General features: G+C 74.9%; 57 protein-coding genes (1 of these 57 only partly in view). 21 read left to right on the top strand and 36 right to left on the bottom strand.

Annotated features, from left to right (window positions below; all coding sequences use genetic code 11):
• The 3 genes from CAE01nite_RS15415 to CAE01nite_RS15405 all read right to left on the bottom strand — a co-directional run.
• Window positions 1-628, bottom strand: partial view of an SPFH domain-containing protein gene (locus CAE01nite_RS15415; protein ID WP_146906362.1) — the 5' end (the start) only. The gene continues 701 nt to the left of window position 1, outside the view; the window shows 628 of its 1,329 coding nt (coding positions 1-628); it begins with the start codon at window positions 626-628; its stop codon lies beyond the left edge, outside the window.
• Window positions 625-1,149 carry an NfeD family protein gene (locus CAE01nite_RS15410; RefSeq protein WP_146906360.1) on the bottom strand — a complete coding sequence of 175 codons (525 nt, stop codon included), beginning with the start codon at window positions 1,147-1,149 and terminating at the stop codon, window positions 625-627. The genes CAE01nite_RS15415 and CAE01nite_RS15410 overlap by 4 nt, the downstream gene beginning before the upstream one ends.
• Window positions 1,150-1,354: 205 nt before the next feature.
• Window positions 1,355-2,140, bottom strand: coding sequence for an ABC transporter ATP-binding protein (locus tag CAE01nite_RS15405; protein ID WP_146906358.1), 786 nt, complete (start codon window positions 2,138-2,140; stop codon window positions 1,355-1,357).
• Window positions 2,141-2,211: 71 nt separating this feature from the next.
• On the opposite strand from CAE01nite_RS15405, the gene CAE01nite_RS15400 reads away from it, so the two are divergent.
• On the top strand, window positions 2,212-3,024 hold the full coding sequence (locus tag CAE01nite_RS15400; protein ID WP_246131258.1) for an Rv1486c family protein: 813 nt from the start codon (window positions 2,212-2,214) through the stop codon (window positions 3,022-3,024).
• Window positions 3,025-3,176: 152 nt separating this feature from the next.
• Window positions 3,177-4,382: a PQQ-dependent sugar dehydrogenase gene (locus tag CAE01nite_RS15395; protein WP_146906356.1), complete on the top strand. Its 1,206-nt coding sequence runs from the start codon at window positions 3,177-3,179 to the stop codon at window positions 4,380-4,382.
• Between the two features lie 72 nt (window positions 4,383-4,454).
• Here the strand turns inward: CAE01nite_RS15395 and glgA are convergent, their stop codons facing one another.
• Window positions 4,455-5,672 carry a glycogen synthase gene (gene glgA, locus CAE01nite_RS15390; RefSeq protein ID WP_146906354.1) on the bottom strand — a complete coding sequence of 406 codons (1,218 nt, stop codon included), beginning with the start codon at window positions 5,670-5,672 and terminating at the stop codon, window positions 4,455-4,457.
• Between the two features lie 82 nt (window positions 5,673-5,754).
• On the opposite strand from glgA, the gene CAE01nite_RS15385 reads away from it, so the two are divergent.
• Window positions 5,755-6,996, top strand: a complete 1,242-nt coding sequence (locus CAE01nite_RS15385; RefSeq protein ID WP_146906352.1) for a glucose-1-phosphate adenylyltransferase — start codon at window positions 5,755-5,757, stop codon at window positions 6,994-6,996.
• Between the two features lie 138 nt (window positions 6,997-7,134).
• Entirely contained in the window at window positions 7,135-8,613 is a 1,479-nt protein-coding gene (serB, locus tag CAE01nite_RS18870; RefSeq protein WP_146906345.1) for a phosphoserine phosphatase SerB, read from the top strand.
• Between the two features lie 44 nt (window positions 8,614-8,657).
• Here the strand turns inward: serB and CAE01nite_RS15375 are convergent, their stop codons facing one another.
• From CAE01nite_RS15375 to CAE01nite_RS15365, 3 genes are all read right to left on the bottom strand, one after another.
• The gene (locus CAE01nite_RS15375) at window positions 8,658-9,197 is read right to left on the bottom strand and encodes a SixA phosphatase family protein (protein WP_146906343.1); all 540 of its coding nucleotides are present in this window, start codon (window positions 9,195-9,197) and stop codon (window positions 8,658-8,660) included.
• Window positions 9,198-9,202: 5 nt separating this feature from the next.
• Window positions 9,203-9,970 carry an enoyl-ACP reductase FabI gene (gene fabI, locus CAE01nite_RS15370; RefSeq protein WP_146906342.1) on the bottom strand — a complete coding sequence of 256 codons (768 nt, stop codon included), beginning with the start codon at window positions 9,968-9,970 and terminating at the stop codon, window positions 9,203-9,205.
• A gap of 67 nt (window positions 9,971-10,037) precedes the next feature.
• Window positions 10,038-10,793 carry a beta-ketoacyl-ACP reductase gene (locus CAE01nite_RS15365; protein ID WP_146906340.1) on the bottom strand — a complete coding sequence of 252 codons (756 nt, stop codon included), beginning with the start codon at window positions 10,791-10,793 and terminating at the stop codon, window positions 10,038-10,040.
• Window positions 10,794-10,968: 175 nt separating this feature from the next.
• Between CAE01nite_RS15365 and CAE01nite_RS15360 the strand changes: the two genes are divergently transcribed.
• The 3 genes from CAE01nite_RS15360 to CAE01nite_RS15350 are packed head-to-tail and all read left to right on the top strand — an operon-like array spanning window position 10,969 to window position 12,726.
• Window positions 10,969-11,448, top strand: a complete 480-nt coding sequence (locus CAE01nite_RS15360) for a DUF3099 domain-containing protein (RefSeq protein ID WP_146906338.1) — start codon at window positions 10,969-10,971, stop codon at window positions 11,446-11,448.
• Window positions 11,441-11,704 (top strand): hypothetical protein, encoded by a 264-nt coding sequence (locus tag CAE01nite_RS15355; protein WP_146906336.1) that lies wholly within the window; start codon window positions 11,441-11,443, stop codon window positions 11,702-11,704. The genes CAE01nite_RS15360 and CAE01nite_RS15355 overlap by 8 nt, the downstream gene beginning before the upstream one ends.
• The gene (locus tag CAE01nite_RS15350; RefSeq protein ID WP_246131257.1) at window positions 11,701-12,726 is read left to right on the top strand and encodes an SURF1 family cytochrome oxidase biogenesis protein; all 1,026 of its coding nucleotides are present in this window, start codon (window positions 11,701-11,703) and stop codon (window positions 12,724-12,726) included. The genes CAE01nite_RS15355 and CAE01nite_RS15350 overlap by 4 nt, the downstream gene beginning before the upstream one ends.
• Here CAE01nite_RS15350 and abc-f read toward each other — a convergent pair.
• On the bottom strand, window positions 12,710-14,308 hold the full coding sequence (gene abc-f, locus CAE01nite_RS15345; RefSeq protein WP_146906334.1) for a ribosomal protection-like ABC-F family protein: 1,599 nt from the start codon (window positions 14,306-14,308) through the stop codon (window positions 12,710-12,712). The two genes, CAE01nite_RS15350 and abc-f, sit on opposite strands and share 17 nt — an antisense overlap.
• A gap of 168 nt (window positions 14,309-14,476) precedes the next feature.
• Between abc-f and CAE01nite_RS15340 the strand changes: the two genes are divergently transcribed.
• The 3 genes from CAE01nite_RS15340 to CAE01nite_RS15330 are packed head-to-tail and all read left to right on the top strand — an operon-like array spanning window position 14,477 to window position 16,454.
• Window positions 14,477-15,109 (top strand): biotin transporter BioY, encoded by a 633-nt coding sequence (locus tag CAE01nite_RS15340; protein ID WP_146906332.1) that lies wholly within the window; start codon window positions 14,477-14,479, stop codon window positions 15,107-15,109.
• A 53-nt stretch (window positions 15,110-15,162) separates the two neighbouring features.
• Entirely contained in the window at window positions 15,163-15,846 is a 684-nt protein-coding gene (locus CAE01nite_RS15335; protein ID WP_246131256.1) for an energy-coupling factor ABC transporter ATP-binding protein, read from the top strand.
• Window positions 15,843-16,454, top strand: coding sequence for an energy-coupling factor transporter transmembrane component T family protein (locus CAE01nite_RS15330; RefSeq protein WP_246131255.1), 612 nt, complete (start codon window positions 15,843-15,845; stop codon window positions 16,452-16,454). Before CAE01nite_RS15335 ends, CAE01nite_RS15330 begins: the two co-directional genes overlap by 4 nt.
• 2 nt (window positions 16,455-16,456) lie before the next feature.
• Here CAE01nite_RS15330 and CAE01nite_RS15325 read toward each other — a convergent pair whose 3' ends face one another.
• Window positions 16,457-17,128 carry a putative glycolipid-binding domain-containing protein gene (locus CAE01nite_RS15325; protein ID WP_146906330.1) on the bottom strand — a complete coding sequence of 224 codons (672 nt, stop codon included), beginning with the start codon at window positions 17,126-17,128 and terminating at the stop codon, window positions 16,457-16,459.
• Window positions 17,129-17,312: 184 nt separating this feature from the next.
• Between CAE01nite_RS15325 and ypfJ the strand changes: the two genes are divergently transcribed.
• A complete protein-coding gene (gene ypfJ, locus CAE01nite_RS15320) occupies window positions 17,313-18,212 on the top strand; it encodes a KPN_02809 family neutral zinc metallopeptidase (protein WP_146906328.1) in 900 nt (299 codons plus the stop codon).
• Between the two features lie 23 nt (window positions 18,213-18,235).
• Here the strand turns inward: ypfJ and CAE01nite_RS15315 are convergent, their stop codons facing one another.
• The 8 genes from CAE01nite_RS15315 to CAE01nite_RS15280 are packed head-to-tail and all read right to left on the bottom strand — an operon-like array spanning window position 18,236 to window position 25,102.
• Window positions 18,236-18,583, bottom strand: a complete 348-nt coding sequence (locus tag CAE01nite_RS15315) for a metal-sulfur cluster assembly factor (RefSeq protein WP_146906326.1) — start codon at window positions 18,581-18,583, stop codon at window positions 18,236-18,238.
• A complete protein-coding gene (gene sufU, locus CAE01nite_RS15310; RefSeq protein WP_146906324.1) occupies window positions 18,580-19,089 on the bottom strand; it encodes a Fe-S cluster assembly sulfur transfer protein SufU in 510 nt (169 codons plus the stop codon). The genes CAE01nite_RS15315 and sufU overlap by 4 nt, the downstream gene beginning before the upstream one ends.
• A gap of 8 nt (window positions 19,090-19,097) precedes the next feature.
• A complete protein-coding gene (locus tag CAE01nite_RS15305; protein ID WP_146906322.1) occupies window positions 19,098-20,414 on the bottom strand; it encodes a SufS family cysteine desulfurase in 1,317 nt (438 codons plus the stop codon).
• 38 nt (window positions 20,415-20,452) lie between these two features.
• Window positions 20,453-21,217 carry a Fe-S cluster assembly ATPase SufC gene (gene sufC / locus CAE01nite_RS15300; protein ID WP_146906320.1) on the bottom strand — a complete coding sequence of 255 codons (765 nt, stop codon included), beginning with the start codon at window positions 21,215-21,217 and terminating at the stop codon, window positions 20,453-20,455.
• Window positions 21,218-21,223: 6 nt separating this feature from the next.
• Window positions 21,224-21,571, bottom strand: a complete 348-nt coding sequence (locus CAE01nite_RS15295) for a non-heme iron oxygenase ferredoxin subunit (RefSeq protein WP_146906318.1) — start codon at window positions 21,569-21,571, stop codon at window positions 21,224-21,226.
• The gene (gene sufD, locus CAE01nite_RS15290; RefSeq protein ID WP_146906316.1) at window positions 21,568-22,824 is read right to left on the bottom strand and encodes a Fe-S cluster assembly protein SufD; all 1,257 of its coding nucleotides are present in this window, start codon (window positions 22,822-22,824) and stop codon (window positions 21,568-21,570) included. Before sufD ends, CAE01nite_RS15295 begins: the two co-directional genes overlap by 4 nt.
• Entirely contained in the window at window positions 22,824-24,230 is a 1,407-nt protein-coding gene (sufB, locus tag CAE01nite_RS15285) for a Fe-S cluster assembly protein SufB (RefSeq protein ID WP_371862910.1), read from the bottom strand. The genes sufD and sufB overlap by 1 nt, the downstream gene beginning before the upstream one ends.
• Before the next feature lie 47 nt (window positions 24,231-24,277).
• Window positions 24,278-25,102, bottom strand: a complete 825-nt coding sequence (locus tag CAE01nite_RS15280; protein ID WP_146906312.1) for a helix-turn-helix transcriptional regulator — start codon at window positions 25,100-25,102, stop codon at window positions 24,278-24,280.
• 165 nt (window positions 25,103-25,267) lie between these two features.
• Between CAE01nite_RS15280 and CAE01nite_RS15275 the strand changes: the two genes are divergently transcribed.
• The 4 genes from CAE01nite_RS15275 to CAE01nite_RS15260 all read left to right on the top strand — a co-directional run bounded on the left by CAE01nite_RS15275 (window position 25,268) and on the right by CAE01nite_RS15260 (window position 28,674).
• Window positions 25,268-26,239 (top strand): ABC transporter ATP-binding protein, encoded by a 972-nt coding sequence (locus CAE01nite_RS15275; RefSeq protein WP_146906310.1) that lies wholly within the window; start codon window positions 25,268-25,270, stop codon window positions 26,237-26,239.
• Window positions 26,236-27,003, top strand: coding sequence for an ABC transporter permease (locus tag CAE01nite_RS15270; protein WP_146906308.1), 768 nt, complete (start codon window positions 26,236-26,238; stop codon window positions 27,001-27,003). Before CAE01nite_RS15275 ends, CAE01nite_RS15270 begins: the two co-directional genes overlap by 4 nt.
• 64 nt (window positions 27,004-27,067) lie before the next feature.
• Window positions 27,068-28,054 (top strand): COX15/CtaA family protein, encoded by a 987-nt coding sequence (locus tag CAE01nite_RS15265; protein WP_307725006.1) that lies wholly within the window; start codon window positions 27,068-27,070, stop codon window positions 28,052-28,054.
• Window positions 28,051-28,674: a GNAT family N-acetyltransferase gene (locus tag CAE01nite_RS15260; RefSeq protein ID WP_246131254.1), complete on the top strand. Its 624-nt coding sequence runs from the start codon at window positions 28,051-28,053 to the stop codon at window positions 28,672-28,674. The genes CAE01nite_RS15265 and CAE01nite_RS15260 overlap by 4 nt, the downstream gene beginning before the upstream one ends.
• A gap of 9 nt (window positions 28,675-28,683) precedes the next feature.
• Here the strand turns inward: CAE01nite_RS15260 and CAE01nite_RS15255 are convergent, their stop codons facing one another.
• A complete protein-coding gene (locus tag CAE01nite_RS15255; protein WP_146906306.1) occupies window positions 28,684-29,106 on the bottom strand; it encodes a MarR family winged helix-turn-helix transcriptional regulator in 423 nt (140 codons plus the stop codon).
• A gap of 70 nt (window positions 29,107-29,176) precedes the next feature.
• Window positions 29,177-29,755: a dienelactone hydrolase family protein gene (locus CAE01nite_RS15250; RefSeq protein ID WP_146906304.1), complete on the bottom strand. Its 579-nt coding sequence runs from the start codon at window positions 29,753-29,755 to the stop codon at window positions 29,177-29,179.
• Window positions 29,756-29,900: 145 nt separating this feature from the next.
• On the opposite strand from CAE01nite_RS15250, the gene CAE01nite_RS15245 reads away from it, so the two are divergent.
• Window positions 29,901-32,222 (top strand): helix-turn-helix transcriptional regulator, encoded by a 2,322-nt coding sequence (locus CAE01nite_RS15245; RefSeq protein WP_146906302.1) that lies wholly within the window; start codon window positions 29,901-29,903, stop codon window positions 32,220-32,222.
• Between the two features lie 3 nt (window positions 32,223-32,225).
• Here the strand turns inward: CAE01nite_RS15245 and CAE01nite_RS15240 are convergent, their stop codons facing one another.
• Window positions 32,226-33,071: a CPBP family intramembrane glutamic endopeptidase gene (locus tag CAE01nite_RS15240; protein ID WP_186816618.1), complete on the bottom strand. Its 846-nt coding sequence runs from the start codon at window positions 33,069-33,071 to the stop codon at window positions 32,226-32,228.
• A 445-nt stretch (window positions 33,072-33,516) separates the two neighbouring features.
• Here CAE01nite_RS15240 and CAE01nite_RS15235 point away from each other — a divergent pair, with 445 nt between their 5' ends.
• Complete coding sequence (locus CAE01nite_RS15235) at window positions 33,517-33,870, top strand: VOC family protein (protein WP_146906298.1); 354 nt, start codon at window positions 33,517-33,519, stop codon at window positions 33,868-33,870.
• A gap of 579 nt (window positions 33,871-34,449) precedes the next feature.
• Here the strand turns inward: CAE01nite_RS15235 and CAE01nite_RS15230 are convergent.
• Window positions 34,450-35,346, bottom strand: a complete 897-nt coding sequence (locus tag CAE01nite_RS15230) for an NAD-dependent epimerase/dehydratase family protein (protein ID WP_222595952.1) — start codon at window positions 35,344-35,346, stop codon at window positions 34,450-34,452.
• Between the two features lie 136 nt (window positions 35,347-35,482).
• Here CAE01nite_RS15230 and CAE01nite_RS15225 point away from each other — a divergent pair, with 136 nt between their 5' ends.
• The 4 genes from CAE01nite_RS15225 (at window position 35,483) to CAE01nite_RS15210 (ending at window position 37,904) form a co-directional block, all read left to right on the top strand.
• The gene (locus CAE01nite_RS15225) at window positions 35,483-36,055 is read left to right on the top strand and encodes a TetR/AcrR family transcriptional regulator (protein WP_222595951.1); all 573 of its coding nucleotides are present in this window, start codon (window positions 35,483-35,485) and stop codon (window positions 36,053-36,055) included.
• 223 nt (window positions 36,056-36,278) lie between these two features.
• On the top strand, window positions 36,279-36,653 hold the full coding sequence (locus CAE01nite_RS15220; protein ID WP_146906293.1) for a cupin domain-containing protein: 375 nt from the start codon (window positions 36,279-36,281) through the stop codon (window positions 36,651-36,653).
• Window positions 36,650-37,366, top strand: a complete 717-nt coding sequence (locus tag CAE01nite_RS15215) for a class I SAM-dependent methyltransferase (protein ID WP_146906291.1) — start codon at window positions 36,650-36,652, stop codon at window positions 37,364-37,366. The genes CAE01nite_RS15220 and CAE01nite_RS15215 overlap by 4 nt, the downstream gene beginning before the upstream one ends.
• Window positions 37,367-37,382: 16 nt before the next feature.
• Entirely contained in the window at window positions 37,383-37,904 is a 522-nt protein-coding gene (locus CAE01nite_RS15210) for a GNAT family N-acetyltransferase (RefSeq protein ID WP_222595950.1), read from the top strand.
• A 78-nt stretch (window positions 37,905-37,982) separates the two neighbouring features.
• On the opposite strand, the gene CAE01nite_RS15205 is transcribed toward CAE01nite_RS15210, so the two are convergent.
• From CAE01nite_RS15205 to CAE01nite_RS18265, 15 genes are all read right to left on the bottom strand, one after another.
• Window positions 37,983-38,417 carry a hypothetical protein gene (locus CAE01nite_RS15205; protein ID WP_146906289.1) on the bottom strand — a complete coding sequence of 145 codons (435 nt, stop codon included), beginning with the start codon at window positions 38,415-38,417 and terminating at the stop codon, window positions 37,983-37,985.
• 92 nt (window positions 38,418-38,509) lie between these two features.
• On the bottom strand, window positions 38,510-39,535 hold the full coding sequence (locus CAE01nite_RS15200; RefSeq protein WP_146906287.1) for an LLM class flavin-dependent oxidoreductase: 1,026 nt from the start codon (window positions 39,533-39,535) through the stop codon (window positions 38,510-38,512).
• A 5-nt stretch (window positions 39,536-39,540) separates the two neighbouring features.
• Window positions 39,541-40,200: an NUDIX domain-containing protein gene (locus CAE01nite_RS15195; protein ID WP_146906285.1), complete on the bottom strand. Its 660-nt coding sequence runs from the start codon at window positions 40,198-40,200 to the stop codon at window positions 39,541-39,543.
• Window positions 40,200-41,879 carry a CTP synthase gene (gene pyrG, locus CAE01nite_RS15190; protein WP_146906283.1) on the bottom strand — a complete coding sequence of 560 codons (1,680 nt, stop codon included), beginning with the start codon at window positions 41,877-41,879 and terminating at the stop codon, window positions 40,200-40,202. The genes CAE01nite_RS15195 and pyrG overlap by 1 nt, the downstream gene beginning before the upstream one ends.
• Before the next feature lie 170 nt (window positions 41,880-42,049).
• The gene (locus tag CAE01nite_RS15185) at window positions 42,050-43,159 is read right to left on the bottom strand and encodes a glycosyltransferase family 4 protein (RefSeq protein ID WP_146906281.1); all 1,110 of its coding nucleotides are present in this window, start codon (window positions 43,157-43,159) and stop codon (window positions 42,050-42,052) included.
• The gene (gene murJ / locus CAE01nite_RS15180; RefSeq protein ID WP_146906279.1) at window positions 43,152-44,888 is read right to left on the bottom strand and encodes a murein biosynthesis integral membrane protein MurJ; all 1,737 of its coding nucleotides are present in this window, start codon (window positions 44,886-44,888) and stop codon (window positions 43,152-43,154) included. Before murJ ends, CAE01nite_RS15185 begins: the two co-directional genes overlap by 8 nt.
• A complete protein-coding gene (locus tag CAE01nite_RS15175) occupies window positions 44,885-45,901 on the bottom strand; it encodes a hypothetical protein (protein ID WP_246131253.1) in 1,017 nt (338 codons plus the stop codon). The genes murJ and CAE01nite_RS15175 overlap by 4 nt, the downstream gene beginning before the upstream one ends.
• 2 nt (window positions 45,902-45,903) lie before the next feature.
• A complete protein-coding gene (locus CAE01nite_RS15170; RefSeq protein WP_146906277.1) occupies window positions 45,904-46,953 on the bottom strand; it encodes a copper transporter in 1,050 nt (349 codons plus the stop codon).
• Between the two features lie 52 nt (window positions 46,954-47,005).
• A complete protein-coding gene (steA, locus tag CAE01nite_RS15165; protein WP_146906275.1) occupies window positions 47,006-48,193 on the bottom strand; it encodes a putative cytokinetic ring protein SteA in 1,188 nt (395 codons plus the stop codon).
• Window positions 48,194-48,199: 6 nt separating this feature from the next.
• A complete protein-coding gene (gene recN, locus CAE01nite_RS15160) occupies window positions 48,200-49,918 on the bottom strand; it encodes a DNA repair protein RecN (RefSeq protein WP_146906274.1) in 1,719 nt (572 codons plus the stop codon).
• A complete protein-coding gene (locus tag CAE01nite_RS15155; RefSeq protein WP_146906272.1) occupies window positions 49,915-50,811 on the bottom strand; it encodes an NAD kinase in 897 nt (298 codons plus the stop codon). The genes recN and CAE01nite_RS15155 overlap by 4 nt, the downstream gene beginning before the upstream one ends.
• A complete protein-coding gene (locus tag CAE01nite_RS15150; protein WP_146906270.1) occupies window positions 50,808-51,737 on the bottom strand; it encodes a TlyA family RNA methyltransferase in 930 nt (309 codons plus the stop codon). Before CAE01nite_RS15150 ends, CAE01nite_RS15155 begins: the two co-directional genes overlap by 4 nt.
• Before the next feature lies 1 nt (window position 51,738).
• Entirely contained in the window at window positions 51,739-52,155 is a 417-nt protein-coding gene (locus tag CAE01nite_RS18840) for a hypothetical protein (protein ID WP_146906268.1), read from the bottom strand.
• A gap of 121 nt (window positions 52,156-52,276) precedes the next feature.
• Entirely contained in the window at window positions 52,277-53,302 is a 1,026-nt protein-coding gene (locus tag CAE01nite_RS15140; protein ID WP_146906266.1) for an HAD-IIA family hydrolase, read from the bottom strand.
• On the bottom strand, window positions 53,299-54,411 hold the full coding sequence (locus tag CAE01nite_RS18265) for a tetratricopeptide repeat protein (RefSeq protein ID WP_186816617.1): 1,113 nt from the start codon (window positions 54,409-54,411) through the stop codon (window positions 53,299-53,301). Before CAE01nite_RS18265 ends, CAE01nite_RS15140 begins: the two co-directional genes overlap by 4 nt.
• Window positions 54,412-56,064: the final 1,653 nt, after the last annotated feature.

The raw sequence follows: 56,064 nt of genomic DNA, 5'->3' as shown, positions 1-56,064 counted from the left end.
ACTGCTTGACGCCCTCGGCGGTGAGGATGGCGGCGCGCCGGTCGCGCTCGGCGCGCATCTGCTGCTCCATCGACCCCTGGATGGACTGCGGCGGGTCGATCGACTTGAGCTCGACCCGGTTGACGCGGACGCCCCACCGGCCGGTCGCCTCGTCCAGGACGCCTCGCAGCTGACCGTTGATCTGGTCACGGCTGGTCAGCGTCTGCTCGAGGTCCATCGAGCCGACGACGTTGCGCAGCGTGGTCACCGTGAGCTGCTCGATGCCGGTGATGTAGTTGGCGATCTCGTAGACCGCCGACTTGGGGTCGGTGACCTGGAAGTAGATGACCGTGTCGATGCTGACCACGAGGTTGTCGGAGGTGATGACCGGCTGCGGCGGGAACGACACCACCTGCTCGCGCAGGTCCACCCCGGCGCGCACCCGGTCCACGAACGGGATGAGCAGGTGCAGGCCGGCGTCCAGGGTCCGGTTGTACCGCCCGAGCCGCTCGATGATGAGGGCGACGGTCTGCGGCACGATCCGCACCGCGCGGACGATCGCGACGATCACGAACAGGAGCAGGAGACCCAGGACGACGTAGCCGACGAGCGTGCCGACCGACGGGCTCGAACCGACAGCGGTGATCATGCGGTCTCCTCAGGACGGTGCGCACGCGGGCGCGACGGGGGGTGCGTGACGGACGGGTCGGGGGTGGGGGTGGCCTGCCGCGGCGGGCCGACGCTCGCGTCGTCGACGACGGCGGTCGCGCCGTCGATCCGCACGACGCGCAGCTCCGCACCCGCGGGGAAGACGACGCCCTCACGCGCGGCACGGGCCGACCACACCTCGCCGGAGAGCTTGACCCGGCCACCGTGCACGTCGACGTCCTGGACGACGATCGCCTGCCGGCCGACCTGGGCGGCGGCGTTCGTCTCCACCAGCGGCACGCGGGTGCGCAGGTGGCGCAGCAGCCACGGCCGCAGGGACACCAGCAGCAGGACCGACACCGCGGCGAACACGAGGATCTGCACGGGCAGCGACGCACCGAGCAGGTTCGCGATGCCGGCGGCGACGGCCCCGCCGGCGAACATCAGCAGCACCAGGTCGAGCGTCAGGACCTCGATCGCGATGAGCAGCAGAGCCGCTCCGAGCCACCACAACCAGTCCACCGTGGTCTCCCTCCGGGGCGGGAGCCCCGCGTCGAAGCGGGTTCGCTCCGGCACGCACTATGGCCTCGCCTGTACCGATCCTAGACGAGGTCTTTGCCGCCCTCGGGAGGTCGGCGAGCCCCGACGAGGTGCGGGGACCAGCGTCCGCCCGGCCGCGACCAGCCAGATGCCGCGCAGGGGGCGAGGCGGGCGCGGGCCCGACCGGTCAGCGGGCGGCGCGGGCTCCCCAGCGACCCTCGTGCCGCTCGACCGTGAGCGGCAGCCCGAACGCACCGGAGAGCTGCTCGGCGGTCAGCACCTCCTCGAGCGGACCCGCGGCGTGCACCTGCCCGTCGCGCAGCAGCAGCAGGTGGGTGAAGCCCGGCGGGATCTCCTCGACGTGGTGCGTGACCAGCACGAGCACCGGGGACCGCGGGTCGCCGGCGAGCTCGGCCAGGGCCGCCACCAGCTCCTCGCGCCCGCCGAGGTCCAGACCGGCCGCCGGCTCGTCGAGCAGCAGCAGCTCCGGGTCCACCATGAGCGACCGGGCGATCTGGGCGCGCTTGCGCTCCCCCTCGCTCAGCGTCCCGAAGGTCCGGTCGGCCAGGTCCAGGACGCCGAAGGCAGCCATGAGGTCCGCGGCGCGCTGCTCGTCGGGCTCCTCGTAGGTCTCCCGCCAGCGACCGGTCATGCCGTACGCGGCGGTGAGCACGACGTCACGCACCCGCTCCGCCGCGGGGATCCGGTCGGCCAGCGACGAGCTCGCCAGCCCGATGCGCTGCCGCAGCTCGAACACGTCGACGCGGCCCATCCGCTCACCGAGGAGGTCGGCGGTGCCGGACGTCGGGTGCATCCGCCCCGCGGCGATCTGCAGCAGCGTCGTCTTGCCGGCGCCGTTGCGGCCGAGCACGACCCAGCGCTCCCCGTCCCGGACCTGCCAGGTCACCGTGTCGAGGATGGTCTTGGTGCCCCGACGGATGGACACGCCCTGCAGGTCCAGCACCTCACTCATGGGGACCGACCCTAGCCCGCGCCGACCCCGGCGCCGCACCGCGACACCGCCGGCGTCGTAGGTTGGTCGCCGTGAGTGCGCCCGCCGACCTGCTGACCCTCCCGCGCTCGGTCCTCCTGGCCCTGTGGGTCGAGCGGGTCGGTGCCGGCTCCGGGCCGCTGCAGAGCGCACTGGACGCCGTCCAGGGAGAGGACGAGCCGCACACGGTGCGCCTCGGGGAGGGCGCCGACGCCTCCGGGGAGGGCCTCGCCGGCCTGCTGGCGGCCTGGTGCTCCGGTCCCCGGGACGTCGCTGCCGTCCTGCCGGCGCCCGGGGACCTGACCGGGGTACCGGCGGCGGCCGGCCGGCTCTCGGTGGACGCCGGCGAGTGCGTGCTCGTGCACGGCGCCGCCGGGTCGTTCGCCGCGGTCCCGGTCGTCGAGGAGTTCGGCAGCGCGCTCGAGCCCGGGTACCTGGTGACCTGGGAGGTCCGGGCCGTGCCGGACTGGCGCACCCGGCTCCTGGGCACCCTCGGCTCCCTGGCGGAGTCCGAACGCGACCTCCGCCAGGCGCTGATCTCCGCGACCGAGGCGCTCGCGTCGCTGGACGTCGCACGCTGGCGCCCCGACGCGGCCGAGGCGATCGCGTCGCTGCGTGGGGACACGCCCGTGCGGTGGCCGGTCCCGGACGGGCTCGACGGCCGCCGGCTGCGGGTCCTGGTCACCGCGGCGCGGCTGCGGGCCATCGTCGCCCTGGCCACGTCCGACGACGGCGGCGCGGTGAACCTGTGGCAGGCGGACCAGCGCTCGGCCGCGCTGCGCGAGGTGGACCGGGCGGCCCGGCGGGCGATGTCCGCCGCCACGGCGACCCCCGGCCAGGGACCGTCCGCCGCGGCGCGGTCCTGACCGAGGAGCGGTCCTCACCGAGGCGCGGTCCTCACCGAGGCGCGGTCCTCACCGAGGCGCGGTCCTGACCGAGGCGCGGTCGTGACCGAGGCGCGGTCTGACCGAGGCGCAGGCCCCTTGCGGGCCTGGCTCCCCCGGCCGAGAGTGGACGGGTGGACGACGCACCGGCCCGCGCCCCTCGCCGGGCGACCGTGGCCGTCGTCGCGCTCGGCCTTGTCACCACGCTCGCGGCGTGCACCCCCGCATCTTCCGAGCCGGACCCCGCCCCCGCCCCGCGCGCGACCGGGCCCGCCGCGGCGCCCGCACCCGAGCCGGGCGCCGCCGCGGCGCCCCCGGACGACGTCGCGTGGCCGGCCGGCCCGTCGCTGCCGCCGGCGACCGCCGAGCCGCAGGACGTCGTCACCGACCTGGCCAGCCCGTGGGGCCTGGCATTCCTGCCGGGCGGCTCGGCGCTCGTCACCCTGCGCGACGCCGGCGAGGTCGTGCTGCTCACCGGCGCCGGCCCGCGCACGCTGACCGGCCCGGGTGCCGAGGCGCTGGCCACCACGACGGTGCACGGCGGCGAGGCCGGGCTGCTGGGGGTGGCCGTGTCCCCCCAGGTCGCGGACGACCGCCTGGTCTACCTCTACCGGACGGCCGCCGGGGGCAACGAGGTGGTCCGGGCGACGCTGGACCCCGAGGCCGGGACGCTCGGCGACCTCCAGCCCGTCCTGGGCGGCATCCCGGCGGCCGGCAACCACGACGGGGGCCGCCTGGCCTTCGGCCCGGACGGCTTCCTGTACGTCACGACGGGGGACGCCGGGGACCGGGCCGCCGCCCAGGACCCCGACTCCCTCGCCGGCAAGATCCTGCGCCTGACGCCCGACGGCGCGCCGGCGCCCGGCAACCCGACCGCCGGCAGCCCCGTGTGGAGCCTGGGGCACCGCAACGTCCAGGGGCTCGCGTGGCGCGACGACGGCACGATGGTCGCCGGCGAGTTCGGGCAGGACACCTTCGACGAGCTCAACGTCGTCGTCCCGGGCGGCAACTACGGCTGGCCGGAGGTGGAGGGGCGCGCCGAGGTCGACGGCTTCGTCGACCCGGTCGCCGCCTGGAACCCCGACGACGCCTCGCCCAGCGGCGTGGCCGTCGTCGGCGACACCGTCTACCTCGCGGGGCTGCGCGGCCGGCGGCTGCTCACGGTCGGGCTGTCCGACGGCGACGCGCAGACCGGTGCGGCGCTGGTGGACGAGCTGGGCCGGCTGCGCCACGTCACGGTCGGACCCGACGGCGCCCTGTGGGTCGTCACGAACAACACCGACGGCCGCGGGCGCCCGGGGCCGGGCGACGACCGGATCGTGCGGCTGACCCCGCCCTGACCCCGCGGTCACCCGGGGCCGGGGCCGCCGCACCCGTCGTCGACCCCGCCGTGCCCCCCTCAGCGCGGGGCGTCAGCCCAGCACGGACCGGTAGACCTCGATGGTCCGCTCCGCGATGGCGGCCCAGGAGAAGTGCTCCTCGACCCGGCGGCGTGCCGCGACGCCCATGGCGGCCGCCCGCTGCGGGTCGCTGACCACGGCGGTCAGCGCGCCGGCCAGGTCGGCGACGAAGCGGTCGGGGTCCAGCGGTGTGCCGGTCCCGTCCTGCGCCTGGTCGATCGGCACCAGGAGGCCGGTGACGCCGTCGTCGACCACCTCGGGGATGCCCCCGGTCGCGGTGCCGACGACCGGCAGGCCGACCGCCATGGCCTCGAGGTTGACGATCCCGAGCGGCTCGTAGACCGACGGGCACGCGAACACGGTGCCACTGGCCAGGACGGCGACGAGCTCGTCCCGCGGCAGCATGCGGGAGATCCAGAACACCCCGCTGCGGGTCTCGGCCAGCCGCTCGACCAGGCCGCGCACCTCCGCCTCGATCTCCGGGGTGTCCGGGGCGCCCGCGCACAGGACGAGCTGGACCTCCGGCGGCAGCTGCTCGGCCGCGCGCAGGAAGTACGGCAGGCCCTTCTGCCGGGTGATCCGGCCGACGAACACGACCGACGGACGGTCGGGGTCGATGCCGAGGTCACGGACGACGGCGGCGGCGGCGTCGGCCTCCGGGGTGCCCGGTTCCGGGCGCTGCCAACCGGACAGGTCGATGCCGTTGTGGACGACGTGGACCTTGTCGGGGTCGACCTGCGGGTAGCACCGCAGGATGTCCGCCCGCATCCCGGCGCTCACCGCGATGATCCCGGCGGCCCCCTCGTAGGCGGTCCGCTCCGCCCAGGACGACAGCGCGTAGCCGCCACCGAGCTGCTCGGCCTTCCACGGTCGCAGCGGCTCGAGGCTGTGCGCCGAGATGACGTGCGGGACGCCGTGCAGGAGCCCGCCGAGGTGGCCGGCCATGTTGGCGTACCAGGTGTGGGAGTGGACCAGGTCGGCGCCGGCGACGTCGTCGGCGATGGCCAGGTCCACGCCGAAGGTCGCCAGGGCGGCGTTCGCCCCGCTCAGCTCGGCGGGGACGGGGTACTCGACCACGCCCTCGCCCTCGGCGTGCCCGCCCTTGCCGGTGAAGCACCGGACCCGGACGTCCAGGCTCTGGCGCAGCACGGCCGAGAGCTCGGCGACATGCACGCCCGCTCCCCCGTAGACGTTGGGCGGGTACTCACGTGTCAGCAGGTCGACTCTCACGCGCGTCACGCTAGCGCGACCCGACCGGTCGGGCGACGCGTCCGGGTGGCCTTCGTCACAGCGCCGGGCCTATGTTCTGCACATGGCAGCGCCGCGCGTCCTCGCAATCGTCCTCGCAGGTGGGGAGGGCAAGCGACTGATGCCGCTCACCTCCCACCGTGCCAAGCCCGCCGTGCCGTTCGGCGGCATCTACCGCTTGATCGACTTCGCCCTGTCGAACGTCATCAACTCCGGGTACCTCAGAGTCGTGGTGCTCACGCAGTACAAGTCCCACAGCCTCGACAAGCACGTCACGAAGACGTGGCAGATGTCGAACCTGCTCGGCAACTACGTGACGCCGGTCCCCGCGCAGCAGCGGGTCGGCAAGCACTGGTACCTGGGCAGCGCCGACGCGATCTACCAGTGCCTCAACATCATCGACGACGAGCGTCCGGACATCGTCGTGGTGGTCGGGGCCGACAACATCTACCGCATGGACTTCTCCCAGATGGTGGAGTCCCACATCGACTCCGGTGCCGAGCTCACGGTCGCCGCGATCCGCCAGCCGATCTCGCTGGCGAAGGACTTCGGCGTCATCGAGACCACCCCGGACGACCCGAGGCGGATCGCCGCGTTCCGGGAGAAGCCGTCCGACCCGGTCGGGCTGGCGGACTCACCCGGCGAGATCCTCGCGTCCATGGGCAACTACGTGGCGAACGCCGACGCGCTGGTGCGGGCGGTCACCGAGGACGCCGCCAACGCGGAGTCCAAGCACGACATGGGCGGCGACCTGGTGCCGTACTTTGTCGACAAGGGCACCGCGGGCGTCTACGACTTCATCCACAACGACGTGCCCGGCTCCACCGACCGGGACCGGGACTACTGGCGGGACGTCGGGACGCTCGACGCGTACTTCGAGGCCAACAAGGACCTCATCTCGATCACCCCGGTGTTCAACGTGTACAACGACGCGTGGCCGCTGCACACCGGCTACACCGGCCTGCCGCCGGCGAAGTTCGTGCACGCCGGACCGGACCGGATCGGCTACGCCGCCGACTCGGTGGTGTCACCCGGCGTCATCGTCTCGGGGGCGACGGTGTCCGGGTCGGTGCTGTCGCCGGGCGTCTACCTGCACTCGTGGTCGGCGGTGTCGGACAGCGTCCTGATGGACGGCGTCAAGGTGCACCGGCACGCCCAGGTGCACCGGGCCATCCTGGACAAGAACGTCATCGTCCCGGCCCGGGCGCGGATCGGGCTCGACCCCGAGCACGACATGGCGCGGGGCTTCACGGTCACCGAGTCGGGCATCACCGTCGTGCCGAAGGGGACGATCGTCGAGTCGTAGCCACGGCACGGCCGGACCCCCGGACGGGGCACGGCCCGCTCCGACGCCTCACGACGGCGCCGCACCCCGCAGGGGCGGCGCCGTCGTCGCGCCCGCCCCGAGCGGGCGCCCGGACCGGGCCCCGCTACCCTGCGTTGCGTGAACCGACACACCGACGTCCGGCCGGCCGAGCGACGCCTCGTCGTCATGGACGTCGACTCGACGCTCCTCACCGGCGAGGTGGTCGAGATGCTGGCCGCCCGGGCCGGAGCCGCGGCCGCCGCGGCGGTCGCGCTGGTCACCGAGCGTGCGATGCGGGGCGAGATCGACTTCGCCGCCTCGCTGCACGAACGCGTCGCCGCGCTCGCCGGGCTGCCGGTCGGGGTGCTGGCCGACGTGCGCGCCGAGGTCGAGCTCACCCCGGGAGCCCCTGAGCTGCTCGCGGAGCTGGACCGCCGCGGCTGGCCGGTGGGCCTGGTGTCCGGCGGCTTCGCCGAGATCGTCGAACCGCTCGCGGCCTCCCTGGGCATCCGGCACACCGCCGCCAACCGGCTCGAGGTGGTCGACGGCGTCCTGACCGGCCGGGTGCTGGGGCCGGTGGTCGACCGGGCTGCCAAGGCGGCCGCGCTGCGCCGGTTCGCCGACGCCGAGGGGCTCGACGTGGACCGCGCCGTCGCCATCGGGGACGGCGCCAACGACATCGACATGATCGCGGCGGCCGGTCTGGGCATCGCGTTCAACGCCAAGCCGGTCGTCCGCCGGCACGCCGACGCCTCCGTGGACCATCGGCTCGACGCGGTCCTGGCCGTCATCGACGCCGGGGCCCCGGCGCACGACCCACGCACCGCACCCCCGAGCGTCGGCACCGGCGCCACCTCTGAGCCGGGAGGCACCCTCGAGATGGACGCCCTGGACACGACCCACGAGAACGTCCACCGCACGGACACGACCCACGAGAACGTCCACCGCACGGCCGTCGTGCTGACCAGCGGCGGGCCGGCCTACGCGGACCCGTGGCACGACCTGCGCACCCAGGCCCGGGCGATCGCGTCGGTGCTCACCGACGCCGGGTTCGCCACGCAGGTGCGCGAGGACGTGCTGGCGGCGATGGAGGAGCACGCCGGGACGGCGCTGCTCGTGGTCGCGTGCTCCGGCGCACCGGAGACCTCGGCGCAGGAGCTCGACGAGGCGGAGCGGGTCGGCGCCGCGCTCGACCGGCACGTCGCCGCCGGTGCCCCGGTGCTGGCGGTGCACGGCGGCGGCATGGCGTTCGCCCCCGTCCCCCGGTGGCGGGAGGTCATCGGCGCCCGCTGGGTGCACGGCGCCTCGGGGCACCCGGACCTGGACCGCTGCACCGTGCAGGTCCCCTCGACCGGGCACCCGGTCACCGCCGGGCTCTCCGACTTCTCCCTCGAAGACGAGCGGTACAGCGACCTGGACGTCGACCCCACCCGGGAGGCGCTCGTCACCCACGAGTGGGACGGCCGGACGCACCCCCTGGTGCTCGCCGGGACGGTCGGCACGAGCCGCGTGGTGTACGACGCGCTCGGTCACGACCAGCGGTCCTACGACAGCCCCGAGCGACGCGAGCTGCTCCGGCGCGAGGCGTGCTGGGCGGCCGGGCTCCCGCTCGACTGACCCGACGCGCCGGGCTCCCGCTCGACTGACCCGACGCGCCGCGGCTACTCGTCCGGCGAGACGACGGTCCTCAGCCGGGCGCTGCCCGGTGCCAGGCCGTCCCAGCGGTGCTCGGGCTCGAGCTCGAGCACCGCGTACGCCGCGGTCGACAGGTGCGCGCGGACGCGCATGAGCGCGGCGGTGTCCGACCCCGGACCGGCCAGCGCGGCCGCCGTGGACGACATCGTCGGCTCGTGCCCCACGACGAGCACCGTCCGGACCCGCTCGTCGACCTCGCGCAGGGTCGCGACGAGCTCCCCCACCCCGCCGCTGTAGACGACGTCGTCGTGCAGGACCTCGGGCTCCGCGCCGCCGAATGCGCCGCGCAGCAGCTCCCACGTCTGCCGGGTCCGCACGGACGGCGACACGAGGGCGAGCTCGGGGACCAGTCCGCCGGCGGCCAGGACCGCCCCGACCCGGTTGGCCTGACGGCGTCCGGCCAGGGCGAGCGGGCGGACCTCGTCGCCCGTGGACTCCCCCGGCGGCTCGGCCTTGGCGTGCCGCAGCAGGACGAGCCGGCGGGTGCGGTCGGAGGTCAGCGACATGCGGCCTACAGTCCCATCGCGTGCACGCCGCCGTCGACGTGGACGATCTCGCCGGTGGTCGCGGGGAACCACTCGGACAGCAGGGCCGCGACGGCGCGCGCGGTCGGCTCCGGGTTCGTGACGTCCCACCCGAGCGGCGCACGGTCGGGCCAGCCGCCCTCCATGGCCTCGAAGCCGGGAATGGACTTGGCCGCGGTGGTGCGGATCGGCCCGGCGGAGACGAGGTTGACGCGGATGCCCAGCGGCCCCAGGTCGCGGGCGAGGTAGCGCGCGGTGGACTCGAACGCGGCCTTGGCCACGCCCATCCAGTCGTACACGGGCCAGGCGTAGCGGGCGTCGAACGTCAGCCCGACGATCGAGCCGCCCTGCGACAGCAGCGGCTGCGCGGCGACGGCGAGGGACTTCAGCGAGTACGCGGACACCTCCAGCGCCGTCGCGACGTCGGCCCACTCGCCGGCGAGGAAGTTGCCGCCCATGACCGACTGCGGGGCGAACCCGATGGAGTGGACGACGCCGTCCAGGTGGTCGACGTGCTCGCGGACGCGATCGGCGAGCGCGGCGAGGTCCTCGGCGTCGGTGACGTCCAGCTGCACGACCGGCGCCTCGGCGGGCAGGCGGCGGGCGATCGCCTGGGTGAGCCGGAACTGACGGCCGAAGGAGGTCAGCACGACCTGGGCGCCCTGCTCCTGCGCGAGACGGGCGACGTGGAACGCGATCGAGCTGTCGGTGAGCACTCCGGTGATGAGGAGCTTCTTGCCGTCGAGCAGGCCCATGGGGATGTCTTCCGTTCGTGGTGTTCGGTCGTCTGTGGTCGAGCGCGGGCGCCCGGGGAGCGTGAGGTCAGTGACCCATGCCGAGGCCGCCGTCGACCGGGATGACGGCGCCGGAGATGTAGGCCGCGTCGTCGGACGCCAGGAAGTGCACGACGCCGGCCACCTCCTCGGGCTGGGCGAACCGGCCAGCGGGGATGGACGCCCGGTAGGCGTCCTGACGGTCCTGCGGCAGCTCGGCGGTCATCGCGGTGTCGATGAACCCCGGCGCGACGACGTTGGCCGTGATGCCGCGACCGCCCAGCTCGCGGGTGACGGAGCGCGCCATGCCGACGAGTCCGGCCTTGGACGCGGCGTAGTTGACCTGCCCCTGACCGCCGTAGAGCCCGACCACCGAGGAGATCAGCACGATGCGCCCGCGACGCAGGCGGATCATCCCCTTCGAGGCGCGCCGGACGCACCGGAAGGACCCGGTGAGGTTGACGTCGAGCACCTCGGTGAAGTCCTCGTCGCTCATCCGCATGAGCAGGCCGTCCCGGGTCACGCCCGCGTTGGCGACGAGCACCTCGACGGGACCGTGCGCGGCCTCGACCTCGGTGAAGGCGGCGTCCACGGCCGCGGTGTCGCGCATGTCACCCACCACACCCAGCACGCCCTCGGGCAGGTCGCCGCTGCGGTAGATGGTGGCGACCTTGTCGCCCGCCGCGACGAACCGCTCGGCGATCGCGCGGCCGATGCCCCGGTTGGCGCCGGTGACCAGCACGCTGCGCGGTGCCCGGGTGGGGTCCGCGGTGCCGGGGGCTGCTGCGGGGCTCGTCTCGGTCACACGTTCTCCTGTCGTGGTGCGCCTGCGCGGACGCACGCCGCGCCACGCCCACCGACGCTAGCCGACACCCGGTCCCCCGTCGTGGCACGCGACGACACCGATGCCCGGAGCGGTTTGTCCGATCCGTACAAGGCCCGTGCATCCACGGAGGCACCTTCGCGCGTAAACTCACGTGGTGAGCAAGCGCCGCACCGGGACTCCCCAGGTGCACACGATCACATCCGCTCCGACGCCGCTGGGCGACGACATCGCCCGACGCGCGCGTCGCTACATGTTCCAGATGAGCCTGCGCACGCTGTGCTTCCTCGGCGCGGTCTTCACGTGGGGCCGCGTCCCGGCCCCGGTCTCGGTCGCGCTGCTGGTGGGCGCCGTCGTGCTGCCGTACGTCGCCGTCGTCCTGGCGAACGCGGGACGCGAGCGGCCCGAGCGTCCGGACCCGTACGTCGACGTGACCCCGCAGCTCGGCGCCGGGCCCGTGCCCGGCGGCCCCGCGCGGCCGCCGGTGAACCCGGTCCACCGCACGTGGGAGGACGACCTCGCGCAGTGGGACCACGGGATGCCCCGCTGGGACGAGGCGACCCAGCGCTGGGTGCCGGAACCGCACGACCCCACCCGCGGCAGCCGGACGCAGCCGGACGGCCCTGCCCGTGGTTGACCTGCTCTCCCCTCGTCCCGACGCCGTCGAGGAGCTGCTGTGCAGCGCCCGCGGGTGCCGGGACGAGGCTGCGTGGGGCCTGCTGTGGAACAACCCGCGCCTGCACACCCCCGAGCGCCGCAAGGTCTGGCTCGCGTGCGACGCGCACCGCGAGCACCTCGAGCAGTTCCTCGGCGCCCGGTCGTTCCTGCGGGGCACCGTCCCGGTGAGCGAGCTGGAGGTCGCCGAGCGCCCGTCCGCAGGCGGCCCGGCGTGAGTGGGAGCGGCACGGGCGGCCCCGCCGGCAGCACGACCGGTAGCGCGGCCGGCGGTTCGACCGGCAGCACGGCCGGCAGCGCGGCCGGCGGTCCGACCGGCAGCCCGGCCGGCACGGGCGACGCCCGCCGGGCGGCCCTGCGGCGCGCGGCCGTCAAGCGCGCGGCGGGACTGGTCGCCGCCGCGGTCGGCCTGGCCGTCGTCTGCACCGCACTGGGTCTGTGGCAGTGGCACCGGCACGGGACCCGGTCCGCGGCGATCGCGGTCGTCGAGGCGAACTTCGGCGCCGACCCGGTCCCGCTGGCGGACGTCCTGGGCTCGGCGGGCGACCCGTTGCCCGCCGCCGAGGAGTGGCGCCCGGTGCGGGTCACCGGCCGGTACGACGCCGAGGCCGCCGTGCTGCTGCGCAACCGGCCGGCCGGCGGTCAGGTCGGCTTCCACCAGCTCGTGCCGCTCGTGGTCGCGTCGGGTGACGGGTCGTCCGCGGTGCTCGTCGTGGACCGCGGGTGGGTGCCGGACGAGGCGAGCGCGGCCGACGCGCGCACCCCTGCCGGCGACGTCGAGGTGGTGGTCCGCCTGCGCCCGGACGAGCCGGCGTCGCGCCGGGGCGCCCCGGCGGGGCAGGTGCAGGCGATCGCCGTCCGGCAGGTGCTCGCCGCGGGCGGCGCCGGCGACCTGCCCGCCTACGCGGCGTACGGCGCGATGGTGTCCGAGGACCCGGCCGGCACGGGGCGTCTGGGCCCGCTGCCGCAGCCGAGCACGGACCCCGGGTCGCACCTGTCCTACGCGCTGCAGTGGTGGACGTTCGCCCTGGGGTCGCTGGTGGGCTTCTCCGTCATGGCCCGACGCGAGCTCGTGGACGCCGACGACGAGGGCATCCCCGACGGCGGACCGGCCGACGGCCGGCCCGCGGACGAGGCCGCACCGCAGGTCCCGCCGAAGGCACCGCGACGCCGTCGGATGCCGAGCGCCGAGGACGAGGAGGACGCCCTCATCGACGCCCAGCTCAGGCCAGCGAGATGAGGTCCGCGTACGTCGGGCCCCACAGGTCCTCCACGCCGTCGGGGAGCAGCACGACGCGCTCGGGGTTGAGCGCCTCGACGGCGCCCTCGTCGTGCGACACCAGCACGACCGCACCCTCGTAGGACCGCAGCGCCCCGAGGATCTCCTCGCGGCTGGCCGGGTCGAGGTTGTTGGTGGGCTCGTCGAGCAGCAGCACGTTCGCCGACGACACCACCAGTGCCGCGAGCGCCAGGCGGGTCTTCTCCCCGCCGGACAGCACCTTCACCGGCTTGTCGGCGTCGTCCCCGGAGAACAGGAACGACCCGAGCACCGAGCGGACCTGGGTGTCGGTGAGGTCGGGCGCGGCGGTGCGCAGGTTCTCCACGACCGTGCGGGTCTGGTCGAGCGTCTCGTGCTCCTGCGCGTAGTAGCCGAGCTTGAGCCCGTGGCCAGCCTTGACCGCACCCGTGTCCGGGACGTCGATGCCGGCCAGCATCCGCAGCAGCGTGGTCTTGCCCGCACCGTTGAGGCCGACGATGACGACCCGGCTGCCCTTGTCGATCGCCAGGCCGACGTCGGTGAAGACCTCCTGCGACCCGTAGGTCTTGCTCAGGCCCTCGGCCGTGAGCGGCGTGCGGCCGCACGGGGCGGGGGTGGGGAACCGCAGGCGGGCGACCTTGTCCGACGCGCGCACCTCCTCCAGGGAGGACAGCATCCGCTCGGCGCGGCGGGCCATGTTCTGCGCGGCGACGGCCTTGGTCGCCTTGGCGCGCATCTTGTCGGCCTGGGCCAGCAGCACCGACGCCTTCTTCTCGGTGTTCGCGCGCTCGCGCTTGCGGCGCTTCTCGTCGGTCTCGCGCTGCAGCAGGTACGCGTCCCAGCCGAGGTTGTACTGGTCGAGCTCGCCGCGGTTGGCGTCCAGGTGGAACACCTTGTTGACCGTCGCGCGCAGCAGGTCGGTGTCGTGGCTGATCACGACGAAGCCGCCCGGGTAGGCCTTGAGGTAGTCGCGCAGCCAGATGATTGAGTCCGCGTCCAGGTGGTTGGTCGGCTCGTCGAGCAGCAGCGTGTCCACACCGGAGAACAGGATGCGGGCCAGCTCGACGCGGCGGCGCTGCCCACCGGACAGCGTGCCGATCGTCTGGCCGAGCACGCGCTCGTCCAGCCCGAGGTTGGACGCGATCCGGCTCGCCTCGCTCTCGGCCGCGTAGCCGCCCGCCGCGGTGAACCGCTCCTCGAGCCTGCCGTACCGCTCCATCGCGGCCTCGCGCGTCTCCTCGTCGGCGCTGGCCATCGCGCCCTCGGTCTCCCGCATGCTGCGGACCAGGGCGTCGAGCCCCCGCGCGGACAGCACCCGGTCCATGGCGATCGTGTCGAGGTCACCGGTGCGCGGGTCCTGCGGCAGGTAGCCGATCTCGCCCGCGCGGGTGATCTGCCCGGCGGTGGGCAGCGTCTCCCCGGCGAGGGTCTTCGTCAGGGTCGTCTTGCCCGCGCCGTTGCGGCCGACCAGGCCGATGCGGTCCCCCGCGGCGATCCGGAACGTCGCCTCCTCCAGCAGCACGCGGGCGCCGACGCGCAGCTCGACGGCGTGGGCAGTGATCACGGTGGGGTTCCTTCGATCGCGGTCCGCCGGGCGTGGGACGGGCGTGGGAGGCGGACACAAACGCCGTCCATCCTACGACCGGCTAGCGTGGCAGCCGGTCCTGCCGGCGCCCCTGGGGACGGCGACCGCCTCACACCACCTCACCCTCTGCGAACCCGGAGCGACGCCATGACGACATCTGCTGACCACGACCACGCCGTGGCGGGCGGGCGCGCCGGTGCGGCGGTCGCCCCCCGCACGCACGTGGCGACCGACGTCGCCCTGGTCGCGACGTTCGCCGCGTTCATCGCCGTGTGCGCGCTGCTCCCGGCGATCCACGTCGCGGCGATGGCCGTCCCGATCACCCTGCAGACCTTCGGCGTGATGCTCGCCGGCGTCGTCCTCGGTGCCCGCCGCGGCGTGCTGGCGGTCCTGCTGTACCTGGCCGTCGGCCTGGCCGGGCTGCCCGTCTTCGCCGAGGGCACCGGCGGCCTGGCGGTCGTGGGCAAGCCGTCGTTCGGGTACCTGCTCGCGTTCCCGGTCGCCGCCGCGATCGCCGGGGCGCTCGTCTCGCTCGGCCGCCGGGTGCGCGCCGGCCGGCTGCCGCTCGTGGTGTTCGGCGCCGCGATGGCCGGCAGCCTGCTCGCGACGCACCCGCTGGGCATCGCGGTGATGGGGTGGCGCCTGGACATGACGCCGGCCCAGGCGATCGCCACGGGCGCGACCTTCCTGCCCGGCGACGTCGTCAAGAACGTGCTGGTCGCGGTCGTCGCGAGCGCGGTGTTCCGGGCGTTCCCGGACATGCTGTACCGGCGCCGCTGACCGCCGTGGCGCAGAGCCGGCCGTCGCATGCCGTCACCTTCGACGGTGCCGCCGTGGTCGCCGAGACCACGGCGCCGGACGGCCGGGCCGACCGGCTGACGATCCTGCACCCGGTGACGTGCACGCTCACCGAGCGCCGGGTCGCCGTCGTCGGCGCCAACGGGTCGGGCAAGTCGACCCTCGCGCGCCTGGTCAACGGCCTGGCGACGCCGTCGTCGGGCCGGGTCCTGGTGGACGGGCTGGACACGGTGCGCGACGGCGCCGCGGTCCGGCGCCGGGTCGGCTTCGTCTTCACCGACCCCGACGCCCAGCTCGTCATGCCCACCCCGCGGGAGGACGTCGCGCTGTCGCTGCGGCGGCTGCCCCTCGACCGGGCCGCGCGCGACGACCGCGTGCGCGCCGTGCTCGAGCGGTTCGGGCTCGCCGACCGGGCGGAGGTGAGCGTGCACGCGCTGTCCGGCGGCCAGAAGCAGCTGCTGGCACTGGCCGGGGTGCTCGCCACCGAGCCGTCCGTGCTGGTGTGCGACGAGCCGACCACCCTGCTGGACCTGCGCTGGCGCCGGGTCGTGGACGACCTGCTCGACTCGGTGGACCAGCAGGTCCTGCAGGTCACGCACGACCTGGACGCCGCCGCCCGCGCCGACCGGGTGCTGGTCGTCGACCGCGGGCACGTCGTGTTCGACGGACCGGCGCCGGACGGCGTCGCGCACTACCGCGACCTCATGGCGGTCCGGTGAGCGTCGCGACGCCGCTGGGGCTGTACCGGCACGGGACCAGCGCGATGCACCGCCTGCCGGCCGGGCCCAAGCTCGCCGGCCTCGCGGTCCTCGGGGTCGTCGTCGTCGTCGCCCGCGGACCGGTCGTCTCGGTCGTGCTCCTCGCGCTCGCCGTCGCGCTCAACGCCGCGGGCCGGGTGCCGCTGCGTCCGGTGCTTCGCTCCCTGCTGCCGGTGCTCGTCACCACGGCCCTGGTCGCGGGGTTCCAGTGGTGGCAGCGCGGACCCGCGGTCGCCGTCGAGGTCGCGGCGGACCTGCTCTCCCTCGTGCTCGCCGCCGGCGCGGTGACCGCCACGACACCGGCGGACCGGATGCTCGACCTCCTCGACCGCGCGCTGCGTCCGCTGCGGGTGCTGGGCGTGCGGCCGGACCTCGTCGCGCTGGCCGTCGCGCTCATGCTGCGCACCGTCCCCGCCCTGCTCACGACCGCGCGCGAGGTGCGCGACGCCGCCCGCGCCCGCGGGCTCGAGCGCAGCCCGCGGGCGCTGCTGGTCCCGGCCGCGGTCCGGACCGTCGCCCGCGCCCGCGCGACCGGCGAGGCGCTCGCGGCCCGCGGCATCGGCGACTGAGGTCACGGCCCGATGCGGTCGGTGATGCGGTCGGCGATGCCCGGGTAGCTCACGACCAGGCCCTCCCGGTCGACCGTGAGGTCGGCCGTGAAGCCGTCGGAGTCGAAGTGGACGACCGCGCCGCCGCTGGGCAGCCGCTCCGCAGGCCCGTAGTCCTGCACCGCGACGTGCACGGTGAGGTCCGGCACGGACACCCACGCCACCGTGAACCGCACCGTGCGGTCGGCCCGGTCCAGCAGTCCCGAGCGCAGCACCGGCATGGTGTTGGTCAGGGGGCACAGCCCCAGGTCGCAGTCGAGGGCGCCGGCGAGCTCGGCGGGGTCCGGCAGGTCCGCGGCGACCACGCGGCCGTCGACCCACCGCCGGCCCGACCACCGACCCGCGTCGTCCCGGCGCAGCACGAGTCGCCGTCCGCCGTCGTCAGCGCCGGCGTCGGCGTCGGCGTCGGCGTCGTCACGGTCCGCCGCGCCGGCGTCGTCGCCGGCAGGCACGGTGCGGACGTCCAGCACGCGCGTCGTCCATCCGGGTCCGGTGACCAGGCGCCACGTCACCGTGTGGTCCGGCGCGAGGCTCGTCCCCCGGGCGTGCAGGCGGTCGTCGTGCAGGGTGACGCGAGCCGCGTCGACCCGGTCCGGGTCGACGCCGCGCCACACGAGGAGGCGGTCGACGGCCATGACCCGACGGTAGCCGTCGGCCGGGAGAGGGGCCGGGGTCGGTGCGGCGCACCTGGTCCTGCCCGGGTACGGGCACCGGCCGCCGGACCACCCCGAGGCGAGCGTCCTCGCCGCGCACCGGGACGTCCGGGAGGCGCCGTCCCTGCCGCTGCGGCCCCGCCGGGTCGCGGCTACCGTCGCCCGCATGACGTTCTCGGAGGGTGGCAGCTTCGGCGGCGGACGTGTCCGCACCTCGCGCGGGGGCGGCGGCCGCCGCGGCGGTGCGGTCGGCGGCGGCATCGGCGCGATCGTCGTCCTGGTCGGTGCCCTGTTCTTCGGCGTGGACCTGAGCCCGGTCGTCAACGGCGTGAGCGGCGCCGGCGGTCCGGGCGGCGGCAGTCCCGTCGAGCAGGGCACGATCGGCGAGTGCACCGCCGAGCAGGCGAACACCACCCGCGAGTGCCGGCTGTCCGCCACCGTCGACGCCCTGGACACGTACTGGGGCCAGACGCTCCCCGCCCTCGGCGTGCAGTACGCCCAGCCCGACGTCTGGAGCTTCGAGGACGCGGTCGACACCGGGTGCGGCCCGGCGACCAGCGCGACCGGCCCGTTCTACTGCCCGCCGGACCAGAGCGTGTACCTGGACCTCGGCTTCTACGACGAGCTGACGACCCGGTTCGGGGCGTCCGGCGGAGCCCTCGCGGAGATGTACGTGCTGGCCCACGAGTTCGGGCACCACATCGAGCAGCTCACCGGGATGATGGACGCCGCCGAGCGCGGCGGCACCGGCCCCGAGTCGGACTCGGTGCGGATCGAGCTGGCCGCGGACTGCATGGCCGGGATGGTCATCGGCAACCTCGCCCGCACGGTCGACCCGGACACCGGCGTGACCTACATCGACCCGCCCACGCCGGAGCAGGTCGCCGACGCCCTGTCCGCGGCGTCGGCCGTGGGCGACGACCGCATCCAGGAGCAGGCGACCGGCACCGTGAACCCCGAGGCGTGGACGCACGGGTCCAGCGAGCAGCGCCAGCGGTGGTTCACGATCGGCTACGACGGCGGGACGTTCCAGGACTGCGACGCCCTGCAGGCACCGCGGCTCTGAGCCCGTGACGTCGGACCGAGCCCTCAGATGTTGAAGCCGAGGGCCCGCATCTGGTCGCGGCCGTCGGGGGTGATCTTCTCCGGGCCCCACGGCGGCATCCAGACCCAGTTGATCCGGAAGCCGTCGACCAGGCCGTCCAGGCTCGTCGCGGTCTGGTCCTCGATGACGTCGGTCAGCGGGCACGCCGCGGACGTGAGCGTCATGTCGATGACGGCGTGGTTGTTCTGGTCCAGGCTCAGGCCGTACACCAGGCCCAGGTCCACGACGTTGATCCCGAGCTCGGGGTCGATGACGTCGTGCATGGCCTCCTCGATGTCGGCCACGTTCGGCGGGGTGGACGCGGTGGACGCGCCCGGGGTCTCGGTGGTCATGCCTGCTCCTTGACGTGGGTCGGGACGACGACGCCGGACTTGGCGATCGCGTCCTTGAGCGCTGCCCAGCCGAGCAGCGCGCACTTGATCCGTGCGGGGTACTTCGCCACCCCGGTGAACGCGGTCGCGTCGCCCAGGGTGTCCTCCTGCGCGTCGTCGAGGCCGGCGCCGCGCGCGTGCATGAGCAGCCGGAAGGTCTCCGACAGCTCGTCCACGGTGCGCAGGTCGGCGCCGGTCACCAGGTCCGTCAGCACCGAGACCGACGCCTGGGAGATGCTGCAGCCCTGCCCCTCCCAGGTCACCTCGTCCACCAGGGACCCGTCCGGTGCGCCGTCCGGCGCGGGCCGGAACGCGACCCGCAGGGTCACCTCGTCCCCGCACGTGGGGTTGACCTGGTGCGACTCCCCCGCGACCGCGTCGGCGGGTGCGGGCACCAGCCCACGCCCGTGCGGCGCGCGGGCGTGGTCCAGGATGACCTGCTGGTACAGCTGCTCCATCGAGCTCATATGACTCCTCAGTCCCACCCGAAGAACGCTCGGACCCCGGCCAGTGCTTCCCGGAAGACGGCGATCTCCTGTGACGTCGTGTACACCGACGCCGACGCGCGTGCGGTCGCGGCGACGCCGAACCGGCGGTGCAGCGGCTGCGCGCAGTGGTGCCCGACCCGCACGGCGACCCCGGCGTCGTCGAGCACCTGGCCGACGTCGTGCGCGTGCACGCCCTCGACGACGAACGACACGGTCGCCAGCCGGTCCCGGGTGTCGGTGGGACCGATGACCCGGACGCCGGGCACCGAGGCGACGGCGTCCAGCAGCTCGCGGGCGAGCGCGGCCTCGTGGGCGGCGACCGCCTCCATGCCGAGCTCGGCCAGGTAGGACGCCGCGGCGCCCATGCCGATCGCCTGGGCGACCATCTGCGTGCCGGCCTCGAACCGCTGCGGCGGCGGCGCGTAGGTCGTGGTCTCCATGGTGACGACCTCGACCATCGACCCGCCGGTGGTGACCGGCGGCATGGCCTCGAGCAGCTCCCGGCGGCCGTACAGCGCACCGACGCCGGTCGGCCCGAGCATCTTGTGCCCGGAGAACACCGCGAAGTCGACCCCGAGGCCGTGCAGGTCGACCGGCAGGTGCGGCACCGACTGGCACGCGTCCAAGACGCTGAGCGCGCCGACCTCGCGGGCCCGGGCGACGAACGGCGCCACGTCGGTGATCGCCCCGGTCACGTTCGACGCATGTGTGAACGCGAGCACGCGGGTGCGGTCGGTGACCACGGTGGCCAGCTCGTCGGTCCGCAGCCGGCCGTCGTCGTCCACCCCGATCCAGCGCACGACGGCGCCGGTGCGGGCGGCCAGCTCCTGCCACGGCACGAGGTTGGCGTGGTGCTCGGCCTCGGTGACGACGATCTCGTCCCCGGGGGCGAGCGCGAACCTCCGCGCGGCGTCACCGCCGCGGCCGGCGGTCGCGTTGGACAGCGCGTACGCCACGAGGTTCAGACCGGCGGTGGCGTTCGTCGTCCAGACGATCTCCCCGGCGTCGGCCCCGACGAACGACGCCACCTGCTCGCGGGCGTTCTCGAACGCCTCGGTCGCCTCCTCCGCCAGCTGGTGCGCGCCGCGGTGCACGGCGGCGTTGCGCTGGGCGTAGAAGTCCTGCTCGGCGTCCAGGACGACCTCGGGCTTCTGCGACGTCGCCCCGGAGTCCAGGTACACCAACGGCTTGCCGTCCCGCAGGGTGCGGGTCAGCAGCGGGAAGTCGGCGCGCACCGCCGCCAGCTCACCGCTGCTGAGCAGGGGCGAGCCGGCCGCGACCGCGGTGTCCAGCGTGTCGGTCATGGGTGTCCTCGAGACGGAGCAGGGGCGACGCGTGAGCGTCAGAGCGACGTGGCGGCGCCGATGAAGCGGTCGTAGCCCTCGTTCTCCAGGCGCTCGGCGAGCTCCGGGCCACCCTCCTCGGCGATCCTGCCGTCGACGAAGACGTGCACGAAGTCGGGGGTGATGTAGCGCAGGATGCGCGTGTAGTGCGTGATCAGCAGGACGCCGACCTCGCCGGACGCCTTGACCCGGTTGACGCCCTCGGACACGACGCGCAGCGCGTCGACGTCCAGGCCGGAGTCGGTCTCGTCGAGGATCGCGAACTTGGGCTTGAGGAGCTCCATCTGCAGGATCTCGTGACGCTTCTTCTCGCCGCCGGAGAAGCCCTCGTTCACGGAGCGCTCGGCGAACGCCGGGTCCATGCGGAGCTGGTCCATGGCGCTGCGGACGTCCTTGACCCAGGTGCGCAGCGGCGGCGCCTGGCCGTCGATCGCCGTCTTCGCGGTCCGCAGGAAGTTCGAGACGCTGACGCCCGGCACCTCCACGGGGTACTGCATCGCGAGGAACATGCCGGCGCGGGCGCGGTCGTCCACGCTCATCTCGAGCACGTCCTCACCGTCCAGCGTCACCGTGCCGGACGTGATCTGGTACTTGGGGTGGCCGGCCAGCGAGTACGCCAGGGTCGACTTGCCCGAGCCGTTGGGGCCCATGATCGCGTGCGTCTCGCCGCTGCGGATCGTCAGGTCGACACCGCGCAGGATGGGCTTGGGACCCTCCTTGGTCTCGACGCTGACGTGCAGGTCGTGGATCTCCAGAGTGGACATGGGGGTTCAGCTCTCCTTCACGGGCATGGGGGTGTCGACGTCGACCAGGACGCGCTCGCCGTCGACGGTCACGGGGTACACGGGGACGGGGCGGATGGCCGGCAGGCCGGTGGGGGCGCCGGTGCGCAGGTCGAACTTCGAGCCGTGCAGCCAGCACTCGACGGTCGCGCCCTCGACCTCGCCCTCCGAGAGGGAGACGGAGCCGTGGGAGCAGACGTCGGAGATGGCGTACAGCTCGCCGTCCTCCGCGCGCACGACGGCGACCGCGACCGGGCCGTCCTCGCCCTCCAGCTCGGCACGGAAGGTGCCGCAGGCCGGGACGTCCTGGGCGTAGCAGGCCAGCTGACCGCTCATGAGGCCAGCTCGCTCATGCTCTTCTCGAGCTCGGCCTCGATCGAGGCGATGAGGCGCTCCTCGACCTCCGGGACGCCGATCTGGTGGATCAGCTCGGCGAAGAAGCCGCGCACCACCAGGCGCCGCGCGTCCTGCTCCGGGATGCCGCGCGAGCGCAGGTAGAACAGCTGCTCGTCGTCGAAGCGGCCGGTCGCGGACGCGTGGCCGGCGCCCTCGATGACGCCCGTCTCGATCTCCAGGTTGGGGACCGAGTCGGCGCGGGCGCCGTCGGACAGCACGAGGTTGCGGTTCAGCTCGTAGGTGTCGGTGCCCTCCGCGTTCGCGCGGATGAGGACGTCGCCGACCCACACGGTGTGCGCGCCGTCGCCCTGCAGCGCGCCCTTGTAGGTCACGCGCGAGCGGCAGGACGGCACCGCGTGGTCCACGAACAGGCGGTGCTCCTGGTGCTGGCCGGCGTCGGCGTAGTACAGGCCCACCATCTCGACCTCGCCGCCCTCGCCGGTGAACTCCGCGTCGGGCGTGACCCGGACGACGTCGCCGCCCAGCGTGACCACGATGTGCTTGACCTTGGCGTCCCGGCCGAGCCGGATGCGGTGCGAGGCGGTGTGCACGGACCCCGGGGCCCAGTCCTGCACGGACACCAGCGTCAGGTGCGCGCCGTCCTCGGCGACGACCTCGACGGTCTCGGTGAGGGTGGCGGCGCCGACGTGGTCGAGCACGACGACGGCCTCCGACAGCGGCTTGGCGTGCACGAGCAGGTGCGACGCGGTCGGGTCCGCCCCGGCCCCCTCGACGCCCTCCACCCGGATCGACGTGGCGGACGACGCCACGGCCTGGGCCGGGACGGTCACCACGGTGGCCCGGTGGAACGACGACCACGCGACGGCCGCGGCGCGGTCGCCGGGCACGCCCGCCGTGCCCAGCCGGGCGTCGCCGCGGTCGACGATCTCGACCTGGACCTCGGGGGCGTTGACGACCGTGGTCAGCACGCCGTGCCCGGTGAGCTCGGACTGGAGCAGCGGCGCCACCCGGTCGACCGGGGTGAAGCGCCACTCCTCCTCGCGTCCGGTCGGCATCGCGAAGTCCGCGACGTCGAAGGACGTCGCGCGCTCGGCGCGCGAGCCCTGCGGCGTGCCGCCGGTGCGGTGCGTGTTCCCGTGGGTGTGGGCGCCGTCGGCGGTCGCACGGGAGTGGTCGGTGGACAGGGTCGGCGCGTCGGCGCCGTCCTGCGAGGTGGTGCTCGTCGCGGGCATCAGCCGACGGACCCTTCCATCTGGAGCTCGATGAGGCGGTTCAGCTCGAGGGCGTACTCCATCGGCAGCTCGCGCGCGATGGGCTCGACGAACCCGCGCACGATCATGGCCATGGCCTCGGTCTCGGGCATGCCGCGGGACATGAGGTAGAACAGCTGGTCCTCGCTCACGCGGGACACCGTCGCCTCGTGACCCATGGACACGTCGTCCTCGCGGACGTCGACGTACGGGTAGGTGTCCGACCGCGAGATCTGGTCGACCAGCAGCGCGTCGCACAGCACGTTCGAGGCGGAGTGCGAGGCGCCCTCGAGCACCTGCACGAGGCCGCGGTAGGACGTGCGGCCACCGCCGCGCGCGACCGACTTGGACACGATGGACGACGACGTGTGCGGCGCGGCGTGCACCATCTTGGCGCCGGCGTCCTGGTGCTGGCCCTCGCCGGCGAACGCGATCGACAGCGTCTCGCCGCGGGCGTGCTCGCCCATGAGGTAGATGGCCGGGTACTTCATGGTCACCTTGGAGCCGATGTTGCCGTCGACCCACTCCATGGTTGCGCCCTCGGCCGCCGTCGCGCGCTTGGTGACGAGGTTGTAGACGTTGTTCGACCAGTTCTGGATGGTCGTGTACCGCACGCGGGCGTTCTTCTTCACGATGATCTCGACCACCGCGGAGTGCAGCGAGTCGCTGGAGTACACCGGCGCGGTGCAGCCCTCGACGTAGTGCACGTACGAGCCCTCGTCGGCGATGATCAGCGTCCGCTCGAACTGGCCCATGTTCTCGGTGTTGATGCGGAAGTAGGCCTGCAGCGGGATCTCGACGTGGACGCCCGGCGGGACGTAGACGAACGAGCCACCGGACCACACGGCGGTGTTCAGTGCGGCGAACTTGTTGTCACCGGTCGGGATCACCGAGCCGAAGTACTGCTCGAAGATCTCCGGGTGCTCGCGCAGGCCCGTGTCGGTGTCCATGAAGATGACGCCCTGCTCCTCCAGGTCCTCGCGGATCTGGTGGTAGACGACCTCGGACTCGTACTGGGCCGCGACGCCGGAGACGAGGCGCTGCTTCTCGGCCTCCGGGATGCCCAGGCGGTCGTAGGTGTTGCGGATGTCCTCGGGCAGGTCGTCCCAGGTGGCCGCCTGCTTCTCGGTGGACCGCACGAAGTACTTGATGTTGTCGAAGTCGATGCCCGACAGGTCCGAGCCCCAGTTCGGCATGGGCTTCTTGTCGAACAGACGCAGCCCCTTCAGGCGGGTCTTGAGCATCCACTCAGGCTCGTTCTTGAGCGCCGAGATGTTGCGCACGACGTCCTCCGAGAGGCCGCGCTGCGCGTTGGCGCCCGCGACGTCCGAGTCGTGCCACCCGTAGTTGTAGCTGCCGATCGAGGCGATGGCCTCGTCCTGCGTCATCGGCACGGCCGCGGGAACGGCGTTGGTCGCGTCCTGGGTAGGCGCACTCATGACATCTCCTGGTCTTGGCTGTCGTGGCTGTCTCGGGCGTTGTGACTGTCTGGGCTGTGCGGGGCTGTCGTGGGGGTCGGGACGGTGATCGGGATGTTCGTGGTGCACACGTGCCCGCCGGCCGCGAGGGTCGACAGGCGCTGGACGTGCACCCCGAGGAGTCGGGAGAAGGCGCCTGCCTCGGCCTCGCAGATCTGCGGGAACTCCGCGGCGACCCCCTGGACCGGGCAGTGGCCCTGGCACAGCTGGACGGTCGTCCGGCCGGGGACGGGCCGCGTGCTGGCGGCGTAGCCGTCCGCGCTCAGCGCCGCGGCCAGCACCTGGGCGCGCGACGTCACGTCGGTGCCGGCCGCGTCCACCGAGGCCGCGTACCGCTCCTCCAGCGCGCGGACGCGGGACGCGGCGAACGCCTCCACGGCGTCCGGGCCGGCGACCTCGGCGAGGAACCGCAGGGCCTGCGCGGCGAGCTCGGGGTACGTGCTCGACAGCGCGCTCTGCCCGCGGCTGGTCGCCACGTAGCGCCGCGCCGGGCGACCCCGACGCGCCGGTCCGGCGCCGTGCTGGGCGCGCTGGTCGTGCACGGCGATCTGCCCGCGCGACTCGAGCACGCCGACGTGCCGGCGGATGGCGGCGGCGGTGAGGCCCAGCTCGGCGGCCAGCTCGGCGGTCGCGACCGGACCGGCGGAGGCGACGAGCTGCAGCACACGCTGGCGCGTGGTGGCCTCGGCCTCGGCGACGTCGGTCGCGGGTACGTCGGTCGCGGGTACGTCGGTCGCGGGTGCGGTCGGGTCCAGGGCGGGGGCGTGCAGGGCCGTGCTCATGTCCACCTCCGCTGCTCGGTCCGGGTCGACCGCGGCGCCGTCCGGGCCGCGCGACGGCACGGGCCGTGCGTCGCTGTCGATATTGCCAACATAGTTGTTGCCGAAATCCATCCGTGCAACCAAGGTGCGCCTCACCACGTCCGGGCGCCACCTAGACTCGCCCGCGTGCCTGGGTCCCCCGCTGTCGAGATCACCGGTCTCGTGAAGCGGTACGACGGGCGTGCGGTCGTCGACGGGCTCGACCTGGTCGCCGAGCGGGGCGCGGTGACCGCGGTCCTCGGCCCCAACGGGGCCGGCAAGACCACGACCGTCGAGTGCTGCGAGGGCCTGCGCTCCCCCGACGGCGGCCGGGTGCGCGTCCTGGGGCTCGACCCCGCCACCCGGGCCCGCGACCTGCGCCCGCGGGTGGGAGTCATGCTGCAGGACGGCGGCCTGCCGACCGGTGCGCGCCCGCTGGAGCTGCTCCACCACGTCGCGGCGATGTACGCCCGGCCCGTCGACGTCGCCGCGCTCGCCGAGCGCCTGGGCCTGGGGTCGTTCGCGCGCACGTCGGTCCGGCGGCTGTCCGGTGGGCAGCGTCAGCGCCTGGCGCTGGCCCTGGCCGTCGTCGGGCGCCCCGAGCTGGTGTTCCTCGACGAGCCGAGCGCGGGCATGGACCCGCAGGCGCGCCGGGCGGTCTGGGACCTGGTGGGCGAGCTCCGGGCCGACGGCGTCGCCGTGGTGCTCACCACCCATCTCATGGACGAGGCGGAGAGCCTGGCCGACCGGGTGGTGGTCGTCGACCACGGGCGCGTGATCGCCGAGGGTGCGGTGCGGGAGCTGCTGCGCTCGCACGACGACCGGACGCTGCGGTTCTCCGCCGCACCGGGCCTCACGCTCACCGGGCTCGCCGCGTCCCTGGGCGGCGGTGGCGTCCCGCCGGCGTCGGGCGCTCACGGCGAGCACGCTGCCGGCGAGCACGCCGTGCACGAGGTGACCCCCGGGGACTACGTCGTGACCGGGCACGTCGACCCGCACGTGCTGGCGGCGCTGACCACGTGGTGCGCCGCGCACGACGTGCTGCCGTACGCGATCACGGTCGGCCGCCGCACCCTCGAGAGCGTCTTCCTCGACCTCACCGGCCGGGACCTGCGATGAGCTCACCCACAGGCGCCGGCGCCGCGCCCGCGCCGCGACGGGTGCTGGCGCAGACCCGCTTCGAGACCCGGGCGATCCTGCGCAACGGCGAGCAGCTGCTGATCACGCTCATCCTGCCGGTGCTGCTGCTGGTGGCCCTGGTGCGCACGACGGTCGTCGGGCTCACCACCGACGGCGCGACGCGGGTCGACGTGGTCGCGCCGGGCGTGCTCGCCCTGGCGGTCATGTCGACCGCGTTCACGTCGCAGGCGATCGCCACGAGCTTCGACCGGCGCAACGGCGTGCTGCGCCTGCTCGCCACCACACCCCTGGGGCGCGGCGGCCTGCTCGCCGGGAAGGTCCTCGGGGTGCTGGCCGTCGAGGTGGTGCAGGTGGTCGTGCTCGGCGGCGTGGCCCTGGCGCTCGGCTGGCAGCCGGACCCCTCCGGGATCGGCGCGGCGGTGGTGGCGGTCCTGCTCGGCACGGCGGCCTTCACCTCGTTCGCGCTGCTTCTGGCCGGGACGCTGCGCGCCGAGGCGGTGCTGGCGATCGCGAACCTCGTGCTCGTGGTGCTCGCGGTCGCCGGCGGCATCCTGGTCCCGGCCGGCGCGCTGCCGGGGCCGCTCGCGGCGGTGGCCTCGGTCCTCCCGTCCGGCGCACTCGGGGAGGCGCTGCGCGCCGCGCTGCAGGACGGCGTCCTGGCCGGTGGCCCGCTCGCCGTCCTCGCCGGCTGGACCGTCGTGCTCGGCGCGCTCGCGGCGCGGCTGTTCCGCTGGAGCTCGTAGTGACGTTCGTCGTCACCCACCTCCCGGGCGCCGGCGGGCGTCGGGCGGCGACTACCGTGGAGGGGTGAGCAGCACGCCGGCCGGGACGGCCGCCACCCCTCCCACCACGCCGCTGACGGCGCCGGTGAGCCCCGGCCCGCGGGGTCCCGCAGGGCCGGCGCCCCGGTGGCCGGGTCTGCGGCGCTGGACGCGTGCGGTCCTGGTCGCGAACCTCGTGGTGCAGATCGGCATCGTCGTGACCGGCGGCGCGGTCCGCCTCACCGGCTCCGGGCTGGGCTGTTCCACCTGGCCGCAGTGCGAGCCGGGGTCGTTCACCCCGGTCCTCCACGAGGCCACGACCTGGCACCCCTTGATCGAGTTCGGCAACCGCACCCTCACCGGGGTCGTCGGGATCGTGGCGATCGCCGTGGCGCTGCTCCTGCTCACGGACACCCGCCGGTCGCGCGCGTACCGCCGGCTGGGCGCCGTGCCGCTCGCCGGCGTCGTCGTGCAGGCGCTCATCGGAGGCGTGAGCGTGCTGCTGCACCTGGACCCCGCCGTCGTCGGCGTCCACATGCTCGTCTCGCTGGGACTCGTCGCGGTGTCGACGGTGCTGCTGTACCGCTGGTCAGAGGGCGACGGGCCGGTCCGGCCGGTCGTGGGACCCCGCGCGCGGGCGACCGGTCAGGCGCTCGTCGCGGTCGCCGTCGTCCTGCTCGCGCTGGGTGTGGTGGTGACCGGGTCCGGCCCGCACGGCGGCGACGAGGAGGTCGCGTACCGGTTCGAGGTCGACCCGGTGCTGATCGCCAAGCTGCACGCCGCCGCCGTGTGGACCTTCATCGGCGTGCTCGGCGCACTGGTCGTGGGGCTCGTCCGCGACGCGGCGCCCGCCCGGCCGCGTCGCGCCGCCGTCGTCCTGCTCGCGGTCACGCTCGCGCAGGGCCTGGTCGGGTACGTGCAGTACTTCACCGGCCTGCCCGAGATCCTCGTCGGGGTGCACATGCTCGGTGCGGCGCTGCTGACGGCGTCGCTGGCGTGGACCGTCCTCACGCTCCGCGAACGCTCCTGGTGACCATCCGACCGGCCGGGGCGGCGGACCGCGCGGCGCTGGACGACATCTGCCTGCGCACCGGGGACGCCGGCCGGGACGCGTCGGCCCTGTACGCCGACCCGCGGCTGCTCGCCGAGGTCTACGTCGGCCCGTACCTCGCCCTCGAGCCCGACCTCGCGTTCGTGCTCACCGACGACCACGACGTCGTCGGTGGCTACGTGCTCGGCGCGCGGGACACGGCGGACTTCGAGCGCCGCTGCGAGGACTCGTGGTGGCCGCCGCTGCGCGCGCGGTACCCCCTCGCCGGGACGACGGGCGGTGCGGACGCCGCCCCCGACGCCGGCCGTGCCGACGCGGGGATCGTGCGGATGCTGCACAGCCCCCCGCGCGCCGACCCGGCCGTCGTGGCGCTGTACCCCTCGCACCTGCACGTCGACCTGCTGCCGGCGTGGCAGGGCGGCGGCTGGGGTCGGCGACTCCTCGAGACGCTGTTCACCGCGCTCGCCGACGTCGGCTCGCCCGGTGTGCACCTGGGCGTCTCGCGTCGCAACGAGCACGCGATCGGCTTCTACCGGCGGATGGGCTTCGTCGAGCTCACCGGCGACGACGGCGGGCTGACCCTGGGACGCCCGCTCACCTGAACCCGCCCGTCACGACGGCGGGCGCAGGCCCTCGACCAGGCGCCCCAGCAGCGCGACGAGCTGCTGGTGGTCCTCCTCGGGCAGGGCCGCCGCCACCCGGGCGCGGACGCCGTCCACCCGCGCAGCCAGCTCGGCGTGCTTCGCCTCGCCGGCCTCGGTGAGGCGCAGCCGACCGTCCGACTCGCCGACCCAGCCCCGTGAGCGCAGGTGGTGCAGCAGGGTCGCGATCGTGGCGGAGGAGTCGAACGAGGCCAGCGACTCCTTCAGCCCGGCCGGGGTCATGGGTCCGCGCTCGAGCGAGGCCAGCACCTGCCACCCGCGCCGGTCGACCTCGTCGCCCGCGAGCGCCGCGACGAACGCCTCGTCGAGCGCCGTCTCCGCCTCCTTCAGCCACCAGCCGATGGGGCGCGGCCCGGTGCGGTTCGTGTCCATCGTCGGTCCCTCCGTCCGCCTCCCTGCACGTGCACCACGAGCGGTCCCGGCGCCGTCACCGGATGCCGCGTCACCGGATCCCGTCGAGGAACCGCACCACCCGCTCGGTGAGCAGCGCGGCCGGCACCTCGCGGAAGGCCGGGAGGCTGCGGTCGGCGAACAGGTGCTGGTCACCCTCGTAGAGGAACAGCTCGGCGTCGGCCGTCTCCTGGACCAGTACCCGTGCCGCGTCGAGGTCGCCCTCGTCGGCGAAATACGGGTCCGCGTCCATGCCGTGGATCTGGACCCGGACACCGGGGGGCCACGGTCCGCCGAGCTCGGCGGGCGGGAGGCAGGAGTGGAACAGCAGCGCCCCCTTGGCGCCAGGCCGCGTCTGCGCGAGCTGCTGCGCCGCCATCACGCCGAGGGAGAAGCCCGCGTACACCAGCCCGTTGGGCAGACCGTCGGCGGTCGCCACACCGCGCTCCTGGATCGCGTCGAAGCCGACCTGCCTAGCGTAGGCGAGCCCCTCCCGGAGGTCGTCGAACACGCGCCCGTCGTACAGGTCGGGGACGTGGACGTCGTGCCCGACCGCCCTCAGGGCGTCGGCGAACTCGCGCACGCCGTCCGTCAGCCCGTGCCCGTGATGGAACAGCAGCACCTCAGCCATGTCGCTCCCTCGCGTCGTCCGGCGCGCCGTCACGCGCCTCGCCCGATCATGCCGCCGGGAGCCGACCGCCGGGCTCGGTCCGGAGAACCTCGGCAGGTTTCTCCCGCGGACCCTCCCGTCCGGTCGAGCAACGCAGGATCGGCGGGTGTCGGAGCGCCTCCGCGCCCGCGGCGTCTCGGCGAGGATGGGGACCATGGTGGAGGCGACGAGTGTCGCGGTCGCGCCGCTGCTGGCTCTCAAGCTGACGGTCCCGCCCCCGCGGGAGGACGAGCTGGAGCGGGAGCGGCTGCTGGCGCAGGTGGCACCTGCCGGGGTACGGCTCTGCGCGGTGGTGGCGCCGGCCGGCTGGGGCAAGACGCGGCTGATGGCGCAGTGGGCGGTCCGTGCTCAGGCGAGGGCAGCGGTCGCGTGGTTGACCCTCGACGCGGGCGACGACGATCCGCACCGGTTCTGGAGCTACCTCGTCACATCCGTGCGGGAGGCGACGGGACTGGGCGGCCGAGCCCTGGAGATGCTGTCGGCGCCCGGCGTCGACCCGCTGGCCGCCGCTGTCCCGCTGCTGCTGGACGACCTCAGCGGCCGTCGGCTGCCGCTCGTGGTGGTCCTCGACGACTACCACGTGCTCACGAACCCCCGAGTCCACGAGGGTGTCGAGCTCCTGCTGAGCTACCTGCCGCCGACGGTCCAGCTCGTGGTCGGAGGTCGCGCCGACCCGCCCCTGCCACTGGCACGCCTGCGGGCACGTGGGGAGCTGGCCGAGGTACGGGTCGACGACCTCCGCTTCACGGTGACCGAGTCCGCGGCGGTCCTGGAGGCGGCGAGCGGGGTCCACCTCCCGGCTGCCGAGCTCGAGAGCCTCTGCCGGCGGACCGAGGGATGGGCCGCGAGTCTCCGGTTGGTCGCCCTGACGCTGGTCAGCTCGCAGGACCCGGTCGCAGCGGCGGGACGGTTCGGCGGCGACGACCGGCATGTCGTCGACTACCTGTCCGACGAGGTCCTGGAGGGCCTCTCCTGCAGCGACCGCCGGTTCCTGGTCCGCAGCTCGGTCCTCGAGCAGCTGTCGGGAGCGCTGTGCGACACGGTGCTGGGCCAGGACGACTCGGCGACGCTGCTGGACGATCTCGACCGACGTGGCCTCTTCCTGCAACCGCTCGACCACCGTCGGCAGTGGTACCGCTGTCACGGGCTGTTCCGCGACGTCCTGCGCCGCGAGCTGGACCGCAGCGCACCCGCGATGGTCCGCGAGCTGCAGGGGCGCGCTGCGGACTGGTTCGCCGACCGGGACGAGATCGAGCAGGCGGTGCGGTACCGACTGGCCGCCGGTGACCTGCGAGCGGCCACCGGCCTGCTGTTGGCTCACGAGTCGTGGTTCTTCGAGCGCGGGGCCGCCGGCACCTACCTGGAGCTGGGTGAGCGGGCGCTGGCCCGAGGCGCGCCCCTGGACGCGCAGGTCCTCCTGATGCTCGCCTACGCATCTGCGCTCTGCGGCCGGTCGGACCGCGTCCGAGCGCTGTGCGACACCGCTGCGCGATCGCTGGATGCCGGCGTCCGGATCGACGGCTGGCACAGCGCCCTGGCGGGCGTCCTGACGATGCGGGCGGCGTACGGGCGTCCCGGCGAGGACGAGGCGGCCGCCGCGCTCGCCGATGCCCGCCTGGCCGTCGACCTGGAGGTCGACCCGACCGAGCCGGGTCATGTCGTCGCGCTGGGTGCGCTCGCCGCCGCGCAGGTGCGCCTCGACGCGTACGGCGACGCGGCCGCGACCCTGCGGACCGCGTGGGCGTGCGACTCCCGAGCGCTGCTCCCCACGCCGGTGCTGCTGCAGACCGCAGGGCTGTACGCCATGGTCCTGCTGCACCTCGACGACGTCGAGCACGCGCACGCGGTGGCGCGCGAGGTGGCGGTGACGGCCGCGCGCACGCAGGACGCATGGGGTGACGCCGCAGCCGCAGCTCTCACCTGGCTGCGGCTGGCCGAGGGCCGCATCGCCTACCGACGCCGTGACCTCGACGCCGCGACAGCCCTCCTCCGCCGAGCCGTCGCACTCGCCGAGGTCTGGGGTCGCCCCACGGAGCAGGTGATGACCCTGACCAGCCTCGCCCAGGCGGAGCTGGCCGTCGGCGACAGGTCGCGTGCGCGGGATGCGCTGAGCCGGGCGCGTGAGGTGGCGCAGACCGACGGCTGCCGTCCGCGTGCCCGAGCGGAGCTGGAGGCCGCCGAGACACGCCTCGGCCGTGGCGCCGTGCGCGCGGCCCGGCGCGTCGGCCGACTGCACGAGGAGCTCACCGATCGAGAGCTGTCGGTCCTGCGCGCGCTCGGCGGGCCGGCGTCGCAACGTGAGATCGCCGCCTCGCTGTTCCTCTCGGTCAACACCGTGAAGGGCTACACCAAGAGCCTCTACCGCAAGCTCGGCGTCGTCTCCAGGACCGAGGCGGTCGAACGCGGGCGCTGGCTGGGCCTCATCTGAGCATCAGACCGTGGCGAGGGCGATGGAGACGAACACTGCCGTGTCGATCGCGACGTGCACGAGCCAGGGCCAGGCGACCCCCCTGGTCGCGAGCATCGCCCGTCCGAGCAGGAGTGCCAGGCCTCCGGACGCGACCACACCCCCCAGACCGTCGGGGACGGAGCCGACGTAGTGCGCGAGCCCGAACCAGAGGGAGGTGAGCAGAACGGCCTGGGTAGGCCCGACGACTCCCACCACGGTGGCCAGCGGGCCGGAGCGGTAGATGACCTCCTCACCGAAGGCGTTGAACGCCGCGCAGGCGAGGATCACCGGGGTCCACGGGAGGACGTCCCGCAGCGGCGTCGCGCCGAGCCCCGAGGCGGGCGAGCCGGCAGCGGCCACGAGGGCGAAGATGACCAGGGCCGCGCTGGTCGCGACGACGGCCCAGCTGACCCTCCTCTGCGTGCCCGGCCACCGAAGCCGGGTCCTTGCGGTCAGGTCCCCCGGGGCCACGAAAGCCTGGTGCCGGGTCAGGCCCAGTCCCTTGACGAGGGAAGCCGCGAGGACGAGGGCGAGCAGGACGACGACCGTCCGGCTCACCAGGAGCTGGATCAGCACTGGTCCTGCGCCCCGCAGCGAGGCTGCGAGCACCGGCTGCAGGACGTACCCGACGCAGAACGCAGCCAGCATCACGACCGAGTACGACCGCAACGGTCGCGACGGTGGCCAGATCCAGGCGACCGCGACCAGCGGGATCACGCCCAGCAGCACCCAGACGCTCAGGGACGCCGGCGGTCGTCCCGCTACGGCAGCCAGCACGATCATCGGCAGCCCGCTCAGGACCACGGTCAGGACCCAGGCGGCGGCCACGACCCGTCCGTCCCGCCGCTCTGCGAGGTCGGGACGCCCCGTCGTCCCCCGGTTCTCGGTGTGGGGCGGCTCGCCAGCACCCCGCTGGACGGTGGGGAGAGGTCCGGGGTGAGGATGCATCGTGCTGCTCCTGGCTCAGGCGGGGCTCGGACGAGCACCGACGGACGACGGACGTGCCGGCGCGGGCCGGTAGGGCGCGAGGCCATGAGGGCCGGCGCGCTGTGCGGCCACCCGCCGGCGCACCGACCAGCGACCGCGTAGACGCAGCGACCATCTCGAACGTCGATGCTGGTCCGCACCACCCCCCGCGCTGAACCACCCGGGGTGGGTTCCGTAAGGACGCCCGCCACGGTCCCCCTCGGCTCACTGGGCGACCGACGGCGTCGCCGGCCGGGACCAGGCGTGGCGGGTGTGCCCCGCCGGCCACGCTCCGCCATGCTGAGGCATGGAGATCACCGGGCTGGGCTGGAGCGGCACCCGCACCGATCGCGCCGAGGCCCTGGCGCACTTCTACGAGCACGTGCTGGAGCTCAGGCTCGTCCACACCGAGCCGCACTTCTGGGTCTTCAGGCTCCCGGACGGCAACCACGTGGAGGTCTTCGGCCGGCAGTTCCCTGGCAAGGAGCACTTCACGACCGGGCCGGTGGTCGGCTTCACCGTCACCGACCTCCCCCAGGCGACCAGGCAGCTGCGGGAGGCGGGCGTCGAGCTGCTGGGAGAGCCCGGCCCCACCTGGCAGCACTTCCGCGGACCCGACGGCAACGTCTACGAGCTCGTCTCGGAGGTCCAGCACTCCTGAGATCTCGACCATGCTCGGCACCCGCCGACTGGCGGTGTGAGCGACGCACGCGGCCGCCGCAGGAGGCAACCGGGCACGGTGGGTGGGGTGCCGCCGTCGTCAGGCGTCGCGGGTCGTGCGTCGTGACGTGAGGGCTCCTCGCCCGGCTCCCGTGGTGTGCACCACTGCGTGGATCGCCAGGGCGAGCGTCACGCCTGCGAGTGCGTACAGCGCGAGGACACGGTTGTCGGCGCCGTCCAGGAGCTGGTCGTCCCGGCGTTCGGACGCGGACCGGGAGCTGTGACGGCTGTCAGACGCACGGTGCGCAGGGGGCGCTGCGGACGGCCCGCAGGTGGCGCCAGGGTGCGCGGTGGTCGCCGCGCCTGCGGGCGACCGCCGCACGGATGCCCGTGGACCTGTCGGGGGCCGTGGCGCCGCACGGGCTCGCGGCAGCCGCGCGGCGTCGTTCGGAGCGGCGGGCTGCCTCCTGCAGCTCGGCGGCGCGGTGGTGGTGCAGTGCGAGGACGAGCATGGGGTCCATCGGGGGCTCCGGGTGGGTCGGTCGAGCATGGACGGCGATGCGGGAAGGAGGTCGGCCCGTCAGGCCACGGCCCGGGCCGTGTACGAGCCGGTGAGGAGGTCGTCGACGGCGCCGATCCGCGACGGCGTCCAGCCGAGCTGCCGGCGGGTGCGGTCGGCGCTGCATGCCTGGTCCAGGGCCAGGGCGTCGGCGAACGTGGAGCCCAGGGCGGCTCGAGCATCGTCGAGGTCCCAGGCGTCCGCCCCGACGGGAACTCCTGCCGCCACGGATGCCGCTCGGGCCAGGTCCACCACCGGGACGGCGTGCTCGGCGACCGCGTGCAGCACGGATCCTGCGTCCGCGCGCTCGACCGCGGCGACGTACAGGTCGGCGAGGTCGTCCACCTGCACCATCGGCCACCGCACCGGTCCGGCGCCGACGTACCTCCCGGTGCCGTGCGCACGCGCCTGGTCGACGAGCAGCGCCGGTATGCCGCCGTTGCGCCCGTGCACGATCGCCGGCCGGATGACCACCGATCGCACTCCGCTCCTCGCCGCCTCGAGCACGCGACGTTCGATGGCCGGCCGGTCCCGCACCAGCTCGATCGGATCCGTCGGCGTGGTCTCGTCCGCGAGCGCGTCGCCGGTGGCGCCGAGCACCCACACGCCGCTGGTGTAGACGAACGCTCGACCACTGCCCCGCAACGGGTCCAGCAACGCCTTCGTGGCGGCGTCATCGGTCCCGGCGTGGCCGGACGGCGCGCCGGCATGGACGACGGCGTCGATGTCCGCCGTCACGGCCGCCTGCAGGGACCGGGGGTCGGTCAGGTCGCCGATCCGGACCGAGGCCGCATGCGGCGGGCGAGGACGGACCGCTCCCGGTCGCACCAGCGCGACCACGTGATGACCACGGGCAGCCAGGTGCTCGGCGACCACCGCGCCGACGTAGCCTGTCGCGCCCACGAGGAGAACCTTCATGGCAACCACCTTCGATCTGGACTAGGGTCCGCTTATGACTCCAGACCGTAGCGGACCACAGTCCGCTTCGTCAACGACCGACTCGATCCCTCTGCACATAGCCGCGGCTCCTCACGCCCTCGGTGGTCCTGCAGCCATGCCGGTGCGGCGAGAGCGCGCCGATGCGGCACGCAACCGGCTGCGCGTGCTCGCCGCGGCCGAGGCGCTGTTCGCCGAGCAGGGCGTGGCCGACACGACGATGGACGAGGTCGCGGCTCGTGCCGGGGTGGGCAAGGGCACCGTCTACCGCCGGTTCGGTGATCAAGCGGGCCTGGCCGCAGAGCTGCTGAGCGAACGGGGGCGCGAGCTGCAGGAGCGGATCATGTCCGGCCCCCCGCCGTTGGGTCCCGGGGCTGAGCCCCAGGAACGCCTTGCCGCCTTCGCAGCGGCGTACCTGGAGTTCCAGGCGACACATCTCGACCTGGTCCTGCTCTCCGAAAGCGGGTCCGCCGGCTCCCGACTTCGCAAGGGGTCCTACGCCTTCTGGCGTCAGCACTGCGCGTGGCTGCTGTCCCAGGCCGGAGCAGTCGACCCTGCGCTGCGCGCCGAGGCGCTGCTCGCGTCCCTGTCGGCCGAGCAGGTCCAGGACTGGGTCGGCCGCGACGGCGCCGATGTCAGCGCGCTCGCCGCTGGTCTCGCACGCCTGGCTGCGACGCTGGCCACGGCATGACACGGCACGAGACCCACTGCTGCGAGTCCGTACCGGAGAGCTGCGCTCCCCCTCGGCCGCGTCACGGGCGAGCCACCCCGCCGGGATGCTGCGCGCGCCCGAGATCGACAGCCGCGTCGCGAGCACGGGCGACGCCCCAGGGTGTCGCGGGCGTCTCGGCGCGTGCCGTCCGCATGCTGGCGACCGGCTGGTTGCCGCGCGGGCGCCGCGCCAGGGTGGTGCGATGGCGACGGAGCAGGCGCAGCACGGTGACGAACGACCGCTGCTGATCGATCTGGTCGAGCTGCTCGCCGCGCACGGAGACCACACCTACCGGGAGTTCCTGCGCGTCCCGGCTCTCTCCCTCGGGCTGTTCGCCGCCCCGCCCGGGCACGAGGACACCCAGCAGCCGCACGAGCGGGACGAGGTGTACGTCGTCCTCGAAGGGCGAGCGGTCCTCGAGGTCAGCGGGACGCGGGCGCCGGTGTCGGCCGGTTCGGTGGCCTACGTACCGGCTCGCGCGCCGCATCGCTTCGTCCAGGTCAGCGAGGACCTGCGGGTGCTGGTCCTCTTCGCACCCCCTGATGACGTCCGCACCCTGACGGAGGCCTCCACATGACCGCCCCCACCGCGTCGTCCCCGGGCTGGCTGCTCGACGAGCTGCGCAGCGCAGGCCGGGAGAACCTCGACGCGGACCACGTCTCGCGCTACGACGCGAAGATGGACTCCGGCGCCGCCCAGGAGGTCGCGCTCCTGCGGAGCCTGGGGCTCACCGGCGAGTCGGTGCTGGTGGACCTCGGCGCGGGGACCGGGCAGCTCACCCTCGCCGCCGCTGCCGAGTGCCGGCGGGTGGTCGCCGTCGACGTGTCGCCCGCCATGCTCGAGCGCCTGCAGGCGCGCGTCCGCGCCGAGGCGCTGACCAACGTCGAGATCGCGCGTGGTGGCTTCCTCACCTACGACCACCGCGGCGAGCCCGCCGACGTCGTGTACACCCGCTACGCCCTGCACCACCTGCCCGACTTCTGGAAGGCCGTCGCCCTGGCGAGGATGCGCGCCATGCTGCGTCCCGGTGGGGTGCTCCGGCTCTCCGACGTCGTGTGGAACTTCGGCCCCGACGAGGCCCCCGAGCGCATCGAGGCCTGGTGCGCGACGGCCGGCACGCACGTGGAGGGCGAGTGGAGCCGCGACGAGCTCGAGGAGCACGTCCGCGACGAGCACTCCACCTTCACGTGGCTGCTCGAGCCGATGATCGAGCGCGCCGGCTTCACGATCGAGACGGCGACGTACTCCGACGACGGCATCGACGCCCAGTACGTGCTCCGCGCGGCCTGAGCGACCTGAGCGCGACGTGGACGTCGACACCGCGGCGCTGGACCGCCAGCCGTTCCTCCAGGGCCGTCTCCTGCGGCTCCGGCCGCTGCAGGCCGGTGACGTCGACGCCCTGTACCGCATCGCCGCCGATCCGCGGCTGTGGGAGCAGCACCCCGCCAAGGACCGGACCGAGGAAGCCGTCTTCCGCCGCTGGTTCGACGAGGCCGTGTCGAGCCGGGGGGCGCTGGTGGCCGTGGACACCGGCAGCGGAGAGGTCATCGGCACGTCGCGCTATGCCCTGCGTCCGGACGGCGCGGTGGAGATCGGCTGGACCTTCCTCGCGCACTCGCACTGGGGTGGCCGGTGGAACGCGGAGATGAAGCAGCTGATGCTCGACCACGCCTTCCAGGTCGTCGCCGAGGTCGTCTTCCTGGTCCACTCCGACAACGTGCGCTCACGACGAGCCGTCGAGCGGCTCGGGGCAGTCCGGATCGGCACCGAACCCGACAGTCACGGTCGGGGCGAGAACGACGTGTTCCGCCTCCGCCGACCTGAGTGAGTGAAGGGTCGCGCTCGGCGGACCTGGGCGCGAACCGGCCCCGGCGTCCGCGGCGCCACGCCCGACCGACGACCCGAGCTAGTGCTCCCCGGCCCGACCGAGCCGCCGGACGTGGGCGGCCGTGAGCACCCCGGTCAGCCCGGTCCACCCCACGAGCACGACCTGGAGGGCGACGTGCCGACGCGACAGGCCTGGCGCCCCGAGCCCACCGTCGAAGAACCCGGAGACGGCGCTCACCAGACAGGCCAGCGCCAGCACGGCCGCCGCGGCCCGCGCCGGGCGGCGTGGCGCCCGGACCGCCACCGCCGCGGTCACGACCTGGAGCAGGATCATGGGCAATGGCGCCGCGAGACGGGCGCGCGGCCCCCACGCCCCCATGCCGCGGTTGATCCCGTCCGCGATGGCGGTCAGCCCGCCGGCGAGGTCAAGCGCCACGAGTACCACGACGGCGCCGATGAGCCGCCGCGGGGGGTGCCCTTGGCGCCGGCCGGACGCCACCGTGTCGGTCTCCATGGACGGCAGGCTCCCGCCGTCGCCGGAGCGCCGTCAACGGCCGGCAGCCCCGGCCGGTCGACGCCACCGACGACCCGTCGGACCACCCGTCCTCAGGACGCCGGCGACCACCCCAGCGCCGGACCCAGACGTGTCGCCATGTCGGTGAGGATCTGGACGTAGTCCGCGTGCTCGAACGTGAACGGCAGGGCGAACGCGACCTCGTCGACCTCCCGGAAGCCGGCGTGCGCGTGAAGCTGAGCCGCGAGCTCCTCCGAGGTGCCGACGAGGTCCGGCGCGAACAGCAGACCGGCAGGCCCCTGCGGCGCCCGTGTGCGGGGCAGCCGGCCGGCGGCGTAGGCCGTGTACCGCTCGCGCTGGTCGGGCGTCGCGCTGTCGGTGGGGATCACCACGAGCCCCTGGGACACCCGCGCGGCCGGACCCGCGGGGTGGGCGTCCCGGAACGCCCGGACCTGCGCCGCCTGCACCTGCGCGAAGTCGACCGGGTCGTCCGGGCCGAGGGTGATCACGCTGCTGGTCAGCAGGTTCAGCCCGTTCTCGCCGGCCCACCGCGCCGAGCGCATGCTGCCGCCGCCGTACCACAGGCGATCGGCCAGTCCCGGCGAGTGCGGCTGGACGCGGTCGGAGAACTCCTCGGCACCGACGGTCACCGGCGCATCGGTCACCGGGACCCCTCGCACGTGGTCCACCAGCCGGCGCACCCGCTCGTAGGAGAAGTCCTCAACGTCGGCCGTCGCGGGGTACAGCGCGTCCTTGACGACGTCCCACCGCATCGGCGGACCGACGCTGACACCGGGGTTCAGCCGCCCGCCGGACAGCACGTCGACGGTCGCGAGGTCCTCGGCGAGCCGCAGCGGGTTCTCCCACGCGAGCGGCGTCACCGCGGTGCCGAGCGCGATACGGCGGGTCCGCTGCGACGCCGCTGCCAGGACGGCGACCGGTGAGGAGATCCCGTGCTGCAGGTGCCGGTGCCGCAGCCACGCGCTGTCGAACCCGAGCTCCTCCCCCAGGGCGATCAGGTCGAGCGTCGCCTCGTGGCCGCCGCGCGGGTCGGCGGGGTCGAACAGCCCGATGGTGAGGAAGCCCATCCGGCGCAGCGGCCGGTCAGGGGGTGGCACGGCCGTCAGCCCTCGACGCGACGCTCGGGCCACGGCGCGTCCGCCGGACGCAGCGTGTCCCAGCCGGCCGCCCTGGCCGCCGCCGCCGCCAGGACACCGGACACCGCGGACGGGTTGTGCAGCGCCCCGCCGAGCACGAGCGTCACGGCGTCGTCCAGCGGCACCCACTCGGCCACCATGTCGCGCTCCTCGTCCTCGCGCTCGAACCGGTCGCCGTCCGGCACGTCGGACAGGTCACGGGCCAGGTACACGCGCAGGGCCTCGTCGCTGGCTCCGGGCGAGGTGAAGTAGTCCACGAGCACGTCCCAGCGGGCGGCGGTCAGGTCCGCCTCCTCCGCCAGCTCGCGCGCCGCGGCGTCGCGGGCGTCCTCCCCCGAGACGTCGAGCAGCCCGGCCGGCACCTCCCACAGCTCGCGGCGCACGGGGTGGCGGTACTGGCTGAGCAGCAGCACGCGCTCCTGGTCGTCCAGGGCGACGACGGCGACCGCGCCGGGGTGCCGGACGAACTCGCGTCGCACCACGTCGGCCGCCGGCTCACCCGGAGCGGGCGCCGACCCGTCACCGCGCAGCGCCACCCGCTCCGCGACGACGTCGAACACCATGCCGTCGTGGATGACCTCGGTCTCGATCACCGGACGCGGCGCGAGCCGGTCGCGAGGAGGCATCAGGCCGCCTCGTCGTCGGCGAGCTGACGGGTCAGTGCCGCGCCGATGAGACCGGCGAACAGCGGGTGCGCCGACGTCGGGCGGGACTTGAACTCCGGGTGCGCCTGGGTGGAGACGTAGTACGGGTGCACCTCGCGCGGCAGCTCGACGAACTCGACCAGCTTGCCGTCCGGGGACAGGCCGGAGAAGACGAGGCCGGCCGCCTCGAGCTGCCCCCGGTAGGCGTTGTTCACCTCGTAGCGGTGCCGGTGGCGCTCGGTGACCCGCTCGGCGCCGTAGGCCTCGGCGACCACGGAGCCGGGGGCCAGCTCGGCCTCGTAGGAGCCGAGCCGCATGGTCCCGCCCAGGTCGCCCTCGCCGCCCACGATGGCGAGCTGCTCGGCCATCGTCGCGACGACCGGGTGCGTGGTGTCGACGTCGAACTCCGACGACGACGCGTCGGCCAGGCCGAGCACCGACCGGGCGTACTCGATGACCATGGTCTGCAGGCCCAAGCAGATGCCGAGCGTGGGGATCCTGTGCTCCCGCGCCCAGCGCAGCGCGCCGAGCTTGCCCTCGATGCCGCGGACCCCGAACCCGCCCGGGACGAGCATCGCGTCGGCGCCTTCGAGCGCGAGCCGTGCACCCTCGGGCGTCTGGCAGTCGTCGGACGTGACCCAGCGGATCGTGACCTTGGCGTCCTGGTCGAACCCGCCGGCGCGCAGCGCCTCGGTGACCGACAGGTACGCGTCCGGCAGGTCGATGTACTTGCCGACGAGCGCCACCTCGACCCGGTGGGTCGGGTTGTGCACCCGGTCGGTGACCTTGCGCCAGGCGTCCCACTCCACGTCGTGGAACGGCAGGTCCAGGCGCCGGACGACATAGGCGTCCAGGCCCTCGGAGTGCAGCACGCGAGGGATGTCGTAGATGCTCGGTGCGTCCGGGCAGGTGATGACGGCGTCGGTGTCGACGTCGGTCATCAGGCCGATCTTGTTCTTGATGGACTCCGGCAGGTCGCGGTCGGCGCGCAGCACGAGCGCGTCCGGCTGGATGCCGATGGACCGCAGCATGGCGACGGAGTGCTGGGTCGGCTTCGTCTTGAGCTCGCCGGACGGGCCGATGTACGGCACGAGCGAGACGTGCAGGAAGAACACGTTCTCCCGGCCGAGGTCGTGCCGGACCTGGCGCGCGGACTCCAGGAACGGCTGGGACTCGATGTCACCGACCGTGCCGCCGATCTCGGTGATGATCACGTCGACGTCGGGGCCCGCCTGGGCCCGCATCCGCTCCTTGATCTCGTCCGTGATGTGTGGGATCACCTGGACCGTGTCGCCCAGGTACTCCCCGCGCCGCTCCTTCGCGATGACGGTCGAGTAGATCTGGCCGGTGGTGACGTTCGCGGGCGCGGTGAGGTTGACGTCCAGGAAGCGCTCGTAGTGGCCGATGTCCAGGTCCGTCTCGGCTCCGTCCTCGGTGACGAAGACCTCGCCGTGCTGGAACGGGTTCATGGTGCCCGGGTCCACGTTGAGATACGGGTCGAGCTTCTGCATCGTGACCCGAAGTCCCCGGGACCGGAGCAAGCGGCCGAGGCTGGACGCCGTCAAGCCCTTGCCGAGAGAGGAGGCGACGCCTCCCGTGACGAAGATGTGCCGGGTCGTGTTGTCCGACCGCCCGGGGAGTCGCTTTGCTCGGTCTGCCACGGGCTTCCACTGTACGGCACCCTTCCGGGAGCGGGCGAGGCGGCCACGCCGTGACGGGCGCCACCCGGCCCCGCGATCCGGGGCCGGGCCGGCTGCGCGCGCCAACCAGTGGGCGCCGATCGGTGGGCGCCGACCGGTGGGCGACGGCGGGTGGGCGACGGCGGGTGACCCTAGGCGCCGTACACCCGGCGCAGCTGGTCGACGACGGCGGCCTCGTCCGGCAGGTCGGCGGCCCGCGCCAGGGCGCGGCGGCGCAGGTCCGCGCGTGCATCCGGGTCGTCGAGCAGCCGGCGGACCGCCCCGGCCAGCGCGGCGGCGTCGCCGACCGGCACCAGGACGGCGGCGTCGGCGGTGACTTCGCGCGTCCCGCCCGCGTCGGTGGCCACGACGGCGGCACCGACGGCCAGGGCCTCCTGGATCGCGAGGGGCTGGCCCTCCCAGACCGCGCTGGAGACGACGACGTCCGCGGCGGCCAGGAGGTCGGCGGCGTCGTCGCGACGGCCGAGGAGCCGCACCGGCAGGGCGCCGGCCGCGATCCGCTCGGCGAGCGGACCGTGCAGGGGTCCGTCACCGGCGACGACCCAGACGGGCGCCGTCCCGTCCCGCGCCAGCGACTGAGCGGCGCCCAGCAGGGTGTCGAGCCCCTTCTGCGGGGCGAGCCGCGCGACCGTCACGACCAGGGCCGTCCCCGGCTCCAGGCCGAGCGAGGTCCGGACGGCGGCCGGGTCGCGCGCCACAGGGGGTCGTCCCGGCGCCGGGACGAGCGCCCGCTCGGTGACCCGGGCACCCAGCCGGGACGCCCGGTCCACCAGGTCGCCGGACACCCCGAGCACCACGTCGGCGCCCCGCGCGACGACCTGCTCGAGGACGGCGGACACGGCCCGGACCGACCGGCCCCCGACGGGCAGGTTGTGCAGCGTCACCACGACCCGGGGACGGCGGGCGGGCGGCAGCGTCCGTGCCGCCACGACCGCCAGCGCGCCGGCCCGCAGCCCGTGCGCGTGCAGGACGTCGGCGCCGGCCGCCAGGGAGCGCAGCCGGCGGGCCGCCTCGGCGTCCTGGCGGCGGGGACGGTCGGAGATCTCGACGGCGTCGAACCCGACCGGTCCCCCGGGTGGCGTGAGCACGTCCGCGAGGGCCGCGGGTGCCGCGACGCGGACGGTCCAGCCGGGGCCCTGCGGCGCCGGGGCGCTCGTCGCCTGCGCGACCTGGCGCACGTGCCGGGCCACTCCCCCGGCGCTGGACCCCAGGACCTGCAGGACGCGCAGCGGCTCAGGCACCGAACCCCTCCCCGGGCTCGGCCGGACCGGTGCCGGCGGCCGGGACGCCGGCGGGGCGCGCGGCACCGCCCCCACCCTCACCCGCGGCCTCGCTCCCACCCTCGCCGCGGTCGGCGTGGCGCAGGTCCCGCACGGCACCCCGGTCCAGCGCGACCACGGCCACGGCGACGAGGACCGCGGCGAGCACCGCCCCTGCCGCGCCGGACCCGAGCGCGGCGGCCACGCCGGAACCCGTCGCGCCGGCGAGCGCGTCCGTCAGCCACCGACCCGCCACCGCCGCGACCGCCCCGGCGACCGCCAGCACGAGCAGCGTGCGGGGGACGCCGTGCAGGGCCCGCGCACCGGCGGCGCGCCGGACGGCGACCAGGAGCGCGACCCCGGCCAGCGTCATGCCGAGGGTGTTCGCGGCGCCGAGCGCGGTCAGCGTGGCCGGACCGTCCGGCGTCGCCCGGACCACGACCGAGCACAGCACGACCGAGGCGACGACCGCCAGCAGCCAGCCGGCAGCGGTCGCCAGCACGGCCGGACGCCCCCGCTCGAGCGCGTACAGCGCCCGGGACAGGTGGAACAGGAGCGCGAACCCGAGAACGCCCGGTGCCATCCAGGTCAGCGCCGGACCCATCGCCAGCGCCAGGTCGGGGTCGCCGCGGCCGATCGCACGGAACAGCTCGCCCACCGCAGGAGCGGCGGCCGCCAGCGCCGCCGCCCCCACCGCGGCGACGACGAGCACCGCCCGGGTCGTCACGGCGGCCATGGACGCGTACCCGTCCAGGTCACCGGTCGCAGCCCGGCTCGCCAGCCGCGGGAAGGTGCTGGTCGCGAGCGGCACGGCGAGCACCGCGTACGGCAGGACGTACACCGCCTGGGTGTACTGGAACACCAGGTAGGTGCCGGTCCCGCCGCTGCGGTTCGCGAGCCACAGCACCGTGACCACGGCGGCCTGCTGCGCGAGGAGCGCACCAACGCCGGCGAACGCCAGCGACCGGGTCCGCACGGCCACGCCGGGGGGGAAGCGCAGCGTCGGGCGCAGCCGGACGCCGGTGCGGCGCAGCGGCAGCAGCAGCGGCAGGCTCATGGCGGCGACGCCCGCCGTCGTGCCCCATGCCAGCCACGCCAGCGCGGCGGCCGGGACGCGTGACGGGTCGTCGATCTCGCCGTCGGCCAGCGCCCCGAAGGCGACGTACGCGGCGATCACGACGACGCTGGAGAGCAGCGGCGCCAGCGCCGGCCACAGGAACCGGCGGTGCGCCTGCAGGACACCGACCAGCACCACGCCGACGCCGTACAGCGGCACCTGCACGGCGAACACGAGCAGGAAGTCGGCGACGAGGTGCCGCTCGACGGAGCCCGCGCCCCGGCCGGTGAGGAGCCCGGCCAGCGGGTCCGCGACCAGTGCAAGCAGCACCGCGACCGGCACCAGGACGACCAGCGCCCACCCCAGCATCGCGGACGCGATCCGGTCGACGTCACCGCGGACGCCGCGGGCCAGCGGACCGGCGATGACCGGGATCAGGGCACCGGCGAGCGCCCCGCCGGCCGCGACCTCGAAGAGCACGTTCGGCACCGTGTTCGCGGACGCGTACGCCGTGCCGATCGACCCGTACCCGACGGTGCCGGACTGGACGAGCCAGCGGCCGAACCCGAGCACCCGGCTCAGGACCGTCACGACGGCGATCAGGGCTGCCGCCCCGGCGAGCCCGCCGAGGGTGCGGCGGGCGCGCCCGGTCACGCGCCCGAGCCCGCGCCTGCGGCCGTGACCGGCACCGCGTCCGTGACCGGGACCGGCGCGCTCCCGACGGGCGTGGCGCGCTCCGCCCCGGCCCGGCGGCCCCACTCGTCGAGCTCGCGCAGCAGGGGCCGGGACGCGATGACCTGGGTGAAGCTGACCCGCTCGCTGGCGAGCGTGAGCGCCACGACCGCGCCCAGGACACCGAGCCGGACGGGGCGTGGCGCGTCCAGCACGACCGCCGTGCCCAGCAGCGCGCCGACGGCGTTCGCCCCGCCGTCACCGAGCATGTCCCGCTCCGCGAGGTCCCGGCGCAGCGCAGCGGTCGCGGCACCGACGACGGCGGCTGCCGCCCCCGCCCCGCGACCCCCGGCCAGCGCGAGCGGCCCCGCGCACAGGGCGGCCAGCTTGAGCGCGCGGCCGGGCCGCAGGTCCAGCAGGTTGACGAGGTTCGCCGTCCCGGCGATCAGCGCTCCGGACGCCAGCACGTCCACCGCCCGCCCACGCCCCGTCGTCGGGGCTCCCGCACCCGGGCGCGGGGTGGCGACCAGGGCCGCGAGCAGCGAGGTGGACCCGATGCCGAGCACCTTCAGGCCCCCGGTGGTCACCCGGCCCCGGGCCAGCGCACCCAGGTGCCCGCTCAGTCCCTTGGTCCGCACGGCGGTGTCCTCGGTGAGGTCGTCGAGCAGGCCGAACGCGGCCCCGCCCGCCGTCGCGAGCGTCGCCGCCACGGCCGCGCGAGGGCTCCCGCCGCCCACGGCACCGGCCGTCAGCAGTCCCGCCGCGGTCGCGGGGCCCTCCAGCAGGCTCACCGGCTCGCCGCGGTGGTTGGTGCGGGTCCATCGCGTCCCGGACGTCAGCGGCGCCCGGGCTGCTCCGGGTCGGTCGTGGGACGCCCCCGCCGGGACGCCGGCGCCACCGGGCGACCCGCTCGCCACGGCTCGGTCGAGCCCCGCGCGGACCGCCCGCGTGACCGCGTGCGCGACGACGCCGGCACGGAACGGATGCGGAGCCACGGTCAGCCGGCCGAGGTCTCGGCGTCGGCCGGAGCCTCGGCCGGGGCCGGGGCCGCCTCGGGGACCACCGGGGTCCGGACGACCGCCGGCAGCGTGACCGGCTCGGGCACCGCGGTCAGGCCGTCGGCGAACCCGTAGTGACCGACCCGGCCGCCGATGTGGGCGTTGAGGGCGAGCGGCACCGACACCTGGCCGGTCACGGTGCCGAACCCGGTCACGGTGCTGAGGCCTGCTGCGAGGTCGCCGTCGGCGAGCACCGTGGTGACGAGGTCGCCCGGGACGGTGGTGTCGCCGGCGAGCACGGCACCCTCGGACCGGGCCTCGGCGGCGGAGACGATCGCGACGTGCGCGGCGACGACGTCGGCGTCGGGCTCCGGGGCGGCGTCGTCCTCGTCCTGGGCCTCCGGCTGGTCCGCCACCAGCACGACGACGGCGTCGGCCGGGGCGGCGACGGGCTCGGCGACGGTGATGAGCTCGCTCTCCCCGCTGGCCAGCAGCTCCAGGATGATCCCGGCGGGCTCGGAGAGCTGGTCCGGTGCGGCCGGGTCCGCCCCGGTGAGGCCCTGCGCGAGCGCCTCGGCGAGCTCGGCCTCGGTGCCCGCGCCCGTCGCGGGGGCCGGGTCGAGGTACGTGACGAGGTTGGCGGCGAGCGCCTGGCGGAAGCTGCGCAGTGTCGGGTCGGTCCACAGGTCGGTGACCTGGACGCGCGCGCTGACCGTCGCGCCGGCGTCCGCCAGCTGCTCCTCGACGCCGACGCGCGACTCCTCGTCGACGGCGCCCAGGCTCACCACCGCGACGCGCCGGTCGGTGAGGGTGCCGGCGAGCAGCCGCGGCGCGGCGCCCTCGAGGAACACGCCCTGGCGGTCGGCCGTCGTCCGGGACCGGTCGAGCTCCGCCCGCAGCGCGTCCCGGTCCTGACGCAGCACCTCGACCTGCCCGGTGAGGGTGTTGCCGATCGTCTGCTCCAACGGTCCGGCGCCCAGCGCGATGCCGACGGCGAGCGCCAGGAAGACCGAGATGAGCGAGACGATGTGGTACCTGAAGTCGATCACCGGGCTGCCGTTCCGTGTGAGGTGGTGCGAGGGACGCGTGCTGCCCGGCAGGTCACGAGGACCCGCCGACCAGCTGCCCGACCCACGAGAAGACGTCGTCGACCCGGGCCATCACCAGCGCGATGAGCGTCTGCCCCGCCTCGGTCGCCGCCAGCGCCACGCCGAGCGCGAAGAGCCCGGCGAGCACGAGGAAGAAGAGCTGGAGGTTGGAGATGCGGTGCCGGTAGAGCCGGGAGACGCCCTTGGCGTCGACGAGCTTGCTGCCCACCCGCAGGCGGGTCAGGAAGGTGCTGGCCATCCCGGAGCGGCCCTTGTCCAGGAACTCGACCAGGGTGGCGTGGGTGCCGACCGCGACGATGAGCTCGGCCCCCTTGTCGTCGGCGAGCAGCATCGCGACGTCCTCGCTGGTCCCGGTCGCCGGGAAGACGACATGCGGGACGCCGAGCTTCTCCACCCGCTCGACCCCCGGCGCCCGACCGTCGCGGTAGGCGTGGACGACGATCTCCGCGCCGCAGGTCAGGGCCCGGTCGGACACCGAGTCCATGTCCCCCACGACGAGGTCGGGACGGTAGCCGGCCTCGAGGATGGCGTCCGCGCCGCCGTCGACCCCGATCAGCACGGGCCGGTACTCCACGATGTACGGCCGCAGCGTGGCCAGGTCCTCCTTGTAGTGGTACCCGCGCACCACGATGAGCACCTGGCGACCGTCGATGACCGTCGTGATGTCCGGGACGCCGACGCCGTCCAGCAGCAGGTCACGCTCGCGGCGCAGGTAGTCCATCGTGTTGGCCGCGAACGACTCGAGCTGGACCGAGAGCCCGGCGCGTGCGTCCTCCAGGTTCCGCTCGATGGTCTCGCTTGTCTGCTCCACGCCCTCGGCGACGATGTGGTCGCCGTCGTAGACGACGCCGTCCTCGACCCGGACGACCCGGCCCTCGGTGAGCGACATGACGTCCGGCCCGAGGTCGTCGACCAGCGGGATGCCCGCGGCGTGGATGATCTCCGGTCCCAGGTTCGGGTAGCGCCCCGAGGTCGACCGGGCGGCGTTGAGCACGGCGGCCGGCTGGCACGCGACGAGCGCCTCGGCCGAGACCCGGTCGATGTCCAGGTGGTCGATGACGGCGACGTCGCCCGGGCGGAGCCTCTTCGTGAGCGCCTTGGTGCGGGGGTCGACCCGGGCCGGCCCGGCGGTCCCCGGGGTCTCAGGAAGGGGCGCGCTCCTGCGCAGCGTCAGTCTCATCGCCTGTCATCGTCCCACGCCCGACAGCTCGAGGAGCTCAGCGGCGTGCTGCCGCGCGGCGTCGGAGTCCTGCCCGGACAGCATCCGGGCCAGCTCCCGCACCCGGTCGGCGCCGGTCACGGTGCGCACGCCGGACTCGGTGACGGCGTCCTCACCGTCCCCCGTGCCCTTGGTCACCACGAGGTGGGTGTCGGCGAACGCGGCGACCTGCGCGAGGTGCGTCACCACGAGCACCTGGGCGTCGGCGGCGAGCGCGGCGAGCCGCCGCCCGACCTCCACGGCGGCCTTGCCACCCACGCCGGCGTCGACCTCGTCGAACACGAAGGTCGGCGGCCGGTGCGCACCGGACTCCGGTGACGTCGCCAGCGCGACCTCGATGGCGAGCATGACCCGTGACAGCTCGCCGCCGGACGCACCCCGGCCCAGCGGGCGTGCGGGGGCACCGGCGTGCGGGACGAGCAGCATCTCCACGACGTCACGGCCCCACGGCCCCGGCTCCTCGGCCTCCGCGACCTGCACGAGCAGCGTCGCACCGCCCATCGCCAGCCCGGCCAGCTCCTCGGTCACCGCGGCGGCGAGCGTCTGGGCCGCCGCCCGGCGGCCGGACGTCAGCCGGTCGGCGAGCCCGTCGAGGGTGCGGGTCAGCTCGGCGCGGCGCTCGGTGAGCGCGGCGAGCCGGTCGCCGCCGCCGTCGAGCTCGAACAGCCGCTGGCTGGCGGTCTGCGCCCAGGCGAGCACCGCGTCGACGTCCTCGCCGTAGCTGCGGGTCAGCTGCCCGAGCTGCGCGCGGCGCTCCTGGACGGCGGCCAGGCGCAGCGGGTCCGCCTGCAGGTCCTGCAGGTACCCGGACAGCTCGGTGGAGACGTCGGCGAGCAGGTACCCCAGGTCCGCGAGCCGGCCGGCGAGCGCGGCGAGCACCGGGTCGTGGTGCCCGGCCTGCTCCAGCAGCCGGCGGGCGGCGTCGACGGCGACGACGGCGGTCGCCTCGTCCGGGCCGTCGTCCGAGCCGGACAGCGCGGCGTGCGCACCCGTGGCGGCGGACCGCAGGTCCTCGGCGTTCGCGAGGCGCTCGGTCTCGGCGGCGAGCTCGACGTCCTCCCCCGGCTGCGGGTCGACACGCTCGACCTCCGCCAGCCCGAGCCGGAGCAGCTCGGCCTCCCGCGCCCGGTCCTGCGCCCGGGTGGTCAGGTCGTCGATCTCCTCGTCCAGCCGGGCGCGCTCCGCCCAGGCGGCGCGGTACCCGGCGAGGGTCCCCGCGTGGTCGCGGCCGGCGAACGCGTCCAGGGCCTGGCGCTGCCGGGCCGGCGAGCGCAGCCGCGCCTGGTCGGTCTGGCCGTGCACGGTGACGAGGTCGTCGGCGAGCTCGGCGAGCACCGCCTGCGGCACGCTGCGCCCCCCGAGGAACGCGCGCGAGCGGCCCTCGGCCGCGACGGTCCGCAGGACGACGAGCGTCCCGTCGTCGTCCAGCTCCGCACCGGCGTCCCGGGCCCGCTCGGCGACGGCGGAGTCCGACGGCACGGCGAGCCGGCCCTCGACGGCCGCGGACCGCTGCCCGACACGCACCGCCCCGGTGTCGGCCTTGCCGCCGAGCAGGAGGTTCAGCCCGGTGAGGACCATGGTCTTGCCCGCACCGGTCTCGCCGGTCAGCACCGTCAGCCCGGCGCCCAGGGCGACGTGCGCCCGGGAGATGACGCCGAGGTTGTCGATCCGCATCTCCTCGATCACGGCGCGACCCCGCGCGGCACGTCCCCGGGGTTGCGGCCGCGCCAGCCCTCGACGGGCAGGGAGAACTTGCTGACGAGCCGGTCGGTGAACGGGGCGCGGCTGAGCCGGGCGAGCCGGACCGGCACCTCGCTGCGCCGGACCTCCACGCGCACCCCGGACGGCAGCGGGAACCGGCGCCGTCCGTCGCACGTGAGGACCGCGGTCGACGTCGAGCGGGCGAGGACCTCCACCGCCAGGACGCTGCCCGGGCCCACCACCAGCGGCCGGGCGAACAGGGCGTGCGCGGAGACCGGGACGAGGATCATGCCGTCGACGTCCGGCCACACCACCGGACCGCCGGCGGAGAACGCGTACGCGGTCGAGCCGGTCGAGGTGGACATCACCACGCCGTCGCACCCGAACGAGGACAGCGGGCGCCCGTCGACCTCGACGACCACCTCCACCATCCGGTTGCGGTCGGACTTGTCCACGGTCGCGTCGTTGAGCGCCCACGAGGTCACGAGGGTGTCCGGCTCGCCGGGGACCAGGGCACGGACGTCGAGCGTGCCGCGCTCCTCCACCTCGAAGTCGCCCGCCGCCATGCGCCGCACGGCCTCGCTGACGTCGTCGCGCTCGCTCTCGGCCAGGAAGCCGACGTGCCCGAGGTTGACGCCGAGCAGCGGGATGGAGGTCTCCCGGGTCATCTCCGCGGCACGCAGGATCGTCCCGTCACCGCCGAGGACGATCGCCATCTCCACGTCGGTGAGGTCCACGGGCGCGGCCCCGTCGTGCGGCTCGAACGCCGCCTGCACCGGCTCGATGCCCGCGTGCTCGAGCTCCCGGACGGCCTCCGCGGTCGCGGTGACGGCCTCCTCGCGTCCTCCGTGGGTCACCACGAGCGCACGCCGTGTCATCGCCCACCTCCGCTCGTCGCGCTCGAACCCGTGCCCGAGCTCCAGGTCGCTCCCTCGCCGGTCGGCCCCTCCGCCACCGCGCGCTCCACGAGCCGGCGCAGGTCTGCGTCGGGTCCGTCGTGGTCTGCCACATCCTGCCTGGTGCCGCCCACACGCGCGTCGTCGCCCTGCGCCTCGGACGCCTGCAGCCACAGGAAGTACTCGACGTTGCCGCCGGGGCCCGGCAGCGGGCTCGCCACGACGTCGCGCACCTGCAGGCCGGCCCGCAGCGCCGCGAGGGCGACGTCCAGGACGGCTCCCGTCCTCAGCGCGGCGTCCCGGACGACGCCGCCGGTGCCGAGCCGCTCGCGGCCCACCTCGAACTGGGGCTTGACCATGAGCAGCAGGTCGCCACCCGGGGCGACGACCTCCGCCAGCGCGGGCAGCACGAGGGTCAGGGAGATGAACGACAGGTCTCCCACGACCAGCTCGGGCCGCGGCTCGACGTCCGCGCGCGTCAGGTGGCGGACGTTGACCCCCTCGCGCGCGGTCACCCGGGGGTCCTCGAGCAGCCGCGGCACGAGCTGCCCGTGCCCGACGTCGACGGCCGTCACGTGCTCGGCGCCGCGCGTCAGCAGGACGTCGGTGAAGCCACCCGTCGACGCACCGGCGTCCAGGCAGCGCCGACCGACCACGCGGGGTCCGTCGGGACCGAGCGCGTCCAGGGCGCCGGCCAGCTTGTGACCCGCGCGCGACGCGTACTGCGGACCGGACCCGTCGGCCGCGACGTCGATCGGCTGCTCCGGCGCGACCGGCACCGAGCTCTTGGCCGCGACGGCACCGGAGACCTGCACCCGGCCCGCGGCGATCAGCTCGCCGGCATGGCGCCGGGAGCGCGCCAGGCCGCGCCGGACCAGCTCGGCGTCCAGGCGTCCGCGATCGGGCACGTCAGTCCTCGACGTCGGCGAGACGGTCCTGCAGGGCGGCGTGCACGGCGTCGAAGACGGCGACGTGGTCGCGCACCGGCAGGTCCTCGAGCCCGGCCAGCCGTGACAGCGCCTCGTCGACCGCGGCGTCGCCGGTGGAGTCGGGGTCGTCGGTGGGGTCGGGCTCGTCGGACGCTCCGGTGGGAGTCGGCGCAGGAGCCGGCGCTGGTCCCGGCGTCAGCCGCGCGCCCGACGTCGGCGCTGGTCCCGGCGTCGGGCGCGGGCTCGGCGTCGGGACCGGACCCGGCGTCGGCCGCGCGCCCGGCGTCGGTACCGGACCCGGTGTCGGGACGGGACCCGGCGTCGGGACGGGACCCGGCGTCGGGACGGGACCCGGCGTCGGGCGCGCTGCCTGGTCGGTCCGGTCGTCGTCGTGCACCGCTCTCCCCTGCCGTCCTCGTCGTCCTGCGTCCTCAATCCGCCCGCGCCGCCCCGATCCGTTCCCTCGCACCCGGTCGTCGGGCGGGCAGCCGCAGCCACGCTAGCGGCCACGGACGCGCTCAGGTCCCCGGGACCGCCAGCTCGGGGACGGACGCGGCGTCCACCGGGGCGCCGTCGTCCGCGGCAGCCCAGGCGGCGGCGCACGCGGACCGCAGCAGGTTCAGCTCTGTGGTGTCGCCCGCCGCCGGACGCAGCTCCAGACGCCCGTCGACGACCCGGGCCGCCGCCCCGCGCGTCGTCCACCAGCCCTCGGCGGTGGCCTCGGGCGCGGGGTGCGCCTCCAGGACCGACAGCAGGTCCGCGCCGACGAAGTACGGACGCTCGCTCGGGTGGGCGAGCACCGCGTCCCGGCCGCTGTTGATGCCGGTCAGGACGTGCAGGCCCGGGTACCCCGCAGCACGAGCGCCGCCGAGGTCGGTGTCCAGCCGGTCGCCGATTACCATCGGGGCCGACGCGCCGGCGCGCTCGACGGCGAGCCGGTACATCGTCGGCGACGGCTTGCCCGCGCTGTCCGGGACGACGCCCGTCGCGGCACGCACGGCACCGACCAGCGACCCGTTGCCCGGCGCGATGCCGCGGGCCATCGGCAGGCTGAGGTCCAGGTTGCTGGCCACGTGCCACGCCCCGCGCTGCACGGCGTACGCGGCCTCGGCGAGCTGGGTCCAGCCGACCTCGGGGGCGAACCCCTGGGCGACCGCCTCGGGCTCGTCGTCCGCTGACGTCACGACCGTGAAGCCCGCGTTGCGGACGGCGGTCAGCAGCCCCGCGCCGCCGACGACGAGCACCTTGGCACCGGGCCGCAGCCGGGTGCTGAGCACGCCCGCAGCCGCCTGGGCCGCCGTCATGACCTCGTCCGGACCCGCAGGGATGCCGAGCTCGGTCAGCTGCGCCGCGACGGACTCCGGCTCGCGCGAGGCGTTGTTGGTCACGAAGACCAGGCTCATCCCGCGGGCGCGGGCACCGCCCAGCCCCTCGGCGGCGTTCGCGATGGGGTCGTGCCCGCGGTAGGCGACGCCGTCCAGGTCGACGAGCGCCAGGTCGTAGCGCTCGGCGAGCGGGACGTCGCAGCCGATGAGCCCGGTCACCGGTGCTCGTCCGAGTTGCTGTCGGCGGCGTCGGTGTCGGTCGCGTCGACGGCGTCGACCGTCCCGGCGCCGTCGATGACGGTGTCGGCGGTGTCGCTGTCGTCGGCGGCGTCGACCGTCCCGGCGCCGTCGGCCCGGGTGTCATTCGGCCGGTCGGCGTCGCCGTGGTCGGCGGGCTCTGTTGCGGCCACGTCGTCGGCGTCAGCAGCGTGCTCCGCCGCCGCGACGTCGTCGACGGCCACGGCGGCGTCCGCTGTCGCATCCGTGTCGACGTCGTCGACCCCAGTCCCCTCGCCGTCGCCCACGTCCGCGGCGTCGCCCGGCTCCGGGGAGCCGTCGGCGTCGTCCACGTCGTCCGCCCCGTCCTCGCCGTCGTCCTGGTGCGACAGGACGCCGCCCGAGCCAGCCCCGTCGCCCTCCGGGTCGTCATCGTCGGCCAGGTCCCAGACGACGACGTCCTCCTCGACCTCGCCGGCCGCCTCGGCGAGCTCCGCAGCGGAGAAGGCCGACAGGACCGCGGCGGCGTCGTCCGCGCGACCCAGCGCCTCGAGCGCCGTGGCCTTGGCGTGCGCGACCCGGACCGCGAGCAGGCCGTCCTTGGCGCCGACACGTGCGGCAGCGCCCGTGCTGAGCACGGCCAGCGCGGCCTCGGCCTCGTCTAGGTCCAGGCGTGCGCCGCTGACGACCATGGCCAGCTCGACCTGGTCGTCCGGCTCGAGGGACTCCGCCTCGTCGGACGCGGCCAGCGCGATCGCCCGCTCCGGTCGGCCGAGGCCACGTTCGCAGTCCGCCATCACGGCCAGGTGCTCCGAGGAGCCGTTGAGCCGGCGCACAGTCCGAAGCTCGCGCAGGGCCTCGGCGAAGCGCCCGGTGCGGTAGGCGGCCAGTCCGGCAGCCTCCCTGACGACATCCACCCGGCCGGCACGGCGCACCGCCGCCTGCGCGTGCTCGTAGGCCAGCTCCGGTTCGGTGTCCAGCAGGCGCCCGGTCATCACGAGGTGCAGGGCGACCTGCTCGGCGTTGTCCTTGCTGAGCGTGCGCAGCCGTGCCCGGACGGCCCGGTCGAGGTCGGAGGCGTGCACGTCGTCCGGGATGTCGGGCGAAGGCACCCGCTCGCTCTGCGGCGGGCGCGTCAGCCGCGGGGCGTCGTCGGAGAAGCTGCGGCGAGGCGCCGACGACGCTCCGTAGCCGCTTCCGGCCGGACGCTGCCCGCGGTCCGGGCGGTCGGACGACGGACGGAACGGACGGTCGGGCCGGTCACCGGTCGAACGGCCCCCACGGTCTGGGCGGTCACCCGACGGACGGTACGGACGCTCGGGGCGGTCCGACGACGCACGGTACGGACGGTCCCCCGCATCCCGCGACGGACGGTCGGGCCGGTCACCCGAAGGCCTGAACGGACGCTCCGGCCGATCACCCGACGGCCGGAACGGACGGTCCGGGCGATCACCCGACGGCCGGAACGGACGCTCGGGGCGATCACCCGACAGCCGGAACGGACGGTCCGCGGCACCACCCGACGGCCGGTAGCCCCGCTCGGGCCGGTCACCCGAGGGCCGATAGGGACGGTCGGACCCGGCGCTCGTGCGGGGCTCGAACGAGCCGCGCCCGCCACCGCTACCCGGGCGTCCACGCTCGGCGTCGTCGCGTCCGCGGAAGCCGCCCGCCTGACGGCCACCGGTGCCGCGCCGGTCGCCGTCCTCGCGCGGCCGGTACGGGCGCTCACCCGGTCCGGAGCTCCGCTGGTCCCTCTGGTCGCGGCTCGCAGGCGCCTGTCGGTCCCGGTCACCGCCGAGAGCCGGGTTGCCGGACCGCGCCGCGCCTCGAGGCCCCCCCGACGCGAAGCCACCACGGCCTCCGCCCGCGCGCGGCGCATCCCCGGTCGAGGGGCGCCGGTCCTGCCAGCCCCCGCGCTCGCCGGCGGAACCGCGCCCGCCGGTCGCCGCACCGGTACCGCGTGCGCCCGCGCCGGCACCACGCGGACTTCCGCTCCGCGGGTAGCCGCCGCCCGCCTGACCACTTCCGCGCCCTGCGTCACGGCCTGCGCGTGCGTCCCGGGATCCGCGGTCGTCCCCGCTCCTCGAGTCGCTCGAGCGACCTGCGTCCGCGTTCACGTGTGTGTCCCCTCATCGAAAGCAAAGACCCATCGTCTCATCGCGAGCATCGCCCCTGCGCGCCGGCCGACGAGAACGCCGTCACACTCGGCCCGCCTCGCTGGACCAGCATGACGGCGCACGGACGCGGTGACACCAGCCGGCTTCCAGTGCGCAGTCGAGCCCCTCTCGAGCAGGTCGCCGCCCCCCGGACTTACCGCGAGATACGGCCCGCGCACGCAGATGCGGACCGCGAGCGGCGGGGACGACGCCCCAGCCGTCCACGCCGGCGCGGCGGGAGTCCGTAGCACGACGCCTCGTCGGCGTACCCGCCGCGGGCGGCAGCGGGTCACCTCTCCCGCAGGCTCTTGACGCCGCGCCGGCAACGGCGTCGGTCCGCCACTCCATCACGGCGCCCGCACAGCTATGCGTCCTGACGTCGTCGCCGAGTTGCCGACGGACGTCGACGCCGCGCCCGCGACGACCTTGTCGCCGCTCGGCGCCGCAGCTCTCGCGCGCGCCACGATCTGAGCGTGCCTGCCGACATCATCGCGTGACGCCGTGAGCGCCTTGGGCTCGGGCCACCACGGTCACATGAAGCCAGCGAATGCCCGACTGAAACGACAAGGAGAGCCACCCCGGTCGGGGTGGCTCGATGTTCCTCGTCCT

The sequence above is a fragment of the Cellulomonas aerilata genome, from assembly GCF_007991755.1.
GTDB lineage: Bacteria > Actinomycetota > Actinomycetes > Actinomycetales > Cellulomonadaceae > Pengzhenrongella > Pengzhenrongella aerilata.
The sequence above is the reverse complement of the archived record's forward strand: the minus strand, read 5'-3'. Positions and strand labels throughout refer to the sequence as shown.

Bases quoted from the DNA above. Each gene is read 5' to 3' on its own strand.
- CAE01nite_RS15255 (WP_146906306.1), bottom strand. From the start codon at position 29,106: ATGGACACGAACCGCACCGGGCCGCGCCCCATCGGCTGGTGGCTGAAG.
- CAE01nite_RS15250 (WP_146906304.1), bottom strand. From the start codon at position 29,755: ATGGCTGAGGTGCTGCTGTTCCATCACGGGCACGGGCTGACGGACGGC.
- steA (WP_146906275.1), bottom strand. From the start codon at position 48,193: ATGAGACTGACGCTGCGCAGGAGCGCGCCCCTTCCTGAGACCCCGGGG.
- CAE01nite_RS15280 (WP_146906312.1), bottom strand. From the start codon at position 25,102: ATGAGCACGGCCCTGCACGCCCCCGCCCTGGACCCGACCGCACCCGCG.
- CAE01nite_RS15230 (WP_222595952.1), bottom strand. From the start codon at position 35,346: ATGAAGGTTCTCCTCGTGGGCGCGACAGGCTACGTCGGCGCGGTGGTC.
- fabI (WP_146906342.1), bottom strand. From the start codon at position 9,970: ATGGGCCTGCTCGACGGCAAGAAGCTCCTCATCACCGGAGTGCTCACC.
- ypfJ (WP_146906328.1), top strand. From the start codon at position 17,313: ATGACGTTCTCGGAGGGTGGCAGCTTCGGCGGCGGACGTGTCCGCACC.
- sufB (WP_371862910.1), bottom strand. From the start codon at position 24,230: ATGACGCAGGACGAGGCCATCGCCTCGATCGGCAGCTACAACTACGGG.
- sufD (WP_146906316.1), bottom strand. From the start codon at position 22,824: ATGCCCGCGACGAGCACCACCTCGCAGGACGGCGCCGACGCGCCGACC.
- CAE01nite_RS15225 (WP_222595951.1), top strand. From the start codon at position 35,483: ATGCCGGTGCGGCGAGAGCGCGCCGATGCGGCACGCAACCGGCTGCGC.
- CAE01nite_RS15295 (WP_146906318.1), bottom strand. From the start codon at position 21,571: ATGAGCGGTCAGCTGGCCTGCTACGCCCAGGACGTCCCGGCCTGCGGC.
- CAE01nite_RS15375 (WP_146906343.1), bottom strand. From the start codon at position 9,197: ATGTCGCTGACCTCCGACCGCACCCGCCGGCTCGTCCTGCTGCGGCAC.
- CAE01nite_RS15155 (WP_146906272.1), bottom strand. From the start codon at position 50,811: ATGACACGGCGTGCGCTCGTGGTGACCCACGGAGGACGCGAGGAGGCC.
- CAE01nite_RS15195 (WP_146906285.1), bottom strand. From the start codon at position 40,200: ATGCCTCCTCGCGACCGGCTCGCGCCGCGTCCGGTGATCGAGACCGAG.
- CAE01nite_RS15385 (WP_146906352.1), top strand. From the start codon at position 5,755: ATGGCAGCGCCGCGCGTCCTCGCAATCGTCCTCGCAGGTGGGGAGGGC.
- CAE01nite_RS15325 (WP_146906330.1), bottom strand. From the start codon at position 17,128: ATGGCCGTCGACCGCCTCCTCGTGTGGCGCGGCGTCGACCCGGACCGG.
- CAE01nite_RS15305 (WP_146906322.1), bottom strand. From the start codon at position 20,414: ATGACCGACACGCTGGACACCGCGGTCGCGGCCGGCTCGCCCCTGCTC.
- sufC (WP_146906320.1), bottom strand. From the start codon at position 21,217: ATGTCCACTCTGGAGATCCACGACCTGCACGTCAGCGTCGAGACCAAG.
- CAE01nite_RS15405 (WP_146906358.1), bottom strand. From the start codon at position 2,140: ATGAGTGAGGTGCTGGACCTGCAGGGCGTGTCCATCCGTCGGGGCACC.
- CAE01nite_RS15235 (WP_146906298.1), top strand. From the start codon at position 33,517: ATGGAGATCACCGGGCTGGGCTGGAGCGGCACCCGCACCGATCGCGCC.
- sufU (WP_146906324.1), bottom strand. From the start codon at position 19,089: ATGAGCTCGATGGAGCAGCTGTACCAGCAGGTCATCCTGGACCACGCC.
- CAE01nite_RS15215 (WP_146906291.1), top strand. From the start codon at position 36,650: ATGACCGCCCCCACCGCGTCGTCCCCGGGCTGGCTGCTCGACGAGCTG.
- CAE01nite_RS15270 (WP_146906308.1), top strand. From the start codon at position 26,236: ATGAGCTCACCCACAGGCGCCGGCGCCGCGCCCGCGCCGCGACGGGTG.
- CAE01nite_RS15315 (WP_146906326.1), bottom strand. From the start codon at position 18,583: ATGACCACCGAGACCCCGGGCGCGTCCACCGCGTCCACCCCGCCGAAC.
- CAE01nite_RS15205 (WP_146906289.1), bottom strand. From the start codon at position 38,417: ATGGAGACCGACACGGTGGCGTCCGGCCGGCGCCAAGGGCACCCCCCG.
- CAE01nite_RS15220 (WP_146906293.1), top strand. From the start codon at position 36,279: ATGGCGACGGAGCAGGCGCAGCACGGTGACGAACGACCGCTGCTGATC.
- CAE01nite_RS15340 (WP_146906332.1), top strand. From the start codon at position 14,477: ATGACGACATCTGCTGACCACGACCACGCCGTGGCGGGCGGGCGCGCC.